Consider the following 57,671-nt stretch of genomic DNA (forward strand, 5'->3'; position numbering starts at 1 on the left):
TCAAAGGATAATGTTGTTATTAAAGTTTCTGTATATGTGGCTTTATTTTTCAGCATAATTGAAACACTGCCTACTATAGGTATTGGTGAAATAGTAATTAAAAATATTATGGATATAATTCCTCTATCTAATTTAGGTTTTGCATGGGTTATACCTACATTCATTGCTATGATAATAACTGTACTTATTAGAAAATCTAAGGATCGGTTTAAAACTGTTAATAATTAAATATTTCCTCATGATATAAATTAAGTGTAATAAAAAAAGGTTGTTGATATTTATTGTCATCAACCTTTTTGTTAGCAAAGCAATTACATAAATTTGTTTTAGTAAATTAAATATTTTTTAACAATATAACGCAACATAAAAAAGGAATAAGGAAATCATATAGAATTATAAGGAATAGTATTAAAATAGAAACCACTATTGGTTAATATTTATAAATAGGTGGTGCTTTATTTTTTATAGGTTTATACATAAAATAATACTATAAGTAGATTTAAAGAAGAACCATAGGAGGTATTTTTATATGCAAATTGGAGTTGTTATGGGAGGAATATCTTCAGAAAAAGAAGTATCTTACCTATCAGGTAGGCATATTATTGATAGTTTAGATAAAAATAAGTATGAAGTTTTACCTATACCTATAAATACAAAGTATGAACTTATAGACAGAGTAAAATGTCTACAATTTGCTTTTATCGCCCTTCATGGTAGTTTTGGAGAAGATGGAGAAGTTCAAGCAATACTTGAAAGTATAGGGGTACCTTATTCTGGTTCTGGTGTACTTTCTAGTGCACTTTGCATGGATAAAAATATAAGTAAGAATATTTTTAGTGCTGAAAATATACCTACGCCAAAATGGACTATGATAAAACAAAATGAAAATATAGATTTTAAAAAAATAGATAAAATTAATTATCCTGTAATAGTAAAACCAAATAATGGTGGCTCCTCTATTGGAATTAATATTATCTATAAAAGGGAAGAGTTAGAAACATCAATTAAAGAAGCACTAAAATATGATAATGAAGTTATGATTGAGGAATATATAAAAGGGAAAGAAATAACTTGCTGTATGCTTAATGGAAAGTTATTACCTATTTTGAGTATAGATCCTAAGCAGGAATTTTTTGATTATTCTTCAAAATATGATGATGATGGAGCAGATGAAAAGGTAGCATATTTACCACAAAATGTTTATAGGAAAGTAGAAGAAGCATGTTTAAAATGTTGGGATGCTTTTAAACTAAAAGTTTATGCTCGAATTGATATAATAATAAAAGAGGAAGAAATTTATGTATTAGAAATAAATACACTATCTGGAATGACAAAAAATAGCCTTTTCCCTAAAAGTGCAGAGGCTGCAGGAATGAGTTTTAGTGAACTTTTAGATGAAATTATAAAAATTTCCATGGAAACAAGAAAGCTTTGAGGTGTTTTAATTGTTTTTTAATATTAAATTAAATAATAAAGAGGCTGTGTATATTCAAATTTATAAATATATAAAAGAAGTCATAGAAAGTGGGATGCTAGCTTATAAAAGTAAGTTGCCATCTACAAGGGAAATGGCTTTATTGATGAATGTAAGCAGAAATACAATTCTTAAGGCATATGAACTTTTAGAAGATAAAAATTTGGTTTATACTAAAAAGGGTAAAGGAACTTTTGTATCCAAAGTTAAGATTATTGAAAAAAAGGAGTGGGAAATTAATTGGTTAGATAATATTAATGATTATGCTAATCAATGTGAGAAGCTTGACATAATGAAACATGAAGCCGTATATAAAAAGGGAATGATATCTTTTAAAAGTATAGCTCCTGATGAGTCTTTATTTGATGTAGAGGAATTTAAAAGAGCTTTTTTCAATAGGATTTCTATTGAAGGAGAAAAAATATTAAATTATGGATATGCTAGAGGGTATAAGCCTTTAATAGATATTTTAATGGAGTATATGGAGGGAAAGGGTGTAAACATTAGAGATAAGAGTATACTAATTACAAATGGGTTTACAGAAGGATTTGATATAGTATTATCATCTCTAACTAAGATGGGAGATAGTATTATTTGTGAAAATCCTACTCATAATACAGCTATTAAGATTATGAAGCTTCATAATCTCAATATTGTTGGAGTCCCTATAGATAATAATGGAATAAGTATAAAAGAATTAGATAACTGTTTAAAAAAACAAAGTATAAAGCTAGCTTATATAATACCATCCTATCATAACCCAACAGGAATGGTAATGTGTTATGAAAAAAGAGAAGAGATATATAACATGTTTAAGAAATATAATATACCTATAGTGGAGGATGGATTTAATGAAGAACTTCAACATTTAGGAACTCATATTGCTCCTATTGCTGCTATTAGTGGAGAAGAAAATTCGGTAATTTATTTGGGAAGTCTATCTAAAATACTTTTTCCAGGTATAAGAATAGGATGGATTTTTGCGGACAAATCCCTAATAGAATTATTAGAAAGTGTAAAAAGAAGTAGAAATATTCATACCTCTTTTTTAGATCAAGCTGTTTTGTATCAGTATATGAAAAGTGGAAGTTTTGAAAGATATGTTAAAAAGGTAAGAAATATATATAGAGAAAAGTTCGAAGTTACAAAAAGACTTGCAGAAAAATATATACCAAATGATTATATTTTAGGTGATGGGGGGCTATATATATTTATAAAACTAAAAAATGTAAATGCGCGAAAACTTCTACAAAGGTGTATAAAAAGAGATGTTATATTTACTCCAGGAGATATATTTTATACAGACAAAAGTGGTATTGACACAATTAGAATAGGTTTTTCTAGAGTGCCCTTAAATGATATAGCAAAAGGTATAAGAATTATAGGAGAAGAGATATCAAGCTGTAATAATCTTTAAAAATGGACTGTTGTTTATTTGACAACAGTCTTTTTTTATGTGAATATTTTATTACTTTAGCGATTTAATATAGTAAAGTAATATTAATTATAAAACAACCATATATACCTTATATAAAATTTAAAGGGGGCTTTTGCATTGTTTAGCAAGGAAATATTCAATTTAACAGAAAAATATTATGAAAAAATGGTTAATTTAAGACATAAGTTCCACATGAATCCAGAGCTAGCGTTTAATGAAATAGAAACTTCAAAGACTGTGGCAAATGAATTAGAAAAACTAGATATACAAGTTAAAACTAATATAGCCCAAACTGGGGTTATGGGGTTAATGAATGGTAAATATCCAGGTAGAACTGTACTTTTAAGGGCTGATATGGATGCATTACCAATAAGTGAAGATGTACCTATAGAGTTTAAATCTAAAATAGATGGAATTATGCACGCATGCGGACATGATGGTCATACAGCTGCGTTACTTGGTACAGCAATGATACTTAATGATTTAAAGGATAAGTTACATGGAAACATAAAATTTGTTTTTCAACCTGCAGAGGAAGGAGAGGGAGGAGCAAAGTTAATGATAGATGAAGGGATTTTAGAAAATCCAAAGGTTGATGCAGCCTTTGCTTGTCATCTCTGGGGGGATGTTTTAGAGGGGCATATAGAAATAAAACAAGGTGCTATTATGGCTTCTTCAGATGATTTTAAATTTAAAGTCTTAGGAAAGGGTGGACATGGATCTACACCACATTTATGTATAGATCCTATAAATATTGCAATACAGGTTATTACCAATATACAAATGTTTATAAGTAGGAGAGTAAATCCCATAAAACCTGTAGTAGTATCTTTTTGCTCTATACATGGTGGAAGAGGAATAAATTCTATTCCGGATGAGGTAGAGGTAATGGGAACTATAAGAACTTTTGACAACAAAACTAGAGATTTTTCAATAAATGCAATAAAAAGTATATTAAAGTCTGTAACGGAAAGTGAAGGAGCTGGATATGAATTTAATTATATTAGTTTTGCACCTCCAGTAATTAATGATTATTTTATGACAGATATGGTTATAAAATCAGCGACAGAAATACTAGGAGAAGATAAGATACTTAACAAATTAGAGCCCAATATGGGAGCTGAGGATTTTGCTTTTTTTAGTAATAGTATACCTTCGGCTTTATTTTTAGTAGGTATAATGAAGGAAAAAGAAATAATAGCTCATAGTTCAAATTTTAATTGGGATGATAAAAATTTAAAGACATCGGCAAAATGTTTAGCCCAAGTGGCTGTTAATTTTCTAGAAAGTTAAAGGGGGATATTTATGAGTAATTCTATTGAAATAAAGGGAGAAGAGAAACTGAATTGGTTTGGAAGGTTTTTAAATAAGGTAGAAATTTTAGGTAATAAAATGCCGGATCCTGTAACTATTTTCATGGCATTATCTTTTATACTTATTATAATATCATATTTTGCGTCAGGAGTTACTGTAATAAATCCTTCTAATAATAAAGAGGTACAAGCAGTTAATTTATTATCTAAAAGTGGATTTAGAACTATTTTAACTCAGTGCGTGATAAAATTTCAGGAATTTCCGCCACTAGGAATGGTTCTTGTGGTTATGTTTGGAGCAGGGGTGGCTGAAAAATCTGGGCTTATGGAAGTTGCTATGAAAACTTCTATTGTTAAAGTACCGAAAAAATTAGTTACAGCTACAACTATTTTGATTTGTATATTATCAGATGGTGCTGGAGATGCAGGGTTTATATTATTGCCTCCTTTAGCGGCTACAGTTTTTTTATCTATAGGCAGGCACCCTTTAGTAGGTATGTTTGCAGCATATGCAGGAGTTGCAGGTGGATTTTCTGCAAATTTAATTGTAAATATGACTGATGTATTAATGGCCAGTTTTACTATACCGGCAGCTAAGATTTTAAATAAAAATTACAATTGTACACCGGCAATGAATATATACTTTATGATATTCTCAACTATAATTTTAGTTATATGTGGTGTGTTTGTAACAGAGAGGATAATAGCTCCAAGATTTGAAAAAGATAGCTTTCAGTTTAAACAAGATGAGTATAAAAAAATCTGTGATAGTGAGAAAAAGGGTTTAAAATGGGCGGGTATGTCCATACTTATTATGATAGTAATTATAGTACTATTAAGTGTGGGAGAAGATGCATTTATGTCTGATCCTAAAACTGGATCTTTATTAGCATGGGAATCTCCACTTATGCAGGGACTAATCCCCATAATAACAATTATGTTTCTGATTCCGGGGGTAATATATGGAAAAATAACTGGTAGCATAAAAAATGATAAAGATATAGTAACTATGATGGGAGAATCAATGAAAGATATGGCATCATATATAGTATTAGCTTTTGCTGCATCTATATTTATAGCGCTGTTTAATTGGAGTAATTTAGGTATAATTATGTCGGTGAAGGGGGCAAATTTACTTAAAAACTCTGGATTTACAGGGGTAGGAATCATAATAGGTTTTATAATTCTAGAGTCTTTTATAAATATATTCATAGGTAGTGCATCTGCAAAATGGGCTATAATGGCGCCTATATTTGTACCAATGTTAATGTTATTGGGATATAGTCCAGCAGTAACACAAATGGCATTTCGTATAGGAGATTCTATAACAAACCCAATAAGTCCATTATTTACTTACTTTCCCATTTTAATTACTTTTGTAAGAAAATATGATAAAAAAGCAGGAATGGGTACAATGATCTCAAATATGTTACCGTATTCTATAGTGTTTGGATTATTTTGGACAATATCTTTACTTGTGTTTATAGAATTTAATATACCATTAGGACCAGGTGGGAATATAAAATATATTATTTAATTAAAAAATATAGTATTTAATTTGTAAAAATTCATATAATATAATTAATATTTGACATTCTAAAAAAAATATGATAAAATACTTCCTAAATTAAGAAATTAAAAGCAATGATGAGAATAAGTAGAAATAAATTACCTTTATAGAGAGCTTCCGGTTGGTGAAAGGGAGTGAGGAATTTATTTTGAATACAGCTCTAAGCTGAGACTGAACACTTTCAGTTAGTAGGTTGTTTCGGGTTTCCTTGCCCCCCTTATAGGGCTAGAGTATAAACATATTATGTCGTACTTGAAGAGGTTAATAGGGTGACCTATTAATAAATTGAGGTGGTAACGCGGGTAAAACTCTCGTCCTCTAGTTTTCTAGAGGACGAGAGTTTTTATATTTTAAATATTTTAAATATTTTAAATAAACTTAATAAGAACTAGAATCTTAGTAATATTTAATAATTTTATAGTTATAAGGAGGAAATATAAGTGAAAGATGTATTTGAACAAGTGAAAATAATTAAAAAAGGTGTGGATGAGATAATAAATGAAGAGGAACTAAAAAGTAAAATTGAAAAATCAATAAAAGAAAATAAGCCTTTAAAAATAAAATTAGGTTTGGATCCATCTGCACCAGATATACATCTAGGTCATACAGTAGTTTTAAGAAAAATAAGACAAATGCAGGATTTAGGACATGAGGCTATACTTATAATAGGTGATTTCACTGGAATGATAGGGGATCCAACTGGAAAGAGTAAAGCAAGAAAACCTTTAACAAGAGAACAGGTTTTAGCTAATGCTAAGACCTATACTGATCAGATTTTTAAAGTATTAAGAGAAGACAAAACTCAGGTTAGATTTAATAGTGAATGGTTAGAAAAAATGAATTTTAAAGATGTACTTGAGCTAGCGGGAAAATATACTGTGGCCAGAATGCTTGAAAGAGAGGATTTTAAAAATAGATTCCAAAATAATTTATCTATAGGAATACATGAATTTTTTTATCCACTAATGCAAGGATTTGATTCTGTCACTATAAAATGTGATATAGAATTAGGGGGAACAGATCAAAGATTTAATATACTTATGGGAAGAACATTGCAAAAAGATTATGGAATGGATTTGCAAATAGGATTATTTATGCCTTTATTAGAAGGACTAGATGGAAAAGAAAAGATGAGTAAGTCTTTAGGGAATTATATAGGAATAAGCGAAGATGCTGAAAGTATGTTTTCAAAAGTAATGGCTATTCCAGATGAACTTATAATTAAGTACTATACTTTATGTACGGATATACATCCAGATGTTATTAAAAATATAGAAGACGAACTTAAAAATGGTAGAAATCCTAGAGATATAAAATTAGATTTAGCATTTGAAATAACTAAATTATATAATGGAGAGGGGGGTGCAATAAAGGGAAGAGAGTATTTTAAAAAAGTGTTTACTAAAAGAGAAATGCCAGATGAAATAGAAGAAGTAAAGGTAGATTTAAATGAGGGTTCAAGTATTATAGATGTTTTAGTAGTAGCAAAAGCAGTGAAAAGCAAAAGTGAGGTTAGAAGGCTTATTCAAGGTGGAGGAATAAAACTAAATGGAGAAAAAGTAGAAATGCAAACACAGGTATTTAATGATAATATAATACAAGTAGGAAAAAGAATATTTGTGAAAATAAAAATGTGTAATAAATAATAATTATATAATATTTACTATGTTAAGTTAATATATATATAATCTTAAAAAATTTCATATTAAACTGTATAAAAATAATTAGGGACATAAGACCCTAATTATTTTTTTATCTTTAATTAACTGTTTTGATTTTTTTAAACATAATTAATATGTTTATATAATAAAAAATTTTAAATTTCTTTATAACCATAATGAGGCTATGAAATTTATTGTAATTATTTTGTAATTTATTTGTAAATGAGATGTCATAGGTAGAAAATTATTTTATTGTAGTATAGTATTAAAGACATAGTAAGATGAAGGGATAAAAAACTATGAAAATAAAGGAAAAATTAATAGGTATTTGTATATTTATTTTAACTATAACTTTATCCGGCTGTATAGTTAAGAATATTTCTCAAGACAAAAATGAAGATGTTATAATAAAGAATAGTCATGATGTAAAGGAAAGAGCCTATAGTAAAGAGTTGGCTAAATTTTTCCCTATAAATGATACAGGAAATTTATGTTATTCAGGTACAGGAGAATACAATGAAACAATGAAATTAAATAAAGCCACGGGTACTAAAGAAAAATTAATTCTTAATTATAGAGGGGAAGTTAATAGAGTAGCAGAAGAAGAGGAAGGGTTAAGTAGTGATAAAAGACAATTTACTAAAGAATATATTATTACAGATAATTATGTAAAGGAAATACAGAGTAATATGGAGCTAAAAAGTAAAATATTAAGTATAGAAGAACAAATTGTTTTGAAATTACCTATAGAAAAAGGTAATAGTTGGAGTGAAGAAGTAAAGTTTAATGGATTAAAATACAAAGCTACTACTAAAATTATAGATATATATGATAAGGAAGGTAAAAAAATAGTTAAAATAGAGAGTTTTATAAATGGAATTAAAGGTTATCAAAATGATGTTTATAGAGAAATAAAACTATATAAGCAGGGTAAGGGACTGGTAGAACTTTATAATACTATATTACTAAATTCAGAAAATGGTAAATCTAATACAATAGATTTTTCTTATAAATTATACGAAGGAAATAAATAGTTGATTTTTAAGGAACTATTTCATTTATAGTATTAAAAATGATTTAGTTCCCTTTTAAATTGTATACAATCATACTTTTAGTTATATTATATTGGGCTTTTAACCATTCATCTTTAGGATTTAATTCATAGGCTTTTTTGCAGAAATTTAATGAGGAAATGTAGTTTTCCATATCTCTATAAATTAATCCTTTCTCTAAATAAGCTTCGCTTTTAGTTGGGTTTATTTCTATAGCCTTTGAATAGGATTTTAAAGCTTCTTTATTTTTATTTAAAGATTTAAGTAGGTTTCCCTTTAAGCAAAAACCTTCATAAGAATTTGGTTTTAAGTTAAGATAATGATTACAAATAATTAGAGCACTTTTAATATTATTTGATATGTTTAAAAGGTTTGCTTTTTTTAAATATAATTCTGCATTTGTAGGTTCAATTTTAATAAGTTTATTACAGCAATTAATAGCTTTGTTAAAATGTGTGGTGATGTCATATATATCTATAAGATTTAAGTAAGCTTTTTTATCCTTTGGAAAAAAGTAAAGATATTTTTTCATACATTCCTCTGCTTCTTCCATTTCCAGCATATCCATATGAGCTTCCCCTTTTAAAAGATAAGTTTCTGGAAAGTTTTCGTCTAAGTTAAGAGCCTGATTATAAGTTTGAAAAGCTTCTGAAATTTTATCTCTTTTAAAAAGTTCATTTCCCTTTTGGAGAAGTTTTTTGATTTTTCTTTTAGGGTTATTTTTTAAACATTTCTCCATATCAATTCTCCTTTGCGTAATATATTATAATTATTGACATTAAATAGTATAATATACTTCATTTAATTTAATCTTGGCTTTAAAAAATAAATATTATAGTAATTATATTTACATATAAAAATATTTGTTATATTATATATATAACAAATATAATAGTGGTGGTGATATGTTGTTATTGAAAATAGATTTCGAGTCAGAATTACCTATATATGAACAGATGAAGAGACAGATAATTCAAGGGATAGCTGTTGGGAATCTAGTAGCTGGAGAAATTTTACCTTCTGTTAGACAAATGGCAGAAGATATAGGCATAAACTTACATACAGTAAATAAGGCCTATAATATTTTAAAAGGGGAAGGATACCTTACTATAGATAGAAGAAAAGGTGCCATAATAAATGATAAATTACCAAAGATTACAGAGGAAACCAATACTAAATTGATTGAGGAACTAAACTATATTATAGCGGATTCTAAATGTAGAGGCTTTACTAAAGAAGAATTTTTAGATTTATGTAGTAAAATATTCAACAATTATAGTAGGAAGTAGGTGAATTGTATGGATGGAAAGATAGAAATTATTTTATATAATGCTTTTATTATGGGTATTATCCTTATAATTCAAATAATTACTTTAAATAGTACACGAAAAGATATATATATTGGGGTAAGAATACCGGAAGAACAAAGGGATGATAAAGAGTTAAAACATATAGGAAAACAATATATAAAAACTAATTTAATTATAGGTATACTAAGTATTACAGGTTTAAGTTACTTATCTTATATAATAAATAAATTTGGCTTTTATATTATAGAAATTTTTGTGTTTTTAGGTATAACATTTTATATTTATATTAAATACAATAAAATAGTAAAACAACTTAAGAAGAAAAATAATTGGCTTCAGGATGGAAAAAATATTGTAGTGGTAGATACTAGATTTAGCTTAGAAAGAAGTAACAAACCATATATATCCTATTCTTGGTTTATTATTCCTATAATAATAATAATAATAAATTTCATAATAAATTTAAAGGCGTATCCTAACCTTCCGTCTACAGTTGCAACAAATTGGAGTTTAACTGGAAAAATTACTGGATATAAGCAGAAATCACCATTTTTAATATATTTAATGCCTTTAAATCAAATTATAATAACTTTAGTAATGTTTATAAGTTTTAAAATTGTAAGCTGGTCAAAACAGCAAATTAGTGGTAATAATCCTCAGGAATCTATAGAAAGAAACAAAAAATTCAGGAAAATATGGAGTGTGTATTTTGTTATTATAGCTATTTTAATGAATCTAATATTTACTGGAACGAATTTAAAAATAATGGGGATAATGAATTTTTCTAATATAGTATATAGATTAATGATAATTACTATTACTGGATTAATTACTATTAGTTCAATAATTATTTCTGTTAAAGTTGGTCAGGGTGGAAGTAAATTAAATTTAAAGTTAAATAATACTTCCGAATTTATTCAATCTGGAGATGATGATGGACACTGGAAATTTGGAAATTCTATATATTACAATCCCAATGACCCATCTTTATTTATAGAAAAAAGATTTGGAATAGGATGGACTATAAATGCAGGAAGGCCTTTGGGTATGGCTTTATATATAATTATTATAATAGCAGTTGTATTTTCAATAGTTATGGCTATTTTAAATAAAAATTAAAATATATTTGGGAAAAAAGAAAGGGTGAAGATGATGATAGAGTTAGTTAATGTAAACAAATCGTATAATGGAAAAGAAAAGGCTGTAGATAATTTAAATATTACCATAGAAGATGGACAAATATTTGGATTTTTAGGACCTAATGGTGCAGGAAAGACTACGACAATAAAAATGATAACAGGAATATTAAATGCAGATAGTGGTTCTATAAAGATAAATGGTATTGATATTAAAGAAAATCCTTTAGAAGGGAAAAAACAATTTGGTTTTGTTCCTGATAATCCAGATGCATTTTTGAGAATTAAGGGTATAGAATATTTGAATTTTATGGCAGATGTTTATGAAGTGCCATCTAACCTAAGAAAAGATAGAATAAAAAATTTAAGTAAAAGATTTGATATGGAAAAAGCTCTAAATGATCAAATTCAAAGCTATTCCCATGGAATGAGGCAAAAGATAGTTATTATGGGTGCTATTTTACATGAACCTTCTGTATGGATTTTAGATGAACCTATGACAGGTCTAGATCCTAAATCATCGTATATACTAAAAGAGATGATGAAGGAACATATTGCTAGTGGTAAAACAGTTTTCTTTTCAACTCATGTCCTTGAGGTGGCAGAGAAGCTATGTGATAAGGTGGCAATTATAAATAAAGGTAAAATTTTAGTATGTGACACTTTACAGGGAATAAAACAGCATTTTAAAGAAAATGAGTCTCTAGAAAAGATTTTCTTGGAGGTAACTCACAATGAATAAGTTTTTTTCATTAATTAAAATAAATTTAAAAATGATGTGGGATATGTCAAGTAAGAAGAAAAAGACTAAAGGGGTATTTTTCCTAATATTAATGGCTCTAGCATTTTTACCTATGATAGGATTGATATTTGTAGGAACAGGTGAATTATATGATGGACTTTTAAAGATAAATCAACAGGGAATAATATTAGCTTTAGGAGCATCAATATCAGCACTTATTATATTTGTATTCGGCATAGTTTATTGTATAGGCACATTTTATTTTTCTACAGATATAGAAAAGCTATTATATTTACCTTTAAAACCTTCATACATAGTAGGATCAAAATTTTTCACGGTGATTTTATATGAGTATTTAACCCAGGGAATATTTCTTATACCCATTTTAGTTCAGTATGGAATTAAAAGTGGAGCAAATATAGTTTACTATATTTATTCTATAATTATATTCTTAATAAATCCTATTATCCCTTTAGTATTGGCATCAGTAATAATAATGATAATTATGAGATTTACTAATGTAGGTAAAAATAAAGATAAACTAAAAATTGTAGGGTGGATATTTTCTTTAACGTTTGCTATAGGAATAAATTTAGTATCTCAAAATTTGTCATCTAAAGCATATAGCTCTATAGAATTACAGAACTTAATAATGGAGGGAAGCAATTCTATGGCAGCCATTATGGCAAGAAATATATTTCCATCTTCAAAATTAGTAACTCAAATACTTTTAAAAAGTAATAGTATATATGGAATTTTGTATTTGTTATCTTTTATAGCTATCAATACAGTATTTTTAGTATTTTTTCTTTATTTGTCAGAAAAATTTTATTTCAAAGGAGTAATAGGAATTTCAGAAACTACTTCAAAAAGAAAAGCACTAAAGGATGAAGAACTAAGTAAAGCTATAAAAATGAAATGTAAATTATATGCTTATTTTATAAAAGAAATAAAAATTTTATTTAGAACACCAATATATCTAATGAATTGTGTAATAATGAATTTTTTATGGCCTGTGTTTTTTATGATTCCTATATTTACAAGAGGTAATGTGGGGGGGAGCATAAGCAGTATAAAAAGTATACTAAATAATTCACAATATTTAAATATTATAATACCTATATTTTTTGCAGTAATTATGTTTATATCCTCTAGTAATGGAATTGCATCTACAGCTGTATCTAGAGAGGGAAAAAATCTTTATATTAATAAATATATACCTATAAATAGTACCACTATGTTTATGGGAAAGATATTGTCAGCTGTGGTTATTGAATTTATAAGTACAATTATCATATTAATTATTGTATATAGTATATTTAAAGTACCAATATATATGATTATGATATTTTTAATACTAAGCTTAGAAGCTATGTTTTTCACATCATTTTTAGGTTTATTAATAGATTTAAATTCACCTAAGTTAAACTGGGATAATGAACAAAGGGCAGTAAAGCAAAATTTTAATTTAGTAATCAATATGGTAGCATCGATAGTCTTAGGAACATTAACGGCTTTATTGGTAATTAAAATTAATTTTGAAAGTACATATGGTTTTATATTTATAATTTTATTATATACTATTTTAAATTTTATGTTATATTATCTACTTAAGGTAAAGGGAAAAAATATATTAAATAAAATAAACTTATAAATATAATAAAAAAGGGTATCTCATAACAGGGATACCTTTATTTTTGGTATAATTAGATATAATATAATCCTATGGTAGGTGAGAAAGATGAGTTTAAGATTTATATATGGTAGATCAGGCAGTGGAAAGAGTTATTATTGCCTTCAAGATATAAAAAGAAGAATGGAAAGGGGATATAAAAATTCTCTTATACTTTTAGTTCCAGAGCAATTTTCATTTCAAAGTGAAAAAAATCTTTTACATCATGTAGGGGAGGAAGCCATATCTAGAGCTGAGGTGTTAAGTTTTAAAAGAATGGCTTATAAGGTTTTTAATGAAGTAGGTGGGATTACACATAAACATATGAATGATTCTGGTAAAAGTATGCTTTTATATAGAATAATGGAAGAGTGTAGAAATGAATTTAAAATATATAGTAAAGCATCTAAAAGAGATGGATTTATTACTACTATATCAGATATTATTACAGAGTTTAAAAGGTATAATATTACGCCAGAAATTTTACAAAGTTCATCTAAATCTGTGGAGGAGGTTAATTTAAAGGGGAAATTAGAGGATATTTCACTTATATATTCACAGTTTGAAAAAAGTCTCCATGAAAAATATATAGACTCAGATGATGATTTAACTATCTTAAAAGATAAAATTGATAAATCACATTTATTTGATGATGCGGAAATATGGATAGATGAATTTTTTGATTTTACACCCCAAGAGTATAGTATATTAGAAAAACTATTTTTAAAGGCTAAAAGAGTAAATATAACATTGAATACAGATGGATTAAATAATGGGAGCAAATTTGATAATATAGATTTGTTTGCACCTATAAAAAGTACTGAAGAAAAAATTTTAAAAATAGTAGAGAAAAATAATATAAAATATGACAGACCTATAGCACTTCAATGTAGTCCATGCTATAGATTTAAACATAGCACAGAATTAAGTCATATGGAAAAAAATTTATTTTCTTTCCCATACAAAATATATAAGGGAAATACAAAGGATATATGTATTTTTAAGGCTCTAAATAAGTACACAGAAATAGAAAATACTGCAAAAGATATATTGGAGATGGTAAGGGAAAGACAAATGAGATTTAAAGATATTGCAGTCATTACAGGAGACTTAAATGGATATGAAAGTCTAGTTAAGGCTGTATTTAGTGAATATAATATACCATACTTTATAGATAAAAAAATAGAGATTAATAGTAACCCACTTATAGTATTTATTTTATCTTCTGTAGAAATATTAGTTAAAAATTGGTCTTATGAATCTGTATTTAGATATTTAAAAACAGGACTTACTAATATAAGTAGAGAGGAAATAGATATAATAGAAAATTATGTTTTAGAAAATGGAATAAGGGGTAATAAATGGGATGAGGATAATATATGGCAGTATAAATTAAAGTATAGTTTCAACAATGAAGAAGAATTATCAGATGAGGAAAAAGATAGATTAAGTTATATAAATGATATAAAAAATAGAATAGTTATTCCTCTTAACCAATTTCATGAAGAAATAAAGAATACAAATACAATAAAAAATATGTGTAGAGCTTTATATAGTTTTTTAAATAAAGTTAATATTCAAGAGAAAATACAGGTTTGGATAAACGATTTTATTAAAAAAGATAGGTTAGATAAGGTAAGTGAATATAATCAAATATGGAATATAATAGTTGATATATTAGATCAAATGGTAGAGGTTATAGGTAATGAAAAGTTGGATTCAGAGGTATTTGGAAATATACTTAAAAGTGGATTTTCTGAATATGAGCTTGGCCTTATTCCACCGTCTATAGACCAAGTGCTTGTTAGTAGTATAGATCGTCTCAGAAGTCATGACATATTAGGTCTTTATATTATTGGAGCAAATGATGGAATATTTCCAGGTGCTATTAATGATGAAGGCATTTTAACGGATATGGAAAGAGATATATTGAGACTAAAGGGGGTAGAAATAGCTAAGGATACAAAAAGTAAGGCTTTTGAAGATCAATTTTTAACATATATAACTTTAACAATTATGCAAAAGTATTTACATATAAGTTATCCTATAGCAGATTATGAAGGAAAAAGTATGAGACCTTCTATAATGGTCTCAAGGATTAAGAAAATATTTCCAAATATTTGTGAGAAAAGTAATTTAATAAATAGGAATACACAAGAAGAAGAATTAATGAATGTGACAGCACCTTTAGCAACATTTAATGAACTTGTATCTAATCTAAGAAGGACTGCAGATGGTGAAGTTGATATAAGTCCTATATGGCTTCAGGTATATAACTGGTATATGAGAAAAGATAACTGGAGAGAAAAACTCAATACAATTCTTAAGGGTTTTTATTATAATAATGAAGCGGAAGTAATAGATACTAAAAAGATACGAAATCTTTATGGTAAACAAATGAATGTTAGTGTATCAAGGCTTGAAAAATATGCTCAATGTCCTTTTGCATTCTTTGTAAAATATGGTCTTAAAGCTAAAGAAAGAAAAGTTTATAAATTAAGTTCTCCGGACATAGGCAGTTTTATGCATGAAGTTATAGAAAAATTTTCAAAGGGGTTAAGAGATAAAAATATTTCATGGCAGGAAGTAGATAAAGGTTTATGTGAAACAATTGTATGCAACATAGTAGATGAAAAAGTTATAAATACACCGGGAACTATTCTTAATAGCTCACAAAGATATAAACACATGACAGATGGAATAAAAAGAGTACTAACAAGGGCCATTTTTATAATTTCTAAGCAAATTAATAGAGGGGAATTTAAACCATCATCTTATGAATTATCCTTTGGGTTTAATGGAGATTTTCCATCTATATCTGTAAAATTACATTCTGGAGAGATAGTAAATTTAATAGGAAAGGTTGACAGACTTGATCAGTTTAAGGATGACAAAGGAATATATATAAGAATAATAGATTACAAATCTTCAAATAAAGAATTAAAGTTGTCAGATGTCTATTATGGATTACAAATACAACTTTTAGTATATTTAGATGCATTATTAACAGAAATACAAGAAAAATATGATGTTTTGGCATTACCTGCTGGAATGCTTTATTTTAAAATTGATGATCCAATTATACAAACAAAAGATGAAATAAGTAGAGATGAGGTAGAAAAAAAATTATTAAAAGAACTGAAAATGAAAGGGCTCCTTTTAGAAGATATAGATGTGATAAAAGCAATGGATAGGGAAATAAAAGGTTTTTCAGATATTATTCCTGTAAGAATAAATAAAGATGAAACTTTTTCAAAAAATTCTTCAATAGTTACATTGGAACAATTTAATATTTTAAGGAAGTATGTAAGATTTACTATATCTAATTTATGTGAAGAAATGCTTGAAGGAAATATAGGAATTAAACCTTATAAAAAGAAGGATAACACAGTGCCATGTAAATTTTGTGAGTATTCAACTATATGTCAATTTGATACTTCAATTAGTGGGAACTCATATAGAACTATAAGTGAAAAAAGTGATGAAGAAGTATGGGCAATTATGAAAAAGGCTGTGGATAGTAATAAAAATTAGATAGTTAGATAGGAGGTGACCAATATAAATAATGAAGAATTCTTATATTATTTAAAAGATAAGTGTAATATTAATTTAACTAAAGAGCAACAAAATGTAGTATTTAATATAGAGGGTCCTATGGCAGTAATTGCTGTACCAGGTGCAGGGAAAACTGTTACTCTTATTTCAAGGACGGCTAATCTTATTTTAAATGAAGGTGTAAATCCAAGGAAAATACTTGCGGTAAGTTTTAGTAGAGCTTCGGCCATAGATATGAAGGATAGATTTAATAAATATTTTTCCAAGATTATAAAAGAAAAAGTTATATTTTCTACTATTCATAGTTTTGCCTATGGGGTTCTTAGAAATTACTCAAAAAAAGAAAGAATTAATTATACAATTATTGAGGATAAGAGTATTTCATTAAATAAAAACCATATAATTAGAAGTTTGTATAAAAAATATAACAACGAATATATTACTGAGGATAAATTGGAAGAGTTGACAAGTTTTATAGGATATTTAAAAAATATAATGGTAAATATAAAAGATATAGAAAACTATAGGGAAAGATTTCCGGTACCTAATTTTGAAGGAATATATAAAGAGTATGAGCTTATTAAAAATACAAATAATTTAGTTGATTATGATGATATGCTTGTTAAATGTTATAATATCTTAAAGTATGACAAAAATTCTTTAAATTATTATAGAAATTTATTCGATTATATAGAGGTAGATGAGAGTCAGGATACTAGTAAAATACAACATGAAATAATAAAACTTATTTCTTCTCCTAAATTTAATGTATGCATAGTGGGTGATGATGATCAAAGTATTTACTCATGGCGGGGTGCATTTAGCGAAAGTCTTTTAAATTTTAAGAAAGAATATCATGAGGAAGGTAAAATTTTATTTATGCAAAAAAACTTTAGAAGCACTCAAAATATAGTACAAGCAGCTAATGTTTTTATTAAACATAATAAAAAAAGATACAAAAAAGAACTATGTACAGATAATAAAAAGGGAGATAATATTAGATTTGTTAATGTATTAGATGAAAATAAGCAAATAGATTTTATAATTGATAGTTTAAAGGCACAGAGTAATTTAAGTAGTAGTGCAGTGCTATTTAGAAATAATCTATCATCTGTTTTATTAATTCATAGGTTAATAAAGGAACAAATTTCTTTTTATATAAAGGATTCTGTATCTGTTTTTTTTGGAAGTTGGGTTTTAAAGGATATTTTAAATTTTTGTGATCTAGCTTGTAATTTAAAAAATCTACAAGCTTTTAAAAGTATATTTTATAAAATGAGAAGCTTTATAAAAAGAGAAGATTTAGATAAAATAGGCAAGAATATTGAGTCTAGCGTTTTTGCTGAACTTTATAATAGATCTGAGTTTTTAAATATAAGTTATAGGTTAAAGAGATTTGAAGAAAAATTTATTAAACTTGGGACACTAAAACCTTGTAATGTAGTAGAGTATATAGAAAATGAATTGAACTATAAAGAATATATAAAAGATTATTGCAAAAAATTTAATTATAATATTGATAACATAGAAAATATTTTGTATATAATTCATGAGCTTATAAAAAATTTAGATAGTGTATGTGATATAGTACATGAAATAGAGTATATAAAGCATAAAGTAGAACAGGCTAATTTTAAAGCTTCAAAAAATTGTCTAATGTTAAGTACTATACATAGTTCTAAAGGGCTTGAGTTTAATAATGTATATATGATAGATTTAGTAGAAAAAATTTTACCAAGTCCAGAGAGTATGGAAAAATTAAGAGATGGTGATTTTTCTGCTTTAGAAGAAGAGACTAGATTAATGTATGTAGGTATTACTAGGGCTAAAAGGAATCTTTATTTGATAAGTCCTAAAAGTATTAATAATAAAAATTATAATGTTTCAAAATTTGTTGTAAGATTAAAGAACACAGTGGATTCATTAGCTAATTATAAGGAGAAAGATTTAGAAAAAAACTCCATATATATTAATCTTAAAAAGGGACTTATAATAAATCATTCAGTTTTTGGAGTAGGTAAAGTTAAAGAACAAAATAAAGATATAATAACTATAGATTTTAGAGATAAAGGGGAGAAGAAATTGTCTCTTAAAATATGTGAAAAAAATAAATTTATTTCTTTAGAAAGTAATTAATGAAAATAAAAAAGCATAAGGTAATATTATAATAACCTTATGCTTTTTTATTATAAAAACTTAAATTCTTTTAATTTTTTAAGAGATTCTACTGCATTTTCTCTAGGTCTAACTTCTATAATATATATAATATCTTTGTTAGCTAGTAAATTAAAATATTTTTTAAAATCTATATTACCTGTACCAGGAATTTGATGATCACTTACTCCGTTATTATCATGAATGTGACAGGTTTTAATTCTATCTATATTTTTTATGAAAAACTCTACTTCATTATATTTATTTAAATATGAATGTCCAATGTCCCAAGTAAGGTATAAATTTTCTTCTTTTATTAAATCATTTAAGATTTCTTGAACCAATTTTTTAGGAAATCTTCCGGAGTTTTCAACGCAAATCATTATTTTATCCTGTGCATAATTTACTAAATCCTTAAGAGTATTTTTTAAAATGGAATAATAGTTATTATAATAGAATTCATCCATATAGCTTTTCCTAGTAACTAAGGTAAAGCAGACAGCACTTCCTATATGCATTGTCATTCTAGTAGCTCCAATTTCTATGCCAAAGTCTATGACTTCTTTTAATCTTTTAATACCAGCATTTCTTAAAGTATCATGGAGCTGTAAAAGAGAGATATCCTCAGGAGCATGCATAGTTATATTAATTCCATTTTTATAAGCATAATTTTTAATATCTTCTCTTTGGAGTTTGGTAAAATTCTCTGGAAAATAAATTGGAACATTTAAGTTTAGCTCTACTGCATTCATACCATTTTTTTTAGCAAAATCTATAGTTTCATAGATGTTATTTTCACCTATAGAAGCAGCATACCCTATTTTTTTTATCAATGTTAAACACCTCTTTGATTTATACACTCATTTTAATAAGAAACACTGCCTATTATCTTAAAAAAAGATGTAGGCAATGGTTTTTGGATTTTAAAGTTAATATTATAGCTCTATAACTTTAGCCCAAATTATATTATCTATTTCTATAAAATTATCAAGAGCTTTTTTAGAAATTTTATCATCTATATTTAATATCATTAAGGCTTTATCACCTTTTAACTTTCTGCCAACTTGCATAGTAGCTACATTTACATTTTCATTTCCAATAAATGTTCCTACTTGCCCGATCACACCAGGTACATCTTTATTTTGTAAAAATAACATATAACTTGTAGGATTTACATCAACTTCATAACCAATAATTTCTACTATTTTACCTTCTCCTTTAGTTGAAATTGTTCCACTTATGGTAAATATTTTTCCATTATTGTTAGTTATTTTTATGGTAATTAAGTTTGAAAAACTATTAAAATGTTCACAAATATTTTTACTGTTTATACCAATACCGCTTTCTTTAGCTTTAAACTTAGCATTAATATAATTTATTCTGTCTGCCATTACAGGCTCTAAAAGACCTTTTATGAAGGCAATAGTAACCATTTTAGTATCTTGATAAGCAATTTCTCCCCAATAGGTTATGTCCACTAATTTTACTGCATCTTTATTTAATTGATAGTATACTTTACCCAATCTTTCAGCTAAATCTATATATGGTTTTATTTCTTTTAATTCATCTCTATGAATAGTAGGAAGGTTAACAGCATTTGGAACAATATCTCCATTTATACCATTTAATACTTGCTGTGCAATGGTAATTCCCACATTTTGTTGAGCTTCCACAGTAGTGGCTCCGATATGAGGAGTTACTACCACATTTTTAAACTCATATAATTTTGCACTATATCTAGGTTCTTTTTCATGAACATCAATACCAACACTAGCTATCTTCCCACTTCTAAGACCTTTATATAAAGCATCTTCTACCATGAGTTTTCCTCTTGCAGCGTTAACTATTCTAACATCATCTTTCATAAGATTTACTTCTTTGTCATCTATCATTCCTATAGTCTCATCTGTTCTTGGAGTGTGTATAGTAATATAATCTGATTCCTTTAATAAGGCTTCTAAACTTTGTTTTTTTTCTACATTATATCTTTCAAATCTTTCATCTGAAATATATGGGTCATAGGCTATAACTTTCATACCGAAGGCATTCATTCTTGTAGCTACTAAAGCTCCTATCCTACCAAGACCAATAATACCTAATGTTTTATTAAAGAGTTCATTCCCCATAAAGCTATCTCTGTCCCAATTACCTTCTTTTAAAAATTTATCAGCAGAAACTATATTTCTTCCTTGAGCCAATAAAAGCCCTATAGTAAGTTCACAGGCTGAGATACTATTACTGTCAGGTGTATTTGCTACTATAATACCTCTCTTAGTAGCTTCAGGTATATCTATATTATCCACTCCGTTACCTGCTCTACCAACAACTTTTAATTTTTTAGCTTTATCCATAAGCTCACTATTAATTTTGGTGTCACTTCTTATAATTAGTCCATCATATTCTCCAATTATATTTAAAAGATCCTCTTTTTGTATTCCTATTTTTACATCTACTTGAAGATTTGGCTCTTTTCTTAAAAGTTCTATCCCTAAGTCATCTATTTTATCAACTATTAATACTTTTTTTAATTCCATATATATTACCTCCAATTATTTTTTAGTTATATTAAGTTTTTTAAAGCAAATAATGTTTTATCTATCATTTTTTCGTTTACGCAACCCATATGACCTATTCGAATCATTTTACCTTTATAAGAGCCTTGACCACCGGCAATTACGATGTTAAATTCTTTTTCCATTTTATTTTTAATATAAGTTGCTTTTCCTGGTTCATCAAAACTTATTGCTGTAATTGTATTTGAGAGGGCGTTTTTATTTGTATAGATTTTTAGACCCATTTTAATTACTTCGTCTCTAAGTTTATTAGCTAAAAATTCATGTCTTTTATACACATTATATAATCCTTCTTCTTGAATAATTTTTAAAGCTTCATTTGTGGCAGCTATAAGAGAAACTGCTGGTGTATATGGATTTTGAGGCTTTTCTTTTTCTAAGGTTTCTTTAGCTTTTATAAAGTCAAAATAAAACTTAGGGATATTAGATTTTTTACAAAACTCAAAAGCTTTATCACTGATTCCTATAAAGGTAAGGCCAGGAGGACTCATTAAAGCCTTTTGAGAGGCTGTAATTAGGATGTCTATATTCCAATCATCCATTTTTATCTCTATACCTCCTAGGGAACTTACAGCATCTACTATAAAAAGTTTATTTTTATTCTTTAAATATAAACCTATTTCTTTTATTGGATTTACAGCTCCAGTTGAAGTTTCATTATGAGTAAGTATAACTGCTTTATGGTCATCTTTAATTGAATTTTTGATTTCATCTAAAGTAACGGCATTTCCCCAAGAAATTTTTATTTCATCTACATCTAATCCATAAATACGAGCAATTTTTATAAATCTATCACCAAAATCACCAATAGATATGGCTAGAATTTTATCTCCTGTTGAAAAAGTATTAATAATAGATGCTTCAAGGCCACCAGTACCAGCTGCTGGGAAGGTAAGTACTGTATTTTTAGTTTGAAACACATATTTTAATCTTTCGTTAAGTTCTGAAAATAAAAAACTATACTCTTCTGTTCTGTGATGAAGTATATTTTCGCTTAGTTTATCTAAAACTCTTTTAGGAATATTTGTAGGACCTGGAGTCATTAATAATTTTTCAAACACAATAATTCACCTCTATATTATTAAGTTAATATTTGTCATAATCTTTCATGAATAATTATAAAATTTTATTGAATATTATATGCATAATAATTTCAAAAGTTAATTAAAATAAAAAACTTCGTCCTTAGCTTAAGCTAAGGACGAAGTATATTTCTACGCGGTACCACCTTATTTTACTGTTTGCAAACAGCCTCTAGCTTTTAACGGAATCTATCCGGTATAGGTTGTTACCCCTATACAGCTCATGGTCGGATTCAACAAACTTTATTACCGATTTACACCAAGTATCGGCTCTCTTTAAATAAAGCGAAGTTTACTAATACCATTCATAGCATTGAAATTTGTCTTTAATTATAAGTGAATATAAACAATAATGCAAGAAGTTTTTTTGAAAAAATCATAAAAAAATATTTTTTATATTGTTGAAGAATAAATTTAAAGAAGTATTATTTGTAAACTTATATAAGTTCCTATATATTTTAGGTATTATTAACAAATATTGTATTAACAATATAGATTTTTCAAGAAAAAAGTAATATAATATAATAGATTTACATGTTTAATAAAGAGTTTTTCTAAGGATATGAAAAAAATATAAATATATATAATGGAATAAGAAAGTTTAATATTCTAAATAAAGAGAAAAATGAAATATTAAATTCATATTATATAAAGTTTAAAGTAATAAAACTAATTTATAATTAAATTGACTTATCTACATAATTTTAATTTTATAGAATCTTATATAATAATTAACATAATATATGATAAGATTAAAATTTATTTATATACAATAAAATTTAATACTATACATTGTCTAATGTATGCTTATATGATTTTTTATATTTTGTAAAAATTCAATTTATTAAAAGGTATAAGAATTTATAGCTTTATTTAAATAATAAATTTAAAATCAATACTGTGAGTCATTAATAAAAAAGGAAAATATAATGATAATAGACTAGCATTATAATAAATAAAGGAGTGTTACAATGGCTATGATTGCAGTAGATAGTCAGTATAAGTATCAAGCTATTGTAGAAAATATGTTTGATGGCTTTGCTTATCATAAAATAGTGTTAGACGAAGATGAAAAGCCTGTAGACTATATTTTTCTTGAAGTAAACAAACAATTTGAAAATTTAACAGGGCTTAAAAGAGAATATGTAATAGGTAAAAGGTTCACTGAAATTCTACTTCATAGTAAACAAGCAGATTTTTCTACTATAGATATATATGGGAAAATAGCTTTGGAAGGTGGAAGTGCAAAGTTTGATAAGTATTCGGTAATATCTAATAAGTGGTTTTCTATATGTGCCTACAGTTATGAAAAAAATTATTTTGCTACTACATTTATTGATATAACAGATATTAAAAAATTTTCTAACAGGGTGGCAAAACTTTCTAATACTGTATTTAAATATCTAAAATTTCCCTTTGGACAGATAAACTATCAAGCTATTTGTGATGATATGAGGATGATTTCTGATTCCAAATTAGTTACATTAAATTTGTTTAATAAAAGTGATAATAAAATGTGTGTAAAAGCTATTTCAGCAAACGGTGAGTGTATAAAAGATATTCAAAATATATTAGAGTGCAATTTGTTAAAAAAATGTTGGAATATAGATAATATAACAAATAAAATACTTCAAAGTAAAAGGATTATCAGGTTCAATAATATTGATGTATTACTTAAAAATAAAATGAGTTCTAGTGAAATTTCTAGAATTAGAAAAGAGATGAACTTAGGAAATTTTTATGTGGTACCTATTATTCAGGATGACATTTTAATAGGGGATTTTGTTATTGTGGTATCTAAAGGAAAGGAAATTTTTGAACATAATATTATTGAGATTTTTGCAAATAATTTAAGTTATGTTTTGCTTAGAATAGAAATGGAAAAGGAGCTAAAGGAAAAAGAGGAAATATGGAAATTTGCTATTGAGGCAAATGGTGATGGTGTATGGAATTGGAATATAAAGACTAATGAAGTAGCATTTTCTAAGAGATGGAAGGAAATGCTTGGATATAATGAAGATGAAATAAAAGATAATTTTGAAACTTGGATAAAATATATACATCCTGATGATTTGGAGAATGTATATGATTCATTGCATAAGTTATTTAGTAAAGAGATAGAAGTATACAATATAGAATATAAGTTAAAGTGTAAAGATGGAAGTTATTTAAATTGTTTAGCTAGAGGTAAAATAATTAGTTGGGATGAATTTGGTAGACCCTATAGGATGATAGGAACTCATAGTGATATAACTGAACAAAAAAAAGCTTATGAAAAAGTTGTATATTTAAGTTTTCATGATAAATTAACAGGACTGTATAATAGAGCATTTTTTGAGGAAGAGTTAAAACGACTTGATACGGAGAGGCAACTTCCCTTAAGTATCATAATGGGGGATGCTAATGGCTTAAAACTAATTAATGATGCTTTTGGACATGATGTTGGGGACAAATTGATAAGAAAAGTTGCAGATATATTAAAAAATTGTTGTAGGAAAGAGGATATAGTAGCTAGGGTAGGAGGAGATGAATTTGTTATAATGCTCCCTAATGTAGAGAGACAAAAGGCACTTAAAATAGTAGAAAGAATAAAGTTAAACTGTAAAATGGAAATAAGTGATCCTATAAATCCTAATATTTCCTTAGGGGTGGCAACTAAAGACAACATCAATCAAGATATATATAAAATATATAAATTGGCAGAAGAAAGAATGTATAAAAATAAATTAATAGAAAGCAAAAAATTAAAAAATGAAATAATATCTTCACTGACTGAAATGTTAAGAAAAAAAGATTCTAGAATAGAGAAACATAGCAAAAATTTAAGAAGACTCTGTTTAAGAGTTGGAAGGTTGCTACGCTTAAACTATGAGCAATTAGATAAGCTAAAACTTTTAGCTACATTACATGATATAGGGAAAATCGCAATACCAGAGAAAATATTGAAAAAGGAAGGTAAACTAGATGAAATAGAACTTCAGATAATGAAAAAGCATTGTGAAATTGGTTATAGAATAGCATCTTCTTCCCCAGAACTTGTGCCTATAGCGGATTCTATATTGTGTCATCATGAGTATTATGACGGAGGTGGTTATCCACAAGGATTAAGAGGGGAAGAGATTCCCTTATACGCTAGGATAATTTCTGTACTTGATGCTTATGATGATATGACAAGTTATAGACCCTATAGAAAAATAAGGACTAATAAAGAGGCTTTAGAAGAGTTAAAAAAACGTTCAGGTACCCAGTTTGACCCTGTTATAGTAGATGTATTTAGTGAAATAATGTCAAATAAATTTAGAGAAGATAAAGAATAATAATAGCAGGTAAATATTTTTATATTAAAATATTTACCTGCTAAATTAATTAATCCCCTACACCAAAGTCAGTATTTTCATATAAAACTTCTATTTTATCTATATGATTTAAAAATTTATATGAATCTTTGAACCACTTTATTAGATTCTCATCTCTTTTTATATTAGTAGTGTTTTCTGTAAAAATATTAATAGTGGCATACTCAAAATTATTTAAGATAATATCCATATCATTTTGAATCATTTCTTTTGTTTGACCTTTTATTCCTATCATAATACAAACGGATTGAAAGTAACGTAATACATCATTATAATCCTTAAAAGTAGCATTTTTATTTAAAACTTTATTTCTAAAATTGTAATCAAAGGTTTCTACACCTATTTTAAATATTATTGGTATACCAAAATAGGATTTCATTTCTTCTAATTTATCTTTGTAAGCCCAATGACTTTCTAGAAAAAGGATTTTTATATTTTTTTCATAAATTATACTTTTTATTTTTTCTAAAGTTTTTTTGGGAAGTTCAAAACAGCTACCTGAGTTTATAACTTCTAATCTTTTATATTTTCCTGTTATTTTATTTAAAATTTCATAGTTTAGTTTATTGATTTTGTCCTCATTTAATGAATTGTCTTCTATATAATCGCAAAAACTACATTTACCCCAAAAACAAGGGAAGGATTTTAAAAGAACAATTTCTCGGTTATTCTTATTTTCTATAATATTATATCTATCCACTAGATCACCTTACTTTAATTTTACTTTTATATTTAAAGGCATGTATTTAATACATGCCATAGCAATTAGTATAGCTATGGTTTTGTCTAAAATATCGCTAAAAAATTGTACAGAAAACACACTGGTAAAAAGATTTAAACCAGTTCCTCTTAAAAACGCTACTATATAAGAGGATCCTGAAGAGGTAATACCGTTAAATATAAGTGTTGCAATAGGGGCAGATGTAAAGGAAACTGCAAATGAAAGCATTGTTATGCCCAAGGGAAGTTTCATGTAATTAAATAGTTTTTTATTATAAAGAAAGCCACTTACAATGGCTAGTACTATTTGAACAGGTATAAAAAAGAATGAAATAGGATCAAAAGTTGTTGAGGCAACAATGCTTGTTAATATACCAGTTATTATACCTGAAGGTGTTCCCATTAAAAATGTTGATACTATAGTTCCTATAGCATCAAGGTAAACTGGTAATTTTAAATTAGCTGCAACAAATGAACCTGCAATATTTATGTTTGTGCATAAAGCAATAATTATTAAGTGGAATGTAGAGTTTTTTTTCATATGATGATACCCCTAACAATTATATTTTTTATTTTAAAGTATTAAATTAATGTCTTCTTTAAATTCAGGGAATAGACATGTAAAGAAATATTCCATAAATTTATGATTATCTACCTTATTTAAAACATAAGAGTTGGATTTATAACCATAAAAATTTGCTACATCTACAATAGATTGGCCCATTGCAATACCATCTGTTACTATATCTATGTGAGAATAAAATCCGGAGCATATACTGTTATCTATAAAATAGGCTACTGCTAAGGGATCATTAATTACACAACCTAGAGTACGCTCTTGTCTCCAATGAAAATCTACATAAAATTTTGTAATATCTACAATAAACTTAGATAATGAAGTATTAAACTGACTTAAAAGTTCTATGTAATTTGGAGTGAGAATAATTTCTCTTGTTACATCAAGATTAACCATAGTTATTGGAGAGTTTATATTATCATATACGTATTTTGCAGCATGTGGATCAACCCAATAATTAAATTCTGCTACAGGAGAACAATTACCATGGCTTTTAAAAGAGCCGCCCATTGATATAATTTCTTCTACTTTGTTTAAAGTGAAAGCGTCTTTTTTTATAGCTTTAGCTAGATTTGTTAAAGGGCCTAAAGCTATAATACTTATTTTGTCTCCTTTTTTTATAGTTTTAATTATAAAATCCACAGCATTGTAAAAAATATTTGTATTAGAAATGTCAGGTAAAAAAGTTTCTCCAAGACCATCTTTACCATGGGTATCTTCAGCAGTAACAAGTTCTCGCACTAGAGGATATTCCTCACCTATATAAACAGGGATATCAAGTCTATTTAGTAAATTTAATATTTTTAATACATTTTTTGCCCCTTGACAAGCTGGAACATTACCGGAAACTATTGTTATTCCTTGTACATCTAATTTATTTGATTTTAACGCAAGTAATATAGCCAATGCATCGTCGATTCCAGGGTCACAATCTATAATTACTTTTCTTTTTATCATTTTTGCATGTCTCCTTTAATATAATTTGGGATAGAACAGTATTAAAAGTTATATCCAATAGTAATTATTAAAGTAATAAAAATATAACAGAGATAAGGAAGTTACTTTGGATAAAACAAAAAATACTATATCTAAGGATACAGCATTACAATCCTTAGTTTTTTATAGAGGGAGTTTCCGAACCTCTCCTATAAATTTATTTTATATAAATCTATAGAGTTTATATAAGTTTTTCATGTCATATTATAGCATAAAATTTTAGGTGGCTCTAGACTTGATTTAAAAAACATTTTACATTAAATGCTATAATAATAGGAAGTTGTGTGTGGAAAATAAAAATGTGTGGGGGGATATATGATGAAAAGATCGCCAATTGTTAGGGGGATTATAGCACTTGTTATAGTAGTTGCCAGCGTATCATATTGTCATGTGACGCCAGAAATAGCTATTAGAAGTAATTTGTTTTTTAAAGGATATAGAAAAGAGGCTATAAGTACACAAGTATATAAAATAAGGGAAGAAAGCAATTCTAAAAAAATTTATACATGTAGGAATCCTAAGGTAGGAGCCAAATATTATGTATTAAAAAAGAAGAATTTGGGTTTATGGTTTATAGATTGGAATGAAGTAAAATAGAGCGTAATGGTAAAGTAAAAAAGGGAAAAAGATAATTATGTAGAATATATATTTGTAGAATATAGTAGTTTAATCTTAAATTAAAACGACAAAAATTTTAGAAAGGTAGATGATTTATATGGAAAAATATATAGAGTTTAAATATGGTGATACAGAGCAATTTTTACAATATGAACCAGGGGACAAAATGGAGTTTAAATTTCCTTCAGGAGCAATATTTTTTGTTGGTAGTAATGAAGGAATGGTATTTTGCAATAAAATAAATATATTTAAAGAGGAAGCAGGAAATCAAGTCCATACTAAAATTCAACTTTCAAATAACGAAGAGATGGTAGGTGTTTTTTTTGCGGATCCAGAAAAAAAATTACAAGTAATATTATCTTCAGACGATACTGTATTCAAAGCTGTATTTATTTATAATGAGCTTTAATTGAAAATATTTATTAATGTATAATTTTATAAAAGCTAGTAAGAAATAATCTTGCTAGTTTTTACATTTTATATTAAAAAAGGGTTGGTGTGCAAATAATTTTATAGCACTGTTATAAATATTCTAAATTAATACATAATTATGGAGATAAACCACGCAATTATGGATATTATATCTAAAAAATAGAAAATTTTCTATATATATGTTGAAAGTTGGTAAAAATACCTATATAATATAATAAATTAATGATGATAGATTGTATATAAAAGAGGGGAGGAGCAAATTGAAAGCAAAACAGTTATTTTGGAAATTAACTACTAATTTAGAGACTATAACTTACTCAGTAGTTATGCCAGTTGCTATTATAGGTACCTTTGTTATAGGAGATTTTAAAGGAGACAGATTATTACCGGGAACTCTTTCTTTAATTTTGGCAATACTTTTTAATATTTTTGTTGGGATAAGCATAAGAAAGAAAACCTTATTTGATAATTTAAAATTATTATATGCAGATAAACACCTTGAGGATGAAGAATGCTTAAAAATAAAAATAAGTTTGCTTAAGTTTCCTCTAAGAGAAGGTTTAACTATGTCTTTTAGATGGGCACTTGGAGTTCCAAGTATAATGCTTATAGCTAACATATTTATGTCTATAACATGGAAACAATATTTTGTATCTTTTATAATTGGATTATGTTTATCATTTATAGGCTTTATGACTAATTATCTTAATTCTGAAAAATTACTAATAGATATTTTTCTAGAAAAAAAATTAAACTCTTATGAAATTGATGAGAGTAATTATATTAAGTTTACTTTGGGTAATAAAATATATTCTTTTGTTTTTAGTATTTTAATATTACTATCCTTCACTTATGTATATATAACATATGCCATTTCCCAAGGTTTGTTTACATATTTTAAAACTTATATATATTATATCTTTGGGTTTTTAATGATGTTTTATGTAGTTACTGTATATATATATATATTTGTGGATAACATACGAAAAAATATAAAGCATATAGAAGTAGCAGTTAACAAAATAGCAGAAAAAGACTTAACTGTAGAAATTGCAAGGATTACTTCTGATGAGATAGGTAATATAGGAAAAGATATTTATATAATGAAACAAAGTTTTAATAAATTTATTCAGGGTATTTTAACACAAGCGGAAAGTACTCTTAAATTTTCAGAGGAATTATCTAAAAGTTCGGAAACTACTGCTTTTTCAATAAAAGAAGTTGCAACTTCTGTAAATGATTTAACTAAAGGTTCTTCAATTCAAGCACAGGATTCGCAAAAAGCAGTGGAAAAACTCTTAACATTAGGTAAGGAAATAGAAAATAGTAATAATAATTCAAATAATGTAAGAACTAATATAATTAAAACTGGAGAAGCGTCAAAAGAGGGTATAGATGCTGTAAATAATTTGGTTGAAAAGTTTGATGAAAATATAAATATCTCCAATAAAATAACAAAAAATATTAAGGAGTTATCTTTAAAATCATCTTCCATAGGTGAAATAGTAGGTACAATAAATAATATTGCAAATGAGACTAATTTACTTGCATTAAATGCTAGTATAGAGGCGGCAAGAGCAGGTGAAGCAGGAAAAGGGTTTTCAGTTGTAGCAGATCAAATAAAGAAGTTAGCAGAGCAAACGGATTTAGCCACTAAAAATGTAAAATCTATAATTGAAGAAATGCAAAATGAGATAGAAAGAGCTGAAACAAATGGTAAAAAAGCAGAGGTAATTTTAAAAAATACTTCCCAAGCTTCTAATAAAGCAATAAATTCTTTCCATACTATAAATAGTTCAGTAGAAAAGACTATAAATATGGTTTATATACTTACGGAAAGTATGAAGAATATTGATGAGGAGAAAAATCATGTATATTCTTTTATGGAGAATATATCTAGTGTTTCTGAACAAGGGGCGTCATCTACGGAGGAGGTTAATTCCATAGTAGAGGAACAAACTGTTACTATGGAAAGGTTGTCTTCTATGTCAAATAATTTAGAAAAGCTTGCACAAAAATTAAAAGATGAAGTCAATAATTTTATACTATCAAATTAAGTATTTATGTAAATTAATATTATTTTATGTAGACATAATAAAGGTTATCTAATATATCTATCAATTACTAAATGTTAGATATATAAAATAGAATAAATAAAATTTTAAATGAGGTGTGTTTTATGGCTTATTTTTTAACAGATGATAATATGAAAATTTTTTATGAAGTAAAGGGTCAGGGGAAACCGATAGTTTTTATTCACGGATGGACATGTAATCATATGTTTTTTAAAAAGCAAGTAGAAGAATTAAGTAAACATTATCAGGTCATAACTTATGATTTAAGAGGGCATGGTTTTTCAGAGAGGCCTGAAAATGGACTTACTATGGAAAGAATGGCTAAAGATTTAAGAAATCTTATAGAGTTTTTGAATTTAGAAGAAGTAACTGTTGCAGGGTGGTCTATGGGAACCACAATAATTTTAGAGTATGTAAGGCAATTTAGTTGTGATAAGTTAGGAAAGATTTGTTTCATAGATATGACACCTAAGGTTGTTGCAGAGGGAGATTGGCATAGGGGACTTTTTGGTGATTTCTCATATAAAGATAATTTGAATCATATTGCTAATGCGGCTTCGGACTGGCCAAAATTAATCGAAAGTTTTGTCCCATCACTATTTGCAACATCAGGTTGTAGAATTGAGGAAGATATAAAATGGGTTTATGAACAAGTAAGAAAAAATACTCCTCATGTAGTAGTGGATTGTTGGGTATCTATGTCTAAACAAGATTATAGAGAGGAACTTAAAAAAATAACTGTACCTTGCTTAATAACAAGGGGAGAAGAAAGTGCATTTTGTACAAAGGATACTTGTGAGTATATGAATAAGAAAATTAATAAATCAAAGTGGATTGATTATTCAAAATGTGGTCATATATTGTTTATGGAAGAAGCAAAAAAGTTTAATAAAGATATTTTGGAGTTTGTTGGTTAATAAATTAGTATATAGTATTTAAAAGGACTGTCCCATAAAATAGGATATGACAGTCCTTTTATTGTGTAAGAGTATTTTATTAAAATATATTTTAATGAAATACTCTTAATTAATAATATTTAGCTTATTTTAAAAATACTCCAAATATTATAGTTGAAACTATGGTCATTACTAATCCTATTAAGGACTCGTAAGGTATGAGTTTTAATCTTTCTTTCATGTTCATAGAAACACTACCACCTGTTGCATGAAAAAAGCTACCATGAGGTAAATGATCTAAAACCGTAGCACCAGAATGAATCATAGCTGCTGCAGAAAGAGCAGGTACTCCTAAGGAAATAATTGTTTTACCAAAAACAGAACTTGCCACGGCAGTACCAGATGTGGTAGAAGCCGTAACACCTGACATTAAAACTCCTGAGATTGGAGCTAGGTCATAGGCTGGCAAACCAGAGATTGTTAGTCCAGATATTATAAGATCTTTTAAGGCGGAGTTGGCAATTATTCCTGCTATGGTACCAGTACCTATAAGAAGTATAGCAACTCCACTCATTTTTGATAGACCTGAAATACTGTAAGAGTTTAGGTTTTTAAATTTTCCCATACATAATGCACCTATTATACCACCTAATGGAAGGGCTATAAGAGGATCGATAGAAATACCGTATAAAGGTCTTAAGGCTAATAATATAATTGCTATTAAAGGTCCTATTATAGATGAAATAAAGGAAGGTTTATTTTCACAAAATCCAGATAAATCTTCTTTTTTTATAAAGGTACCCTTATTAGTTAACTTTTTAGCTAATAAAATTGTAATTATTATACCGAATATTGATGGTATAAATCCAGCTCCCATTAAAGAGGTAAGAGGAATGTTAAATGTGTTTGCAGCGGATATGGTATTTGGATTAGGGGAAATAATATTTCCGGCTTTTCCTCCTCCTATCATAGCTAATAGTATAGCAGGCTTTGAAATTTTACTGCGATATGCAATAGCAAGCGCTATTGGGGAAACAGTTATAACAGCCACGTCAATAAATACTCCTACAGCAGTTAATATGTAGGTTGCTAGAGTCAAGGCAATTAGAGAATTGGAGTCACCTATTTTTTTTACAATAGTTTCTGAAATTTTGGCAGCAGCTCCAGACTCAATTAGAACACCTGCTAAAACACCTGCTGTAACTATTCGTAAGATTGCAGGCATTATACTTTTTGCACCATCGATCATTAATTCAACGGTGCCTACAAGACCTGCTCCACCTATTAGACCACCTATTAAAGAACCTAGTATTAAACTGTAAGCAGGATGAGCTTTTTTAATAATAAGTATTATTGCAATTGATAGTCCTATTATTGCACCTAATGCAGTTACTTGCATAGTTATCCCTCCTTATATTTTTCAGACTATATTAAATATTGTAAAATTATAGTCTGTTTTTAACATCAGTCATATGATTAATAAAAAAAAATATTTTTAGTGCATATGAACAAAGGTTAAAGTTTGGAGACTATGTATGCTGTGTAAAGCTCTAACAGATCTAAAAGTTTTTTAGGATCTTTATTAGTTAGTTCATGTATTTTTTCAAGTCTATAATTAAGTGTATTTCTATGTATGTGAAGTTTATCTGCAGTGGAATGTAATTCCCCATTGTTATTTATATAAGTTATTAGGGTTTTTAGTAAATTAGCCTGTTTTCCTTCTTTTTCCAACTTATTTATAAATATAATAAATCTTTCTTCTCCTTTAAAATTTGATAATGTTGAAATAAAGGATAAATTTTTATATGAGTATATTCTTTGTTTATCATAAAGTTTTTTACCTATGTTTATAGAATTAATAGCTTGTTTAACAGATATACCTATTATTTCTTCTTTAAGTCCAATCCCAGCAATAATATTAAAATTAGTATGATTATTTATAAAATTATAAAGACGTTTTTCAATTAAGTTATCGTATTTTACGAATAAACATATACTTGAACTACTTAAGGTAACATTAAATTCATAAGACTCTAGAAATTCTAGTAAGGAATTTTTTATTTTATCATTATATTTTTCGTGAAACTTTAATACTATAGCAACTAGTGGCATTTCTAAATTTATTCCCAAAGAGAGGCTTTTTTCTTTTAATGACTTTGAATAGGGGGAAGTATTATAAGCTAATTCATGCAAAATTTCTTCTTTATGACGTTCATAAATTTTTCTTTTATTAAATGAATATTCTTGGTTTATCAAAAGTTCTGCTGTAACCCTAACCAATTCACCAAAGGGTCTAACTTCATCGGGAGCTCCTGTTATTCCGATAACTCCAATGGATTTATTATTAAATACTATAGGAGTGTTCACACCGGGTTTAACCCCTCTCCAAGGAGTGTATATTTCCACCATTTTTTGTTTAGATAGTGCCTCAAGTGCACCTTCGTGTAGAGTATGAAGCCTTTTTAAATCCCCACTACCTATTATAATTCCATGTTCATTCATAATATTTATATTATAAGGAAGTATTTCCATCATTTTATGAGATATATTTTGTGCTAACTGTTCATTTAAATGTATCATATAGTTAGATTCTCCTTTTTAGCATGTTAAAATATAAGTTTATTTAAGGAATGTATATATTTTATTGATTTATGGATAAGTTTAAAAAATATATTTTATAAAAGGAACTTTCTTTTATAAGAAAGTTCCTTTTATATTATTATATCATCGTTATATTTGGTAATATCTTAAATAAGTTTAATTAATTCACAGTAAATAAATTTATGAGTCTAGCTATATTCTCACAGGTTCTTTCAATATTTTCTTTTCCATTAATTAAAGCTTCTTCTAAGGACATGGCTTCAGGAAGTATTCCAAAAATAGAATTTATTCCATAATCATAAAGATTATCATAACCATCTCCCAGTTTGCCAGCTAAAACTATAACTGGTTTATTATATTTTTTACTTAGTAAAGATACTCCATAGGGTGTTTTTCCAAATTGGGTTTGATTATCTATTGCTCCTTCGCCAGTTAGTACGAAATCAGCATTCATAATTTTGTCTTCTAGTTTAGTGTATTTAATTACTAATTCAATACCTTTTTCTAAATTAGCAGATAAAAAAGCCATAAGACCTGCACCTAATCCTCCTGCAGCACCAGATCCTGGAACTTTTTCTATATCTATATTAAGATGCTTTTTTATAATTTTAGAATAGTGCATTAGATTACTATCTAGAGTTTTAACCATTTCTTCTGTAGCCCCTTTTTGTGGTCCAAATATATAAGATGCTCCATTTATGCCAGTTAGGGGATTTGTAACATCGCAAGCTACGTCAATATCTATATTGTTTAATCTAGAATCTAGATTTGATAAATCAATGGTACATAATTTGTTTAGGTTACCTCCACCAAATTCCAAATCTCTCCCAGAATGGTCCAGTAATTTTCCGCCTAAGGCTTGAATCATTCCTGCGCCACCATCATTAGTGGCACTTCCTCCAATTCCAATAAATATATGTTTAACTTTTTTATCTAATGCGCATTTTATTAGTTCTCCAGTACCATAAGTAGTTGTAATAAAAGGATTTCTATTTTCTTTTTTTATATGATGAAGACCACTAGCACTAGCCATTTCGATTATGGCAGTTTCTCTATCTCCAAGTATTCCAAATTTAGATAAAACTTTATTCCCAAGAGGGCCTGTTACTTCGGTATTATATATTTCCCCATTTGTAGCCTCTATTAAAGACTCAACAGTTCCTTCTCCACCGTCTGCCATAGGTACTTTTATATATTGGGCGGAGGGAAAAATTTTCTTAAATCCTTTTTCCATACAATCAGCCACTTCTTTTGCTGTCATACTTTCCTTAAAAGAATCTGGGGCCAACACAAATTTCATATAAATCAATCTTCCTTTCTAAATATATCCTAAATTAGAATCTATATAAAAATTATAAAATAATAAATAAGATTTAACATTATGCAAATGATTAACTATTAAAAATATTGTTTTGTTCAATTGAACAAAAAAAACTGCATACTTGTTTAAGTAATTATATATATGAACATAAATTAATACATAAATTGACAATAAATTCTCATTGATATATTATTTACTAGATAAAAAGAAAAATACAAAATTATATTATAATAGGGGGAATATGAGATGGAATGGAAACATAAAATACCTAAGGATTTAGCAGAAAAAACTGTTGAGATGCTTTATAATATTACTGGTAAAAATGTAAATATAATGGGAGAGGGAGGAATTATTATAGCTACGGCCCAAAAAGAAAGATTAGGTAAGGTACATGAAGTAGCTAAAAATATAATAGAGGGAAAACTAGGTGCTTCATCTATAAAGGTGGAGGAGGCTGAAAAACTTCAAGGGGTTTTTCCCGGCTATAATGGACCTATAAAAGTAAATGGTAAAATAATAGGATGTATTGGGCTTACAGGAGATCCAGAAATAGTGAAACCTTTGCAAAAGTTGGCTTCTAAGATTATTGAAGATGAAATAAATAAAAGATATGATGAAAAAAATAAAGAAAATATGATTGAAAATGTTTCAAATAAAATACGAGAACTTTCGGCTATAGTTGAAAAAATTGTTAATTCATCTGAAGAGATTGCCTATAAGGGTAAGGATATTCAAGGAATTGCTAAAAATTTAGAGGATGAAATAAGTAGTATAAATAAAGTTTTAGAGTTTATAAAAAACATTGCAAGACAGACAAATCTTTTAGGGCTTAATGCAGCTATAGAAGCTTCAAGAGCAGGTGAGGCAGGAAAAGGATTTTCAGTGGTTGCTAATGAAATACGTAAACTCTCTTTAAATTCTTCAACATCATTAAAAGATATTGAAGAAATTCTTGATAGGATAAAAGGATTTATACTAAATGTATCAAATACCATAGATGATAATATAAGTAAAACAGAAAAACAGGTCACTGGACTTGGACAAGTTGAAAAAAACATGATGGATATACAAAATGAAATTATAAAAATAAACAAATAATTGAATAAATTCATTTTACAGACAATTATCTCAAGTGTATTATATATATAGTGAGTTTTTTAATATATAACTTGGGGGTAACATTATGATACTAAGAAAGACTATTACTATTAAACATGAAAAAGGACTCCATGCACGTGTTTCTGCAATGGTTGTAAATAAAGCTAATGAAATGGAAAAAAAATTTAATGTAAGAATATACATAATATGTAAAAATGACTTTAAGATTCCTGCTACTAGCATTATGATGATTATAGGGTCTAAAATAAAGAAAGATGAAGAAATAGTTGTAGAGGTTATAGGAGACGAAGTAGCGATTCCATTGGAAATTATGTGTACATTTTTACAAGGGGATTTCGATATAAAAAGTGAAAAAGATATAAACAAAATAGATAATATAATAAATGAAAATACTATTACACTAGAGCATATTATAGATAGCATGGTCAATGGAGTTATAGCTGTTGATGAAAATAATATTATAACAGTGTGTAATTCTTCAGCAGAGAAAATGTTAGATATTAATATAAAAAATATAATTGGAAAAAATATAAGAGAAATTGTACCTGATACTAGATTGGATATAATAAATAAGACTAGAAAAGCGGAACTTACTTCTAAAATTAAAATTGGTAAATATACAGTTTTAGCTAACAGGACTCCTATTTTTATAAATAATCATCCTAAGGGTGCTGTAGCAATTTTTGAAGATATTTCTATGCTGGAAAAAATAACAGGAGAGTTTTTTAAAGTAAAGGAGCTTAAAGAGCAATTACAACTTATTTTAGAGTCTGTTCAAGATGGTATTTGTGTTTTAAATAGGGAAGGAATTATAAATTATGTTAATTCAGCTTATTTAAGAATATTAAATCAACAAAAAGATGAAATTATAAATAAACACATAGATAAGATATCACCAAATGGAGTAAGAAAAAAAGTACTGGAAAATGGAGAGAAAATTTTAGGAGCAATTAGGCACAAAGATAATGGAATAAATGTTGTATCAAGTGTAAGTCCTATAATCATTGATGGAGAGGTGCAGGGAGTAGTTTCTGTTGTCAAAAAATTAACAGAAATTCAAGAGCTTTATGAGAAACTAAATAAAGTATCTCATAAAGCTGAGTATTTAGAAGATGAACTTTTAAGAACTAAAAAACCAGATTCATCTTTTAAAAAATTTAAAGGTAAAAGTGGGAATGTATTAGATGCTTTAGCTTTAGCTACAAAAGCGGCAAGAAGTAATGCTACAGTTCTTATTAGAGGGGAAAGTGGTACAGGTAAAGAACTTATTGCAGAAGGAATACATTATGCAAGTCAAAAATCATTGGGTCCTTTTATAAGGGTAAATTGTGCTTCAATTCCTGTTAATTTAATAGAAAGTGAATTATTTGGACATGAAAAGGGAGCTTTTACTGGAGCAGTAAAGAGAAAACTTGGTAAGTTTGAGTTAGCTAATAATGGTACTATATTTTTAGATGAAATAGGTGAGCTTGAAAAAAGCTTGCAAGCAAAAATATTAAGGGTCATACAAAATAGGGAAATTCAAAGAGTAGGTGGTGAAGATACACTTAAAGTAGACGTAAGAATAATAGCTGCAACTCATAGAAATTTAGAACTAATGATAAAGAAGGGAGAATTTAGAGAGGATTTATATTATAGATTGAATGTTATTCCTATTATACTTCCACCTTTAAGAGAAAGAAAAGAAGATATACCTTTATTAATAGAACATTTTATTAATAAGATAAAAGGGAATAATAAAATAGAAGGGATAAATAGACAAGCAATAAATATTCTTATTAATTATAATTGGCCTGGAAATGTAAGAGAACTTGAAAACGTTATAGAAAGGGTGTTGGCTTTAACAGATAATAAAATTATAAGTGTAGAAGATCTCCCTTTATATATTAAAGAAAATAAGCAAAAGCAGGTATATTTTGAGGAAGAAGAAGATTACAAAAAGGAAAGTATAATAAATATTATTAAAGAGGAAGAAATTCTTCCTATGAGGGAATATGAAAAGATTATAATAGGAAAGGCTTTAGAAAAATATGGAAGTTTCAATGCGGCAGGAAAAGCATTGGGAATAACTCATAGAACTGTTGCAATGAAAGCTAGACAATATGGGATAGAAAAAGTTACTCTTTGGAGAAAAAATGAGAGATGATATTTATATGTTCTAAAGAATAAAAACTGGGTATAAGTTTAATAATAAATAATATATTAAGGGAATTGATAAAAATATTACTAACTGATAAAAAATATCAATATGATATATTTTATCAATAACTTTATGAGTAATAATACAAAGAAAATTCTATATTGTAAGTGGAATATATAGTTTTAAAGGGGATAAGTATTAAAAATGAAGAATTTACAGAAAATTTATCTTATTGGCACGATTTTTGCTTATTTAAGTATATAACTTAAAATTTAAAAAAATTATTTAATTTTAAGGAGGAGTATAAATATGAAAAAGTTGATTAATAATCCGGAATATGTAGTTGAGGATATGATAAAGGGAATGGTTGCCGCCCATCCAGAATATATTAAAAAATTAGATCAGGGAAATATTATAGTAAGAAAAGACTCACCTATAGAAGGAAAGGTTGCACTAGTTAGTGGTGGAGGAAGTGGACATGAACCAGCTCACGGTGGATATGTAGGATTAGGCATGTTAAATGCTGCTGTGGCTGGAGCTGTGTTTACATCACCAACTCCAGATCAAGTATATGAAGCCATTAAGGCAGTGGATGGTGGTAAGGGAATACTTCTTATAGTAAAAAATTATAGTGGAGATGTAATGAATTTTGATATGGCAAAGGAAATGGCAGAGATGGATGGAATAAAGGTAGAAAGTGTGGTTGTAAACGATGATGTAGCTGTAGAAAATAGTACTTATACTGCTGGAAGAAGGGGAATTGCAGGAACAGTATTTGTTCATAAGATAGCAGGGGCAAAGGCAGAAGAAGGTGCTATGTTATCTGAAGTAAAAAGAGTGGCAGAAAAAGTTATAACAAATGTACGTAGTATGGGAATGGCATTAACCCCATGTACAGTACCGGCAGCAGGGAAACCTAACTTTACTTTAGATGAGGATGAAATAGAGATAGGAATGGGGATACACGGAGAACCAGGAACTCATAGAGAAAAGATAAGAACTGCAGATGAAATAGCACAGCAGTTAGTTAATAAAATATTAGATGATATGCCTTTGGATAAAAATAATGAAGTGGCGGTTATGATTAACGGTCTTGCAGGAACTCCTTTAATGGAACTATATATTATAAATAAAAAGGTTAGTGAAATTTTAAAAGAAAGAGAAATTAAAGTTTATAAGACTTTTGTAGGTGAATATATGACATCATTAGAAATGTCAGGATGTTCAGTAACAATATTAAAACTTGATAGTGAAACTAAAAAGTTGTTAGATGCACAAGCTGACACACCAGGTTTTAAAATTTATTAATAAGGAGTGACAGTATGAGTATTAATAGTACACAGTTAGTCCAAATCTTAAGTAAAATTAATATGATAATGGAAGAGAAAAAGCTATATTTAAGTGAATTGGATGGTGCAATTGGTGATGGGGATCATGGACTGAATATGAGTAAAGGATTTAAAGCAGTTGAAGAGAAAATTAAAGAGGAAGATTCAAGTGACATAGGGAATATTTTAAAAAAGGCAGGCATGGCTCTAGTTTTAAATGTAGGAGGAGCTTCAGGACCACTTTATGGAACAGCCTTTATGAAAGCTGCTACATGCGTAAATGGGAAATCATCAATTGATATAGTTGACTTTTATAATATGCTTTATGAAGGTTTAAAAGGTATTAAACAAAGAGGAAAAAGTGATAAAGGTGATAAAACAATGATAGATGCTATTGAACCAGCATTAGAGGAACTAAAAAAGGGAATAGAATCTAAAGAAGATAGTATAAAAATTTTGGAGAAGGTTAAAGAATCTTCCTTAAAGGGAATGGAAAATACTAAAAATATTATAGCTAAAAAAGGAAGAGCAAGTTATTTAGGGGAAAGGAGTATAGGTCACCAAGATCCTGGAGCTACATCAAGTTTTTATATATTAAATACAATTTATGAAGAAGTAAAAAAAATTAGTAAATGATATTATACAACATAAAGGCAAGGAGAGATGAATTTGGTAGGAATAGTAGTTGTATCCCATAGTAGTAAAATTGCACAAGGAGTTAAAGAATTAGCAGAGCAAATGGCTTCAACAGTACCAATTGCTACAGCAGGAGGAACCAATGACCAAAGAATTGGCACTGATGTAGAGAAAATAACTGAGGCTATTAATGAAGTATATTCAGAGGATGGAGTAATAATATTATTTGATTTGGGAAGTGCATTTATGAATGCTGAAATGGCTATAGAATTTTTAGATGAAGAAAAAAAAGCTAAGGTTAAGATAGTAGATGTTCCTTTAGTAGAAGGTGCAGTAGCAGCAGTAGTAGAATCAAGTATAAGTAAAAATATTGATGAAATGTTAGAAATATTAAAACCAATGGCTATTGGTAAAATTTCTAATTAAAATAAAATAATTTAAATTTAATTAAAGGGAGGTAGCTAGTAGGAATGCTAGAAAGAAAACTTATAATTCAAAATGAAACAGGTATTCATGCAAGACCTGCAGGTAAAATAGTTAAGGAGGCATGTAAGTATAGATCTACAATAACATTTAAAAAAGGGGAAGCCTCATTTAATGCTAAAAGTATAATAAATCTTATGTCTATGGCAGCAGCAAAAGGCGATGAAGTAGTATTAATAGCAAATGGAGAAGATGAAGAGGTTGCTATTAAAAACATGTCACAATTAATATTAAACAATCTGGAATAATTTTAAATAAAAATTGCTTTGAGTGTAAAGTTTAACATTCAAAGCAATTTTTATATCTATAATTAAATTATAATAATTAATGTAAAAAAATTCAATTAATATAGGATAAAATATAATATATAAGTTTATTTGTGTAAAAAAAATATGATATTTTAAGAAATAATAATAATTTTTTTAAAAATAAGAAGGAATTTACAATAATGTGTAGAATAATACAATTACAGAAGTGGTAATTACATCGTAACGTCATTATGTAATTCTAATATGTATTAGGAGGCAGCTATGAATAGATTAAGAAATAATCCACCTATTCCACTATATTATACCCTAGTTGAATATATAAAAAAACAGATAATAGAAGAGGAGTTAAAACCAGGAGAAACTATTCCTTCTGAAAGGGAATTAATAAGCACATTTAGTTTAAGTAGGACTACAGTAAGAAAGGCAATAGATGTTTTGGTAAATGATGGATTGTTAATAAAAGTGCAAGGAAAAGGTACCTTTGTTCAAAATAAAAAAATAAATGATGGATTGATAAAACTTACAAGCTGTACAGAAAGTATAAAAAATATGGGATTAGAACCTAGTAGAAGAATAATTAAATGTGGAATTAACATTCCTATTAAATGTATAGGAGAAAAGCTTCAATTAAAAGAAGATGAAAAAGTTTTTGAGTTAGAAAGAGTACTCTATGGAGATGACGCACCAATAAATGTAACTAAATCTTTTACTTCATATAAATATATTAAAGGTGTAGAAGAATATAATTATGAAAAGGAATCGTTATATAACGTATTGGAAACAAAGTTAAATATAAAAATAATTCACTCAGTTAGGACAATAGAAGCTGTACTTGCTAGTGAGAAAGACTCTGAATTATTAAATATTAATATAGGAAGTCCTATATTAATATTTAATGGTGTAGTTTATGGGGAAGTAAGTGGTAAGGAAGTACCAATAGAATATTTTGTAGCTAGATATAGATGTGATAAAACTAAATTTTATATAGAACAGGTGAGATAGCTTTATATTAAATTATTTAATAATTATATATTAAGGGGGAATTAAAAATGAAAAAGCTGAAACCGATTTCCATTTTACTAACGGCAATTATTTTAGTAATGAGTTTAGTTGGTTGTGGAGGAAAGAAAGAAGATATTCAAACATCTCAGGAATCATCAGGTAAAAAACAAAAAATAGCAATGATATGTAGTGCTGGAGGACTTGGAGATAGATCCTATAATGACTCAGGTTATTCTGGACTTAGAAAAGCAGAGAGAGATTTAGATGTAGAAATTAAAGTTGTAGAACCAAAGGATATTTCAGAAGGTGAAAAATATTTAACAGAGCTTGCTAAGTCGGGATATAACCTTATCATTACTTTAGAATATGGACATGCGGAAATATTAGACAAAGTAGCACCACAATTTCCTGAAACAAGATTCTCCATATTCAACATTTCAGTTAATCAACCTAATGTAACATCTGTAATATTTAAAGAACATGAAGGTTCATACCTTGCAGGTGCTCTTGCTGCAATGGCATCTAAGGATACAAAAATAAAAGGTATGAATGATAAAAAAGTTTTAGGGTTTATTGGAGGAGCTGATTCTCCAGGAATAAATAAATTTTTAGAGGGATATAAAGAAGGCGCAAAATTAATTGACAAAGATATGAAGGTTATTTCTGGATATGCAAATGCTTTTGGCGATCCAGGAAAAGGAAAAGAAATGGCACTATCTCAAATAGAACAGGGTGCTGATGTAGTTTATCAAGTTGCTGGTGGAACTGGTGAAGGTGTTATAAATGCAGCTAAAGATAAGGGTGTATTTGCTATAGGGGTAGATTCAGATCAGGATTATATAGCACAGGGATATGTATTAACAAGTATGATGAAAAGAACTGATGTAGCTGTATATAATATCATAAAGTCATTAAAAGAAAATAAGATAAAAGATTCAAATACAATGGAATTAGGTTTAAAGGAAGAAGGAGTTCAATTAAGTCCAATGAAGTTTACAAAGGACAAAATTCCAGCAGAATATCTAAAGAAAATTGAAGAAATAAAAAAGGATATAATAGCAGGAAAAATTAAGGTTACTGATATAACTCAAAAATAAAAAATCTTACTTAAAATTAGGGATACTACAGTAACATAAAAGTTGCTGTAGTATTCTGAAATGTAAAGGAGTGGAATCCTTGAAAATTATTGAAACTGTAAATCTTACTAAAAGATTTGGAGAATTTGTTGCAAATGATAATATAAATTTTTCAGTAGAAGAGGGAGAAATTCATGCCATTGTTGGTGAAAATGGGGCAGGAAAGAGTACTCTTATGAATTGCCTTTTTGGATTATTAAAAGCAGATGAGGGTGATATTTATATAAAGGGTAAAAAAACTAGTATAGCAAGTCCTAAAGATGCTATTAAATTAGGAATAGGAATGGTACATCAACATTTTAAGTTAGTCCCCAGTCTTTCAATTGCAGAAAATGTAGTTTTAGGACAGGAATTTGTAAATGGAATAAAGGTAAATTATAAGAAAGCTGTAGAGGAAGTAAAGAAGGTTTCTAATTCATACGGCTTAAAAATAGATCCGAAGGAAAAGGTGCAAGATGTATCTGTAGGAGTGCAACAAAGAATAGAAATATTAAAGATGCTTTATAGAGATGTAGATATACTTATATTAGATGAACCTACAGCTGTGTTAACACCGCAAGAAGTTGATGGTTTTTTAAATGATTTAATTGAACTTAAAAATAAGGGGAAAACTATAATTATAATAACTCATAAATTAAATGAAGTAAAAAAATGTTCAGATAGTGTAACAGTTATTAGAAGGGGCAAAATAATTGATTCCGTTAAGACAAAGGATGTAGATGAAAAAATATTAGCTAAGATGATGGTTGGTAGAGATGTATTGTTAAAAGTTCAAAAGGGTGAGAGTAATCCTGGAGATATAATTTATCAGGCTAAAGATATATGTACATATAATAAAAGAAATATAAAGGTATTAGATAATGTATCGTTTCACGTGAGAAGTGGTGAAATACTTGGTATTGCTGGTGTAGAGGGGAATGGACAATCAGAAATTATAAAAGTTATGTCAGGTTTATTAAAGACTACAAAAGGTGTACTTGAATTTATGAATAAAGATATTACAAATAGTAAACCTTGTGAGATTAAAGATATGGGAATAGGTATAATTCCAGAAGATAGATATAAACATGGATTGTGTAAAAGCATGACTATATATGAAAATATGATATGTGGATATCATAAAAGGAAACCTATATCAAATAAAGGTTTTATAAATATAAAAGAAGTTAAAAAGAATACAGAGGAACTTATTAATAAATTTGATATAAGAATAGGAAGTAAATCTGAGGGAGTTGGGAAACTTTCTGGAGGAAATGCTCAAAAGGTTGTAATTGCAAGAGAAGTGTCTATGAGACCAAAGGTCTTAATAGCCAGTCAACCAACTAGAGGCGTAGATATAGGATCTATTGAATTTATACATAAACAATTAATTAATTATAGGGATGAAGGAAATGCTGTGGTTCTAATTTCATCAGAATTATCCGAGATAATAAGCTTAAGTGATAGGATAGTAGTTATGTACAAAGGAAAAATAATTGGAGAAATTTCATGTACTGAGGCTTCTAATGAAAAACTAGGATGTCTTATGGCAGGAATAAAAGAAGATGAGAAGGTGAAGGCTTGATGAAAAAATTAAAAGTATATGCTAGCAAAATATTAAAGCCTATAATAACAGTGCTTATAGCATTTATAATTGGAGGTATTATAATAGCTATCTCTGGGAAAAATCCATTCTATGCATATGCTGCTTTATTTAAAGGGGCTTTTGCTGGTAATGGTGGTTTTTATAATACCTTATTTTCAGCTACACCTTTAATATATACAGGTATAGCAACTGCAATAGCATTTAGAGCTAATATTTTTAATATGGGTGTAGAAGGACAACTATATTTAGGAGCATTTACTGCAGCATATATAGGGTTCTTTGTAACAGGATTGCCACCTATACTTCATGTAACTTTATGTATAGTAGCAGCGGCAGTAGTAGCTGGTATATTTGCGGCTATACCAGGTCTTTTAAAGGGGTATTTAAATGTAGATGAAATGGTAGTAACTATAATGCTTAATTATGTAGCTACTTTATTTACTGGATATTTAGCAAGTTATCCTTTTAAAGCAAAGGGTATTGGTTTTTCTGCTACAGAAATAATACAAAAATCAGCCGAAATACCTAGGTTCTCTAAGTTATCACAACTTAATGTGTCTTTTATAATAGCATTATTAGTAGTAGCTTTTGCTTATGTTTTATTTAAAAGAACCACTTTGGGATTAGAAATAAAATCTATAGGTGAAAACAGAAATTTTGCTGAAGCCAATGGAATGAATACATCTTTTAAAATATTAATAATTACAATCATAAGTGGTATGATTGGCGGTATGGCTGGTGCAGGTGAAGTACTAGGAGTGCACCATAGATTTATAGCCAATTTCTCACCAGGGTATGGGTGGGATGGTATGACTATAGCTTTATTAGGGAAAAATAACCCAGTAGGAGTATTAATTGCGGCTTTATTTTTCGGTGTATTAAAAAGTGGGGGAAGTACTATGGAACTTGTAGCTGGAGTTCCAAGATCACTTATAAGCATATTACAAGGATTAATAATTTTCTTTTTAGCAATAGATTTAGCACTTACTCATCCTAGATTTAAATCTATAAAAAGAAAAGGTATAAAGAAACAAGCTGCAAAGGAGATGTAAAATATGGATATAATTTCTATATTAAATTCAGCACTTAGAATGTCCGCACCTATAATACTTGCAGGACTTGGTGGACTATTTACCCACAAAGCGGGAGTTTTAAATATAGCCCTTGAAGGTATGATGCTTATAGGAGCCTTTGTATCTGTTATAGTAAGTTATGTTACTGGGAATGTTATTATAGCTGTAATTTCTGCTATAGGAGCTGCTCTATTAATGGGATTAGTATTTTCTATATTTGGTATATCATTTAAAGGTAATTTTATAATAATTGGACTAGCAGTAAATATATTTGCATTAGGTTTTACATCCTATATATTACAAACTGCATTTGGTACTAGAGGAGTTTTTTCAAATCCAAGTATCATAGGTATAAACAAAGTAAATTTTCCTATTTTAGATAAAATACCTTTTATTGGCCCTATATTAAATAATCAAACCCCAATAGTTTATATAAGTTTGTTATCAGTAATATTAGTAAATTTTATAATATATAAAACTAAATTTGGATTATATGTTAGAGTTGTTGGAGAAAATGAAGAAGCTGCGAAAGCGGTAGGACTTAATATAAATAGAATTAAATATTCTTCAGTTTTTATAAGTTCAATATTTTGCGCTTTGGCAGGGGTTAATTTATCTTTAGAAAATTTAAATATGTTTGTCGAGAATATGACAAATGGAAGAGGATTTATAGCATTAGCAGCTATTTTCTGTGGAAAAGGAACACCTATTGGTACTTTTATATTTAGTGTATTATTTGGATTTGCAGATTCACTACAGATGAGATTACAAAGTCTAAAAATTCCTGGAAGTTTTATTCAAATGATACCCTTTATATTTATAGTAGTTATTTTAACAGTAGTTGCAATAATGCAAAACAAAAGAAGATTATCAAGGGAGGCATTTGATGAGTAAAACAGCACTTTTAGTAATTGATATGGTTTATGATTTTGCTAATCCTAATGGGTTAGTATATTATCCGCAAAATGAGGAAATACTGCCAAGGATAAAAAAACTTATAGATAAGTGTAGAGAAAAGGATTTATTGATTATATTTGTAGTGGATTCACATAGACCAGGCAAATATGATGCAGAACTAGAAGCAGTTAGGAAACACTGTATACATGGTACAGGGGGAGATGAAATAATGCCCTGCCTTGGATATAATGAAAAAACTGATTTTATAGTAACAAAACGAAGATATAGTTCTTTTTATGGAACTGATTTGGATTTAATTTTAAGAGAACATAAAATAGAAAATGTTATAGTATGTGGTACAAAAACTAATTGTTGTATAAGGTCTACTGTACATGATGCATATTTTAAGAATTATAAAGTAATTGTACCTAAAAATTGTGTTGCAACTAATAGTGATGTAATAAACCAAGTACATTTAACTGATATAGATAAGTATTATGGTGCTGTATTAACTGAAAAGGAGTTATTTAATAAATTAGATGGTGGTGAACTATAAAATGAAAGATGTGGATATAACTGTGGTAGGATATCCTAGTATAGATAGGATAATTAAAACTGAAACTCATCCATGTTTTTGTAAAACATCTGCTATAACTAATCAAGATAATAATACCCCATATTTTGGAGGGTGTAGTGTTAATGTAGCTTACTTAGCCAGTGAACTTAATTTAAAAGTTGCTTTAGATATGAATGTTGGACGAGATTTTGAAAGTACGGGTTATAAAAGCTTTTTGCAGAAAAAAAATATAGTGTTAGATGCTGTAGATATAGTAAATGAGGATGTTACTTCGTGTACATATCTTATTACTAATCCAGCTGGAGAACATATGACATTGTTTTATCCAGGTGCTATGGATTGTAAATATAATATAAGATTAAATGAAGATATTATAAAAAGATCTAAATATGGAATAATTACAGTAGGAAATCCCCAATATAATATGAATTTTGCAAAGCTTTGTAAAATTCATAAGGTTCCTATGGTGCTTGGGATGAAATGGGATACAAAATCTTTTCCATTGGAAATTGTGAAAGAGATAATAGATGGATCAGAAATTATGATTATGAATCAAAGTGAAAGAGTAGAAATGGAAAGAGCACTAAATATAAAGGACATTACTGAACAATTTAAAAATAGTGTAACCAAAATAATTATTGTAACTAAAGGTTGTAGTGGAAGTGAAATATACGAATATAAAAATAACTATATTAAAAAATATTTTATTCCTATAGCAAAACCTAAAAGAGTAGTAGATACCGCCGGAGTTGGAGATGCTTATTTAGCAGGATTTATGGCTGCTTATATTAAAGGAAAATCTGTTGATAAGTGTGGAAGATTGGGAGCAACATTATCATCTTTTATCATTGAAAAAATGGGATGTTTGACTAATATACCAACTAAAGAGGAATTAGAAAATAGATATAAAGAAAATTATAAGGAGGAATTTTAATGGGGACATTATATCTTGGAGTAACAAAAGAAACTGTTAGTAAATATGTAATATTTTCAGGGGATCCAGGTAGAGTAAGAAAAATAATATCTTATATGGAAAATGTAGAAGAGATAGCATGTAATAGAGAATTTAATACATACACAGGGTACTATGAAGGGATAAAGATAACTGTAACATCTACTGGAATAGGGGGACCTTCTGCTGCTATAGCTATGGAAGAAATGTATGAATGTGGTATGGAAGTAGCAGTTAGACTTGGAACAATAATGGGATTAAAAGAAAATTTAGGTAATGTTCTTATACCAAGAGGATGTATGAAGCTTGAATCAACAAGTAAAACTTATGTGGATTCCTCTTATCCAGCAGTAGCCGATTATGATTTGATAAATTGTATGAATGAAAGTTCTAAGCAAAATAGTTTAATATATGAAAATCCAATAATATGTAGTATGGATGGTTATTATAGTGAAATGAAAGAGCTAAAACTATCAAATAAAATGGGTATAGACGTTAAGGGGAAAATAGAAAATTTAAAAAAATATAATATTGGTGGTATAGATATGGAATCAGGAGTGATTTTAACTCTTTCCAATCTTATGGATATAAAAGGTTGCGTAGTTACAATGACTACAGTACTTGAAAATTTAAAAGATTATTTAAAAGGTAAAGATAGAGTAAAGGCAGAAGAGGATTTAATAAAAGTAGTACTTGATGGAATTAAGATTTATGCATCAAAGGAGATGAGGTAAATTTGAATAGATTTTATGAGCTATTTAAAGATAAAAAAGCTATAATCGGCATGGTACACTTACTTCCACTCCCAGGTTCAGCAATGTTTGATGGTGATATGGAAAAAGTATATAGTCAAGCTATACATGATACAAAGGTATTAGAAGAAGGTGGAGTAGCAGCCCTTATGGTTGAAAACTTTGGTGATATGCCATATAGCAAGGAATTAAGTTTAGAGCAGTCTACTGCATTAGCTGCAGTAGCTGCTGTAGTAAAGGAAAATACTAAATTACCTGTTGGTATAGATGCTGCTTTTTGCGACTATAAAAGTGCCATTGCATGTGCTAAGGCAACAGGTGCGGATTTTGTAAGACTTGCTGTTTTTGTTGATACGGTGGAATGTTTTGCAGGAATTTTAGAGCCATGTTGTGCTCAGGCATTAAAATATAGAAAACAAATAGATGCACAAGAGGTTATGATTTTTGCAGATATTCAGGTAAAACATACGCATATGTTAGTAGAAAATGTGGATATAATTGAATCTGCAAGTGTGGCTGTAAATTGTGGCGCAGATGCAGTTATAGTAACAGGACTTGCAACAGGAATGGAGACTCCTATTGAAACAGTAAAAAGGGTAAAAGACAATGTAAGTTGCCCTGTTATTATAGGAAGTGGAGTTAATTGTAAAAATATAAAAGAACAGATGAATATAGCAGATGGAGCCATAGTAGGGTCAAGTCTTAAATATGATAATGTTGTGACTAATAAAGTACATATAGATAAAGTTAAAGAACTTATGTTTAATTTGGGTAAATAGTTTTATTTTAAGGAGTGATAGTATATGATGAGACCTATGAAACTTGCTGGAGAATATCTTTTATTTGGCAATGGAGCATTGGAATATTTAAAAACAATAAAAGGGGAAAAAGCTTTTATTATAATAAGTGGAGGATCTATTGAGAGAAGTGGATATTTAAAAATTATACAGGATTATTTAAGTGAAGCAGGTATTCAATCCAGTGTATTTAAAGGAGTGGAACCAGATCCTAGCATTCATACTGTATTAAAAGGTGCAGAAGAAATGAAAAGATACAATCCCGACTGGATTATAGGACTTGGTGGTGGTTCAGCAATGGATGCAGCAAAAGCTATGTGGATATTTTATGAACATCCTCACTTAAAGACTTTGCAAGACATATCTTCACCAAATATAATACCTGCATTAAGGGGAAAGGCAAAGATGATTTGTATTCCTACAACTAGTGGATCAGCTAGTGAAGTTAGTAGATCCATTGTTATAACAGATCCTGAAAAAAATATAAAAGTAGGGATTGGAAATATGGAGATGATGCCTGATATAGCTTTACTTGAGCCAGGAATCACATCTTCCATGCCAGAACATATTACAGCAGATACTGGTATAGATGCATTAACTCATGCATTAGAAGCATATGTTTCAAATAGATCAAATGATTTAAGTGATACATTATCAGAAAAAGCAGCATTAGAGATATTTAAATATTTGCCACTTGCTTGTTCAAATGGAGAGAATATACTATATAGAGAAAAAATGCAAAATTTTTCAATGATAGCTGGTATTGCTTTTACTAATGTATCTTTAGGTATAGTACATAGTATGGCTCACACCGTTGGAGGTAAATATGGTGTAGCCCATGGTCTTGCAGATGGTATTATACTGCCTTATGTAATAGAGTATAATATGCAAAATGCGGAGGCAAAGAAAAAGTATGATAAATTAGCAAAGATGTTAGGTGGAGAAAGTTTTGCTAAAATGGTAAGAAGTTTAAATGAGCAGCTTAATATACCTTCTAACTTAAAAGAGGTTATAAATAAAGATGAAGATTTTGAGAAAAATCTAGAAGAATTAGCTACTATGGCTAAAAATGATGGTTGCACAAAAACTAACCCAATAATTCCTGATATAAAAGGATTTCAAGAATTATTTAGAAAAGCTTATTACGGAAAGTAGGGGGAAATTTGAGTAGTAAATTAATCGGGTATTTATCTTATGGATATCCATCTATTGAAAAAAGTATAGAAATAGCTAACATATATGCAAAGTCTGGTTGTGATGTGATAGAAATAAGTTATCCTACAGATAATGCCTATATAGATAGTGAATATATAAGTTTAAGAATGAAGTATGCTATAGAAAAATGTAACGATACAAAAAAATATTTCCAAGGTATTTCAAAAATAAGAGAAAATAATCCTAGTGTACAGTTACTATTGTTAATATACGAACATAGTATAATTGATTTAGGAGTAAATAATTTTATCAAATATTGTAAAGATAATTTAATAGAGGATATTATTTTAGTAGGAACAAAGGATAATTTTATTAAAAATAAGCTTATAGAAGAGGGACTAAAGATATCTTGTTATGTTACGTTTTCTATGCCAGATAGTGAAATAAAAGAAGCTAAAAGTTCTAATGGGTTTGTATATTTTCAAGCCAAACCAAGTGGAAAAGTTAAAGAAGGATATGAAACATTAGATAAATGCATAAAATATCTAAAAGAGATAGGAATAAAGACTCCTATATATGTTGGGGTTGGAATTTCTACAAAGGAAGATGTTTTGATGGCATCACGAGCTGGAGCAGATGGAATTTTTGTGGGAAGTGCTATATTAAAAAAACAAGATGATTTTAAAGAATTAGAAGATTTTATAATAGAATTAAAGTCTGGTATTATTAAATAAATTTGTTAACCTTAACACACATATTTATATAATGGATTTCTCTATATTAAATGAGAAGTCCTTTTTTTATGATGATTATTTATAATGAAAGGTAAAATTAATTATTCTAAGTATTTATGAAAAGTTAAAACTTAAAAAAAACTTAAAATTCTTTAATTATAAAGAATTTTAAGTTTTTTTCCTGTATAATATTGTTAACAAACTATTAACGGGAGGTAATTATGGAATATAGTAAGTTAAATAGTAATTCGAAAAAATCTTGGTTTGTTGCAAGAGCTATAACTACAATAATATTTTTTATTTTATCAGAGGGGATAAAATATTTTTTGATGAATAAACTTAATATTTTAGTTATTGTTCAATATAATAAAATAATAAATATTTGTATAGCAATAATAATTTTATTATTACTTTTAAATACTTTAATATATCCATTAATAGAATATAATCAATGGAGATATAGTATAAATAAAGATAAAATTGAATTTAGAGAGGGAATATACACGATTACAACTACTACAATTCCAGTGGTTAGGGTTCAGCACATTAAAGTTAAACAGGGACCGATAAATAGGATATTTAAATTGGCTAATATACAAATATTTACTGCGGGAGGAGTTCATATAATACCTAATATAGAAATTGAAAAGGCGGAGGAAATAAGTTGTTTTTTAAAGGATAAAATAAGAGAAAAGGCGGAAGAACATGATAGAGAAACCTACTAGAAATCATTGGAGCTTTATTGTAATAAATATATTAAAGAATTTAAAAGAATTTTTTATATTTATTTTAATGATATTTATAATTAAATATAATATATATTTAATTATTGTATTTTCATTATTTATAATAATCAATTCTATTGTAAAGTGGAAAAATTCAGTGTTTTATGTAAAGGAAAATATGTTGGTTTTTAAGGAAGGAATATTTTCTAAGTCAAAACAGGAGATACCATTTCATAAAATAAGTACAGTTAACATAGACAAAAACTTTATTGATAGGATACTTAAAACTTGTACTGTAAAAGTGGATAGTGGAAGTGCTGTAGCAGGTGAAAGTGATTTTGAAATAAAGGTTAAATATGATTTGGGGGATAAAATTAGACAAACAGTCCTTTCTCATAGTAATAATGGTGATGAAAAAGAAGAGGATATTAAAATAAATTATAAACACGTAATCTCTATAAAAGAAATTATAATATACTCATTAACAAAATCAAAAATTGCATGGGCATTTGGAATTTTTTTTATAATTTCAAAATATATAGATAATGTAAAAAGATTAGTTCCTGTTTTTATGAAATCTAGAATATCACAAAAGATGAATATGAATGAAGTATTTAATAAATTGTCTCTAAGTGGAGTTTATTTAGTGCTTTTAATAATTAGTGTATATGTATTTATAAGTGTAATATTTTGTATTTTTGAAATTATAAAGTTATATAATTTTTCTTTAGAATATAAAGAAGAGAATATAAACATAAAGTATGGAATGATTAGTAAAAAAGAATATTCCATACCTGTAAAAAAAATTAATGCATTAAGATATAAACAAAATTTTTTTCAAAAAAAATTTAAAATATATTCGTTAGAGGCTATATCTATTGGATACGGTGATGAAAGCAATGAACAAGCTATTGTTTATCCTATGGTTACTGAAAAATTTCAAATAGAACTTCTAGAAAATGTTTTACCTGAATTTAAATTTTATGGTGAAATACAAAGAGCACCTAAAAGAAGCATATCTAAATTCATATTTAAAAGTACAGCTATATTATTTGCTATATTAGTTCCTTTATATTTTAAAGTTTCTATAGTTTCAAAAGGATTAAAGATAGTTTTATTTTTTGCTGTGTTACTATTAAATTTTATTCGTGGATATTTAAATTATAGTAATACATCACTTGGTGTAGACAAAAAAAATATACTTGTTAGTTGCGGAAGTATAAAAAAAGTCACAACTCTTATAAAGCAAGATAGGGTTCAGTCTATAACTAAAACCCAAAATATTTTTCAAAGATATAGTAGTGTTGTAAGTTACAAAATAGATATTTACTCTAATAGTTTTGGTGAAGTGGTTAATATAAATAATATGGATGAAAATACTTATAAAGTTTTATATAAAAATTTGATATTTTAATTTAAAAAACTGGGAGGAAAACATGAAAAGTAAAAAGATTTTAAGTTTTATTATGATTTTTTTAATAAGTGTTATGTCAATTGGATGCAGTAATAAATATAAAGTTAAATCAGGAGATAGAAAGGAAATGTGGATAAAGGATATTGAATATTTAGGCAAGCAGTTACCCAAAAAACATAAAAATTTATTTTTCAATTTAAGTGAGGAAAGTTTTAATGAAAAAATAGAAAATTTAAAAAATAAAATAGAAAATTTAAAGGACGAAGAAATTAAGACTGAAATATATAAGATAGTTGCCTCTGTGGGAGATGGTCATACCTTTGTTTATGAAAAATTTAATAAACTATATCCACTTTCATTATATTCATTTAAAGAAGGTATATATACTGAAAGTACAATAGAAGAATATAAACAGATAATAGGATGCAAATTAATCAAAATTAATGATTTGGATATAGAAAGTATAAAAGACAAGATTTCTAAGGTTATTTCACATGAAAATGAAGCTCAAATTAAAAATGAACTCCCACAATTTATAATTGCACCAGATATATTATATGGATTAAAAATTATAGATAATAAAGAAAAAACTAAATTTACATTTTTAAATTCACAAAATAAAATTATAAATATAGAGGTAAAGCCTATAAAGATTAATGAAAATAGCAGAAAATTATTTATTAATCCATATAAAGAGGGAAATATACCTATGTATTTAGAAAAGGGAGATAAAAATTATTGGTATAAGTATTTAAAGGATGAAAATACATTATATTTTAAATATAATTCTTGTATGGAAATGGAGGATAAATCATTTAAAGTTTTTTCAAAAGAACTTATAGAGGCATTAGATAAACATAATCCTGAAAAATTTATTATAGATCTGAGAGATAACGGTGGCGGAAATTCATCCATATTAGATAAATTTATAGATGAAATTAAAAATCACAAAATCAATAAAGAAAATAAACTATTTGTTATAGTTGGTAGAAGAACATTTTCATCAGCTATATTAAATTCTATAGATTTAAGAAATAAAACAGAAGCTATATTTGTTGGGGAGCCTACAGGGGGGAAACCAAATCATTATGGAGAGGTAAAAAGCTTTAAATTACCTAATATGGGTATGGAAATTAGCTACTCTACAAAGTACTTTAAATCATCTAAAGAGGATACACCTTCTTTTATGCCAGATAGGTTAATAGAGCCATCTATAAATGATTTTATAAATAGTAAGGATTCAGTCCTTCAGTATATATTAAATAAAAAATAGATAAAAGTATTTTTAAAATATAAAAATAATAATGGATGGATAGTAAAAATCCATCCATTATTATTTTATTTAAATTGTCATAGAGTTTATCTTCACTCCTTGTATTTTTAAAAGGTCATGTTCTAATTCTTTTATTAAGTTTTTATCTTTAGAGAGTTGTAGAATTATTAAACCTCTACGGGAACAATTATCTTTTGTGGCTTCGTGAAGTCCAAGTCTTGTTTTTATAATGCATCCATGTTTGGTTAAAATATCTTGCACATGGGCTGCATAATTATTTCTTTCTTCAATGGCTATTCCCATAATTATTGAACTTTCCATATTAAACTCCTTTTCCTATTATATGATATTAATATTATTATCAATAATAAAGAATTTTATAAAAATCTTTATTTAAATTAATTTTCTATAGACAGATATGTCTTGCTAATACTTTATAAAAGGATAAGGTATCATCTTCCTTTAAAAAACATAATTCATATTGTCTCCCTTTGGCAAAAAATCTTATTTTATTGTTACTACAAGTGCAGTAATTTTTAGGTATAGTTATAATATCTATTTTTGAATAAGGTATAGAAACAATAGAGGTTTCCTTCATTATAGTGTTTTCATCTACAAATAAAAGTCTTTTATTTGTTACACAAGAAAATTTATTAACTGTTTCATATATATGCTCTACTCCCTCACCAGGAAATAAGAAATTTTCTATCTCTTTCATATATTTTTCATTATTATTTAGAACATTTTTCATAGTTTCTAACATTATATCATTCCACCTTTATATAAAGATTTTATATCAAGTGAGTTCTAGAAGAACTTATCCTAGGCGTATTAACTGTTATCTCTCACTTAAAGATGATGTAGCCTTCGGATAAAATATTCTATAATAAGTTTTTTCTATAAAAGTATACAAAACTCCTTTAAATTTCTAATTATTTTTAATATTTTAATAATAAAAGAAAGCTTAACTAGCTTTTAAATTGTTTAGAAAATAATATTTTGTTGAAATAAATAAAGTATAAAGTGACTAGGTTTAATCTTAGTATTTTAAGGTATAGCTATTAATTTAAAAGGAGAGATATTTTGAAATAGTTTTAAAGGCAGTATACATGTAGTCTATTAGAAAGAGAAATACTAAATAACTGTAAAGTATGTAATTTAGAGTTTATGTAACAAGGTAGATAAAATAATAAAAGGGTATATGAAAGACAATTCTGTAGTTAAAGAGGAGTTTAATTTTTATTTATTATAATTCTACTTAAATAAGTAATTTAGAAAAACATTTTAGATAATATTTACT

At 27.6% G+C, this 57,671-nt stretch carries 50 protein-coding genes, 1 riboswitch and 2 other annotated features (1 of these 53 only partly in view); of the genes, 38 read left to right on the forward strand and 12 right to left on the reverse strand.

Going from position 1 to position 57,671, the window contains the following annotated elements; translation table 11 throughout:
- The 7 genes from brnQ to EJL03_RS00295 form a co-directional block, all read left to right on the forward strand.
- Positions 1 to 228: the 3' portion of a branched-chain amino acid transport system II carrier protein gene (gene brnQ / locus EJL03_RS00265; RefSeq protein ID WP_125151968.1), read on the forward strand. The gene continues 1,071 nt to the left of window position 1, outside the view; only the last 228 of its 1,299 coding nucleotides appear in the window; its start codon lies beyond the left edge, outside the window; it ends in the stop codon at positions 226 to 228.
- Between the two features lie 301 nt (positions 229 to 529).
- Entirely contained in the window at positions 530 to 1,435 is a 906-nt protein-coding gene (locus EJL03_RS00270) for a D-alanine--D-alanine ligase (protein WP_125151969.1), read from the forward strand.
- 10 nt (positions 1,436 to 1,445) lie between these two features.
- Positions 1,446 to 2,891: a MocR-like pyridoxine biosynthesis transcription factor PdxR gene (gene pdxR / locus EJL03_RS00275; protein ID WP_125151970.1), complete on the forward strand. Its 1,446-nt coding sequence runs from the start codon at positions 1,446 to 1,448 to the stop codon at positions 2,889 to 2,891.
- 138 nt (positions 2,892 to 3,029) lie between these two features.
- Positions 3,030 to 4,205 carry a M20 metallopeptidase family protein gene (locus tag EJL03_RS00280; protein ID WP_125151971.1) on the forward strand — a complete coding sequence of 392 codons (1,176 nt, stop codon included), beginning with the start codon at positions 3,030 to 3,032 and terminating at the stop codon, positions 4,203 to 4,205.
- A 12-nt stretch (positions 4,206 to 4,217) separates the two neighbouring features.
- Positions 4,218 to 5,762: an AbgT family transporter gene (locus EJL03_RS00285; RefSeq protein ID WP_125151972.1), complete on the forward strand. Its 1,545-nt coding sequence runs from the start codon at positions 4,218 to 4,220 to the stop codon at positions 5,760 to 5,762.
- Between the two features lie 98 nt (positions 5,763 to 5,860).
- Positions 5,861 to 6,117: a binding site (T-box leader), on the forward strand.
- Positions 6,118 to 6,235: 118 nt separating this feature from the next.
- Positions 6,236 to 7,441, forward strand: coding sequence for a tyrosine--tRNA ligase (gene tyrS, locus EJL03_RS00290; RefSeq protein WP_125151973.1), 1,206 nt, complete (start codon positions 6,236 to 6,238; stop codon positions 7,439 to 7,441).
- A gap of 314 nt (positions 7,442 to 7,755) precedes the next feature.
- A complete protein-coding gene (locus EJL03_RS00295; RefSeq protein WP_125151974.1) occupies positions 7,756 to 8,490 on the forward strand; it encodes a hypothetical protein in 735 nt (244 codons plus the stop codon).
- Positions 8,491 to 8,533: 43 nt separating this feature from the next.
- Here the strand turns inward: EJL03_RS00295 and EJL03_RS00300 are convergent, their stop codons facing one another.
- Positions 8,534 to 9,247, reverse strand: coding sequence for a tetratricopeptide repeat protein (locus tag EJL03_RS00300; RefSeq protein ID WP_125151975.1), 714 nt, complete (start codon positions 9,245 to 9,247; stop codon positions 8,534 to 8,536).
- 169 nt (positions 9,248 to 9,416) lie between these two features.
- Here EJL03_RS00300 and EJL03_RS00305 point away from each other — a divergent pair, with 169 nt between their 5' ends.
- The 6 genes from EJL03_RS00305 (at position 9,417) to EJL03_RS00330 (ending at position 19,059) form a co-directional block, all read left to right on the forward strand.
- Complete coding sequence (locus EJL03_RS00305; protein WP_125152433.1) at positions 9,417 to 9,797, forward strand: GntR family transcriptional regulator; 381 nt, start codon at positions 9,417 to 9,419, stop codon at positions 9,795 to 9,797.
- 9 nt (positions 9,798 to 9,806) lie between these two features.
- The gene (locus tag EJL03_RS00310) at positions 9,807 to 10,937 is read left to right on the forward strand and encodes a DUF1648 domain-containing protein (protein WP_125151976.1); all 1,131 of its coding nucleotides are present in this window, start codon (positions 9,807 to 9,809) and stop codon (positions 10,935 to 10,937) included.
- 33 nt (positions 10,938 to 10,970) lie between these two features.
- On the forward strand, positions 10,971 to 11,696 hold the full coding sequence (locus EJL03_RS00315; protein ID WP_125152434.1) for an ABC transporter ATP-binding protein: 726 nt from the start codon (positions 10,971 to 10,973) through the stop codon (positions 11,694 to 11,696).
- Positions 11,689 to 13,350 carry a putative ABC transporter permease subunit gene (locus EJL03_RS00320; protein ID WP_125151977.1) on the forward strand — a complete coding sequence of 554 codons (1,662 nt, stop codon included), beginning with the start codon at positions 11,689 to 11,691 and terminating at the stop codon, positions 13,348 to 13,350. The genes EJL03_RS00315 and EJL03_RS00320 overlap by 8 nt, the downstream gene beginning before the upstream one ends.
- A gap of 87 nt (positions 13,351 to 13,437) precedes the next feature.
- Positions 13,438 to 16,902, forward strand: a complete 3,465-nt coding sequence (gene addB / locus EJL03_RS00325) for a helicase-exonuclease AddAB subunit AddB (RefSeq protein WP_125151978.1) — start codon at positions 13,438 to 13,440, stop codon at positions 16,900 to 16,902.
- Positions 16,903 to 16,917: 15 nt separating this feature from the next.
- Positions 16,918 to 19,059 (forward strand): ATP-dependent helicase, encoded by a 2,142-nt coding sequence (locus tag EJL03_RS00330; RefSeq protein ID WP_125151979.1) that lies wholly within the window; start codon positions 16,918 to 16,920, stop codon positions 19,057 to 19,059.
- A 50-nt stretch (positions 19,060 to 19,109) separates the two neighbouring features.
- Here the strand turns inward: EJL03_RS00330 and EJL03_RS00335 are convergent, their stop codons facing one another.
- From EJL03_RS00335 to EJL03_RS00345, 3 genes are all read right to left on the reverse strand, one after another.
- A complete protein-coding gene (locus EJL03_RS00335; protein WP_243108572.1) occupies positions 19,110 to 19,910 on the reverse strand; it encodes a sugar phosphate isomerase/epimerase family protein in 801 nt (266 codons plus the stop codon).
- Positions 19,911 to 20,012: 102 nt separating this feature from the next.
- Entirely contained in the window at positions 20,013 to 21,611 is a 1,599-nt protein-coding gene (gene serA, locus EJL03_RS00340) for a phosphoglycerate dehydrogenase (RefSeq protein ID WP_125151981.1), read from the reverse strand.
- A 26-nt stretch (positions 21,612 to 21,637) separates the two neighbouring features.
- Complete coding sequence (locus EJL03_RS00345) at positions 21,638 to 22,711, reverse strand: pyridoxal-phosphate-dependent aminotransferase family protein (protein WP_125151982.1); 1,074 nt, start codon at positions 22,709 to 22,711, stop codon at positions 21,638 to 21,640.
- Between the two features lie 133 nt (positions 22,712 to 22,844).
- Positions 22,845 to 23,050 (reverse strand) — a binding site (T-box leader).
- 653 nt (positions 23,051 to 23,703) lie between these two features.
- Here EJL03_RS00345 and EJL03_RS00350 point away from each other — a divergent pair.
- Positions 23,704 to 26,049, forward strand: a complete 2,346-nt coding sequence (locus EJL03_RS00350; RefSeq protein WP_125151983.1) for a diguanylate cyclase — start codon at positions 23,704 to 23,706, stop codon at positions 26,047 to 26,049.
- 49 nt (positions 26,050 to 26,098) lie between these two features.
- On the opposite strand, the gene EJL03_RS00355 is transcribed toward EJL03_RS00350, so the two are convergent.
- From EJL03_RS00355 to EJL03_RS00365, 3 genes are read right to left on the reverse strand one after another with little or no spacing between them, the layout of a single operon-like run.
- On the reverse strand, positions 26,099 to 26,788 hold the full coding sequence (locus tag EJL03_RS00355; protein ID WP_125151984.1) for a radical SAM protein: 690 nt from the start codon (positions 26,786 to 26,788) through the stop codon (positions 26,099 to 26,101).
- A 9-nt stretch (positions 26,789 to 26,797) separates the two neighbouring features.
- Entirely contained in the window at positions 26,798 to 27,349 is a 552-nt protein-coding gene (locus EJL03_RS00360) for an ECF transporter S component (protein WP_125151985.1), read from the reverse strand.
- A gap of 33 nt (positions 27,350 to 27,382) precedes the next feature.
- Complete coding sequence (locus tag EJL03_RS00365) at positions 27,383 to 28,342, reverse strand: nucleoside hydrolase (RefSeq protein ID WP_125151986.1); 960 nt, start codon at positions 28,340 to 28,342, stop codon at positions 27,383 to 27,385.
- Between the two features lie 148 nt (positions 28,343 to 28,490).
- Positions 28,491 to 28,534: riboswitch (PreQ1 riboswitch) on the reverse strand.
- 162 nt (positions 28,535 to 28,696) lie between these two features.
- Here EJL03_RS00365 and EJL03_RS00370 point away from each other — a divergent pair.
- The 4 genes from EJL03_RS00370 to EJL03_RS00385 all read left to right on the forward strand — a co-directional run bounded on the left by EJL03_RS00370 (position 28,697) and on the right by EJL03_RS00385 (position 32,423).
- Positions 28,697 to 28,978, forward strand: a complete 282-nt coding sequence (locus EJL03_RS00370; protein ID WP_125151987.1) for a hypothetical protein — start codon at positions 28,697 to 28,699, stop codon at positions 28,976 to 28,978.
- Positions 28,979 to 29,096: 118 nt separating this feature from the next.
- Positions 29,097 to 29,408, forward strand: a complete 312-nt coding sequence (locus EJL03_RS00375) for a hypothetical protein (RefSeq protein ID WP_125151988.1) — start codon at positions 29,097 to 29,099, stop codon at positions 29,406 to 29,408.
- Between the two features lie 283 nt (positions 29,409 to 29,691).
- Positions 29,692 to 31,488 (forward strand): methyl-accepting chemotaxis protein, encoded by a 1,797-nt coding sequence (locus tag EJL03_RS00380; protein WP_125151989.1) that lies wholly within the window; start codon positions 29,692 to 29,694, stop codon positions 31,486 to 31,488.
- Positions 31,489 to 31,610: 122 nt separating this feature from the next.
- Positions 31,611 to 32,423, forward strand: coding sequence for an alpha/beta fold hydrolase (locus EJL03_RS00385; protein WP_125151990.1), 813 nt, complete (start codon positions 31,611 to 31,613; stop codon positions 32,421 to 32,423).
- A 124-nt stretch (positions 32,424 to 32,547) separates the two neighbouring features.
- Here the strand turns inward: EJL03_RS00385 and EJL03_RS00390 are convergent, their stop codons facing one another.
- From EJL03_RS00390 to EJL03_RS00400, 3 genes are all read right to left on the reverse strand, one after another.
- A complete protein-coding gene (locus tag EJL03_RS00390) occupies positions 32,548 to 33,807 on the reverse strand; it encodes a GntP family permease (RefSeq protein WP_125151991.1) in 1,260 nt (419 codons plus the stop codon).
- Between the two features lie 110 nt (positions 33,808 to 33,917).
- Positions 33,918 to 34,982 carry a CdaR family transcriptional regulator gene (locus tag EJL03_RS00395; RefSeq protein WP_125151992.1) on the reverse strand — a complete coding sequence of 355 codons (1,065 nt, stop codon included), beginning with the start codon at positions 34,980 to 34,982 and terminating at the stop codon, positions 33,918 to 33,920.
- A gap of 181 nt (positions 34,983 to 35,163) precedes the next feature.
- Entirely contained in the window at positions 35,164 to 36,303 is a 1,140-nt protein-coding gene (locus EJL03_RS00400) for a glycerate kinase family protein (RefSeq protein ID WP_125151993.1), read from the reverse strand.
- 267 nt (positions 36,304 to 36,570) lie between these two features.
- On the opposite strand from EJL03_RS00400, the gene EJL03_RS16520 reads away from it, so the two are divergent.
- From EJL03_RS16520 to EJL03_RS00500, 20 genes are all read left to right on the forward strand, one after another.
- Positions 36,571 to 37,422 carry a sugar diacid recognition domain-containing protein gene (locus EJL03_RS16520; RefSeq protein ID WP_125151994.1) on the forward strand — a complete coding sequence of 284 codons (852 nt, stop codon included), beginning with the start codon at positions 36,571 to 36,573 and terminating at the stop codon, positions 37,420 to 37,422.
- 85 nt (positions 37,423 to 37,507) lie between these two features.
- Positions 37,508 to 39,589, forward strand: a complete 2,082-nt coding sequence (locus EJL03_RS00410) for a sigma 54-interacting transcriptional regulator (protein ID WP_125151995.1) — start codon at positions 37,508 to 37,510, stop codon at positions 39,587 to 39,589.
- A gap of 303 nt (positions 39,590 to 39,892) precedes the next feature.
- Entirely contained in the window at positions 39,893 to 40,891 is a 999-nt protein-coding gene (dhaK, locus tag EJL03_RS00415; protein WP_125151996.1) for a dihydroxyacetone kinase subunit DhaK, read from the forward strand.
- Between the two features lie 14 nt (positions 40,892 to 40,905).
- Positions 40,906 to 41,547, forward strand: a complete 642-nt coding sequence (gene dhaL / locus EJL03_RS00420) for a dihydroxyacetone kinase subunit DhaL (protein WP_125151997.1) — start codon at positions 40,906 to 40,908, stop codon at positions 41,545 to 41,547.
- Positions 41,548 to 41,580: 33 nt separating this feature from the next.
- Complete coding sequence (gene dhaM / locus EJL03_RS00425) at positions 41,581 to 41,973, forward strand: dihydroxyacetone kinase phosphoryl donor subunit DhaM (protein ID WP_125152435.1); 393 nt, start codon at positions 41,581 to 41,583, stop codon at positions 41,971 to 41,973.
- A gap of 44 nt (positions 41,974 to 42,017) precedes the next feature.
- Positions 42,018 to 42,278, forward strand: coding sequence for an HPr family phosphocarrier protein (locus EJL03_RS00430; protein WP_125151998.1), 261 nt, complete (start codon positions 42,018 to 42,020; stop codon positions 42,276 to 42,278).
- A gap of 282 nt (positions 42,279 to 42,560) precedes the next feature.
- Positions 42,561 to 43,301 (forward strand): GntR family transcriptional regulator, encoded by a 741-nt coding sequence (locus EJL03_RS00435; RefSeq protein ID WP_125151999.1) that lies wholly within the window; start codon positions 42,561 to 42,563, stop codon positions 43,299 to 43,301.
- Between the two features lie 47 nt (positions 43,302 to 43,348).
- The gene (locus EJL03_RS00440) at positions 43,349 to 44,398 is read left to right on the forward strand and encodes a BMP family lipoprotein (protein ID WP_125152000.1); all 1,050 of its coding nucleotides are present in this window, start codon (positions 43,349 to 43,351) and stop codon (positions 44,396 to 44,398) included.
- Positions 44,399 to 44,477: 79 nt separating this feature from the next.
- Positions 44,478 to 46,001, forward strand: coding sequence for an ABC transporter ATP-binding protein (locus EJL03_RS00445; RefSeq protein ID WP_125152001.1), 1,524 nt, complete (start codon positions 44,478 to 44,480; stop codon positions 45,999 to 46,001).
- Positions 46,001 to 47,074 carry an ABC transporter permease gene (locus tag EJL03_RS00450; protein ID WP_125152002.1) on the forward strand — a complete coding sequence of 358 codons (1,074 nt, stop codon included), beginning with the start codon at positions 46,001 to 46,003 and terminating at the stop codon, positions 47,072 to 47,074. The genes EJL03_RS00445 and EJL03_RS00450 overlap by 1 nt, the downstream gene beginning before the upstream one ends.
- Positions 47,075 to 47,077: 3 nt before the next feature.
- The gene (locus tag EJL03_RS00455) at positions 47,078 to 47,989 is read left to right on the forward strand and encodes an ABC transporter permease (RefSeq protein ID WP_125152003.1); all 912 of its coding nucleotides are present in this window, start codon (positions 47,078 to 47,080) and stop codon (positions 47,987 to 47,989) included.
- Positions 47,982 to 48,548, forward strand: coding sequence for a cysteine hydrolase family protein (locus EJL03_RS00460; RefSeq protein ID WP_125152004.1), 567 nt, complete (start codon positions 47,982 to 47,984; stop codon positions 48,546 to 48,548). The genes EJL03_RS00455 and EJL03_RS00460 overlap by 8 nt, the downstream gene beginning before the upstream one ends.
- A gap of 1 nt (position 48,549) precedes the next feature.
- A complete protein-coding gene (locus EJL03_RS00465; RefSeq protein WP_164508959.1) occupies positions 48,550 to 49,503 on the forward strand; it encodes a carbohydrate kinase family protein in 954 nt (317 codons plus the stop codon).
- Positions 49,503 to 50,255 carry a nucleoside phosphorylase gene (locus EJL03_RS00470; protein ID WP_125152006.1) on the forward strand — a complete coding sequence of 251 codons (753 nt, stop codon included), beginning with the start codon at positions 49,503 to 49,505 and terminating at the stop codon, positions 50,253 to 50,255. Before EJL03_RS00465 ends, EJL03_RS00470 begins: the two co-directional genes overlap by 1 nt.
- Positions 50,256 to 50,257: 2 nt before the next feature.
- Positions 50,258 to 51,052 (forward strand): BtpA/SgcQ family protein, encoded by a 795-nt coding sequence (locus EJL03_RS00475; RefSeq protein ID WP_243108574.1) that lies wholly within the window; start codon positions 50,258 to 50,260, stop codon positions 51,050 to 51,052.
- A gap of 24 nt (positions 51,053 to 51,076) precedes the next feature.
- On the forward strand, positions 51,077 to 52,225 hold the full coding sequence (locus EJL03_RS00480; RefSeq protein ID WP_125152007.1) for an iron-containing alcohol dehydrogenase: 1,149 nt from the start codon (positions 51,077 to 51,079) through the stop codon (positions 52,223 to 52,225).
- Between the two features lie 8 nt (positions 52,226 to 52,233).
- Positions 52,234 to 52,959: a tryptophan synthase subunit alpha gene (locus EJL03_RS00485; RefSeq protein WP_125152008.1), complete on the forward strand. Its 726-nt coding sequence runs from the start codon at positions 52,234 to 52,236 to the stop codon at positions 52,957 to 52,959.
- A gap of 221 nt (positions 52,960 to 53,180) precedes the next feature.
- Positions 53,181 to 53,684 (forward strand): PH domain-containing protein, encoded by a 504-nt coding sequence (locus EJL03_RS00490; RefSeq protein WP_125152009.1) that lies wholly within the window; start codon positions 53,181 to 53,183, stop codon positions 53,682 to 53,684.
- Positions 53,665 to 55,098, forward strand: coding sequence for a PH domain-containing protein (locus EJL03_RS00495; protein WP_125152010.1), 1,434 nt, complete (start codon positions 53,665 to 53,667; stop codon positions 55,096 to 55,098). Before EJL03_RS00490 ends, EJL03_RS00495 begins: the two co-directional genes overlap by 20 nt.
- A 22-nt stretch (positions 55,099 to 55,120) precedes the next feature.
- Positions 55,121 to 56,371: a S41 family peptidase gene (locus tag EJL03_RS00500; protein ID WP_125152011.1), complete on the forward strand. Its 1,251-nt coding sequence runs from the start codon at positions 55,121 to 55,123 to the stop codon at positions 56,369 to 56,371.
- Positions 56,372 to 56,440: 69 nt separating this feature from the next.
- Here EJL03_RS00500 and EJL03_RS00505 read toward each other — a convergent pair whose 3' ends face one another.
- Both EJL03_RS00505 and EJL03_RS00510 read right to left on the reverse strand, forming a co-directional pair.
- Positions 56,441 to 56,692, reverse strand: a complete 252-nt coding sequence (locus EJL03_RS00505) for a CPF_0552 family protein (protein WP_125152012.1) — start codon at positions 56,690 to 56,692, stop codon at positions 56,441 to 56,443.
- Positions 56,693 to 56,777: 85 nt separating this feature from the next.
- The gene (locus EJL03_RS00510; protein ID WP_125152013.1) at positions 56,778 to 57,134 is read right to left on the reverse strand and encodes a PH domain-containing protein; all 357 of its coding nucleotides are present in this window, start codon (positions 57,132 to 57,134) and stop codon (positions 56,778 to 56,780) included.
- Between the last annotated feature and the right edge of the window lie 537 nt (positions 57,135 to 57,671).

Origin of the sequence: Clostridium rectalis (assembly GCF_900626095.1) — a bacterium.
In the GTDB taxonomy this organism is placed as follows: Bacteria; Bacillota; Clostridia; order Clostridiales; family Clostridiaceae; genus Clostridium_AS; species Clostridium_AS rectalis.

Bases quoted from the DNA above. Each gene is read 5' to 3' on its own strand.
- EJL03_RS00270 (WP_125151969.1), top strand. From the start codon at position 530: ATGCAAATTGGAGTTGTTATGGGAGGAATATCTTCAGAAAAAGAAGTA.
- EJL03_RS00285 (WP_125151972.1), top strand. From the start codon at position 4,218: ATGAGTAATTCTATTGAAATAAAGGGAGAAGAGAAACTGAATTGGTTT.
- EJL03_RS00295 (WP_125151974.1), top strand. From the start codon at position 7,756: ATGAAAATAAAGGAAAAATTAATAGGTATTTGTATATTTATTTTAACT.
- EJL03_RS00300 (WP_125151975.1), bottom strand. From the start codon at position 9,247: ATGGAGAAATGTTTAAAAAATAACCCTAAAAGAAAAATCAAAAAACTT.
- EJL03_RS00310 (WP_125151976.1), top strand. From the start codon at position 9,807: ATGGATGGAAAGATAGAAATTATTTTATATAATGCTTTTATTATGGGT.
- EJL03_RS00315 (WP_125152434.1), top strand. From the start codon at position 10,971: ATGATAGAGTTAGTTAATGTAAACAAATCGTATAATGGAAAAGAAAAG.
- EJL03_RS00320 (WP_125151977.1), top strand. From the start codon at position 11,689: ATGAATAAGTTTTTTTCATTAATTAAAATAAATTTAAAAATGATGTGG.
- addB (WP_125151978.1), top strand. From the start codon at position 13,438: ATGAGTTTAAGATTTATATATGGTAGATCAGGCAGTGGAAAGAGTTAT.
- serA (WP_125151981.1), bottom strand. From the start codon at position 21,611: ATGGAATTAAAAAAAGTATTAATAGTTGATAAAATAGATGACTTAGGG.
- EJL03_RS00350 (WP_125151983.1), top strand. From the start codon at position 23,704: ATGGCTATGATTGCAGTAGATAGTCAGTATAAGTATCAAGCTATTGTA.
- EJL03_RS00360 (WP_125151985.1), bottom strand. From the start codon at position 27,349: ATGAAAAAAAACTCTACATTCCACTTAATAATTATTGCTTTATGCACA.
- EJL03_RS00365 (WP_125151986.1), bottom strand. From the start codon at position 28,342: ATGATAAAAAGAAAAGTAATTATAGATTGTGACCCTGGAATCGACGAT.
- EJL03_RS00370 (WP_125151987.1), top strand. From the start codon at position 28,697: ATGATGAAAAGATCGCCAATTGTTAGGGGGATTATAGCACTTGTTATA.
- EJL03_RS00375 (WP_125151988.1), top strand. From the start codon at position 29,097: ATGGAAAAATATATAGAGTTTAAATATGGTGATACAGAGCAATTTTTA.
- EJL03_RS00385 (WP_125151990.1), top strand. From the start codon at position 31,611: ATGGCTTATTTTTTAACAGATGATAATATGAAAATTTTTTATGAAGTA.
- EJL03_RS00395 (WP_125151992.1), bottom strand. From the start codon at position 34,982: ATGATACATTTAAATGAACAGTTAGCACAAAATATATCTCATAAAATG.
- EJL03_RS00400 (WP_125151993.1), bottom strand. From the start codon at position 36,303: ATGAAATTTGTGTTGGCCCCAGATTCTTTTAAGGAAAGTATGACAGCA.
- EJL03_RS16520 (WP_125151994.1), top strand. From the start codon at position 36,571: ATGGAATGGAAACATAAAATACCTAAGGATTTAGCAGAAAAAACTGTT.
- EJL03_RS00410 (WP_125151995.1), top strand. From the start codon at position 37,508: ATGATACTAAGAAAGACTATTACTATTAAACATGAAAAAGGACTCCAT.
- dhaK (WP_125151996.1), top strand. From the start codon at position 39,893: ATGAAAAAGTTGATTAATAATCCGGAATATGTAGTTGAGGATATGATA.
- dhaL (WP_125151997.1), top strand. From the start codon at position 40,906: ATGAGTATTAATAGTACACAGTTAGTCCAAATCTTAAGTAAAATTAAT.
- EJL03_RS00430 (WP_125151998.1), top strand. From the start codon at position 42,018: ATGCTAGAAAGAAAACTTATAATTCAAAATGAAACAGGTATTCATGCA.
- EJL03_RS00435 (WP_125151999.1), top strand. From the start codon at position 42,561: ATGAATAGATTAAGAAATAATCCACCTATTCCACTATATTATACCCTA.
- EJL03_RS00440 (WP_125152000.1), top strand. From the start codon at position 43,349: ATGAAAAAGCTGAAACCGATTTCCATTTTACTAACGGCAATTATTTTA.
- EJL03_RS00450 (WP_125152002.1), top strand. From the start codon at position 46,001: ATGAAAAAATTAAAAGTATATGCTAGCAAAATATTAAAGCCTATAATA.
- EJL03_RS00455 (WP_125152003.1), top strand. From the start codon at position 47,078: ATGGATATAATTTCTATATTAAATTCAGCACTTAGAATGTCCGCACCT.
- EJL03_RS00460 (WP_125152004.1), top strand. From the start codon at position 47,982: ATGAGTAAAACAGCACTTTTAGTAATTGATATGGTTTATGATTTTGCT.
- EJL03_RS00465 (WP_164508959.1), top strand. From the start codon at position 48,550: ATGAAAGATGTGGATATAACTGTGGTAGGATATCCTAGTATAGATAGG.
- EJL03_RS00470 (WP_125152006.1), top strand. From the start codon at position 49,503: ATGGGGACATTATATCTTGGAGTAACAAAAGAAACTGTTAGTAAATAT.
- EJL03_RS00480 (WP_125152007.1), top strand. From the start codon at position 51,077: ATGATGAGACCTATGAAACTTGCTGGAGAATATCTTTTATTTGGCAAT.
- EJL03_RS00490 (WP_125152009.1), top strand. From the start codon at position 53,181: ATGGAATATAGTAAGTTAAATAGTAATTCGAAAAAATCTTGGTTTGTT.
- EJL03_RS00495 (WP_125152010.1), top strand. From the start codon at position 53,665: ATGATAGAGAAACCTACTAGAAATCATTGGAGCTTTATTGTAATAAAT.
- EJL03_RS00500 (WP_125152011.1), top strand. From the start codon at position 55,121: ATGAAAAGTAAAAAGATTTTAAGTTTTATTATGATTTTTTTAATAAGT.
- EJL03_RS00505 (WP_125152012.1), bottom strand. From the start codon at position 56,692: ATGGAAAGTTCAATAATTATGGGAATAGCCATTGAAGAAAGAAATAAT.
- EJL03_RS00510 (WP_125152013.1), bottom strand. From the start codon at position 57,134: ATGTTAGAAACTATGAAAAATGTTCTAAATAATAATGAAAAATATATG.